Here is a 54,856-nt window from a genome sequence, read left to right on the forward strand (position 1 = left end):
ACTGCGCCACCTGCCGCTGTTCGCGGGGCGCGGAGCACGGCCATGAAGAAGCAGAACTGGCTGCTGATCGCCGCCGTCGTGTTGCTCACCGCCCTGCCGCTTTGGCTGGTGCCACACCTCGGCATCGGTACGGCCGCTGGACCGGATGGTCAGCCCGCAGCAACCTTTGGCGGGGCCGATGCGCAGGCGCAGCAGGCCATCGTGCAGATCGCCCCGAACTACCAGCCATGGTTCGCCCCGCTGCTCGAACCGGCCAGCGGCGAAATCGCCTCGCTGCTTTTCGCGCTGCAGGCGGCCCTCGGTGCCGGGGTGATCGGCTACTGGCTGGGTTCGGTCGTGACCCGCGAACGGCTGCTCAAGGAGGCCGAACGCCGGGCCGCCGAGGCCGGCAAGGATCACCGTGCTGATTGAGCAGGCCGCCTACGGCAACCGCTGGCGCCGCGTCAGCCCTGCCGCCAAGGGCGCCTTCGCACTGGCCGGACTGATCGCCGCCTTCGCCGCGCCGACGCCGCAGGCCGCTGCCAGTGTGGCTGCCCTGCTGGCCGGCGTCGCCTGCCTGGGTGCTGGCGTGGCACCCGGCCTCTACCTGCGTGTCGCCGCGCCAGCCACCGGCTTTCTCGCCCTCTCCGCCCTGTCGCTGCTCGTCAGCCTCGATAGCAACCTGAGCTGGCGCTGGGCGCCGGAAGCCTGGCCGCAGGTGGCGACGCTCAGTAGCCGCTCGCTGGCCGCCCTCGCCGCCCTGCTCGGTCTGGTGCTGACCACGCCACTGCCCGACCTGCTCGGCCTGCTCCGCCGTCTGCGCTGCCCGGATGTCCTGCTCGACCTGATGGTGCTGTGCTACCGCATGCTGTTCGTCTTCTCGGCCGCTCTGCACGACACCGCGACGGCCCAGCACGCCCGCCTCGGCTACGCGTCGACGCGGCTGGCCTGGCGTTCGATCGGCCGGCTCGCCGCTAACCTCGCTGTCCAGATCTGGCAGCGGGCACACGCCTTGCACCAGGCGGCACAAGCTCGCAATGGCGACGGGGCGCTACGTTTTCTCAGCCCGGTTTTCGCCCACGCCCGGCGCGACACCCTGCTGGCCGCCCTGGCCGGTGGGCTGCTGATCGTTGCCGCAAGGTTGTTGGCATGACGCTGCTGCTCGAAGCCAGCGCCTTGCGCCATGTCTACGCCGACGGCAGCATCGGTCTGGACGACTGCTCGCTGGCCATCCGCAGCGGCAGCCGCAACGCCCTGCTCGGCCGCAACGGGTCCGGCAAGACCACCTTGCTGCAGCACTTCAACGCCCTGCTGCGACCGACCGGTGGCCAGGTGCGCTTTGCCGGCCTGCCGGTCGACTACGGGCGCAGCGGCTTGAACGCGCTGCGCCGACGGGTCGGGCTGGTATTCCAGAATCCCGACCGCCAGTTGTTCTCGGCCAGCGTGGTCGAGGATGTCTCTTTCGGCCCGCTCAACCTCGGGCTGGACGAGACCACGGTGCGCCAGCGCGTTGGGGCGGCGCTGGCCGCCGTCGGCATGAGCGATCTGGCCGACAAGCCGGTGCATCACCTCAGTTTCGGCCAGAAAAAGCGGGTGTGCATCGCCGGCGTACTGGCCATGCAGCCCGACGTGCTGCTGCTCGACGAACCGATGGCCGGGCTCGACGCCACCATGCAGATCGAACTGCAGGCTCTGCTCGACAGCCTGACAGCGCGCGGCATCACCATCGTGCTATCGACCCACGACGTCGATTTCGCCTATCGCTGGGCCGACGACATCCACTTGTTCGCGGCCGGCCGCTGCCTGGCTTCGTTCGCCGCCGGCGACCTGCCGCAACACGCACTGCCACTACGCGCCGCCGGCCAGCCACTCCCGGCTGTGCTCGAACTCCACCGGGCGCTGGCTGCGCACGGGCTGGGCGACCAGCCTCCGCCGCGCAGCCTGGACGCCCTGCTCACCCATCTCACCGCCAAGGACGCCCGATGAATTTTGGCCACTTTTTCACTTTCCCTGTAACAGCTACCTGCCATGGCCACTAAACCGCAACCCGGCACCGTCTGGTTCGTCGGCGCCGGCCCCGGCGACCCGGACCTGATCACCGTCAAGGGCCGCAAGCTGCTCGAACAAGCCGGTGCTGTGCTCTTCGCCGGCTCGCTGGTCGATCAGGCGGCAACGCTGTACGCGCCGGCCGGCTGCGAAATTCGCGACTCCAAGGACATGACGCTGGAAGAGATGACCGACTGGCTGATTGCCGCTGCCAACCGGCATGAAACGGTGATCCGCCTGCAGACCGGCGACCCCGGCCTCTACGGCGCGCTGATCGAAATGACGCGGCCGCTGACCGCCGCCGGCATCGCCTGGGCAGTGGTGCCGGGTGTTTCCTCGGCCATGGCCTCGATGGCCGCGGCCGGCGAAACCCTGACCCTGCCGGAAGTGACGCAGACCGTGATCCTGACCCGCGTCGCCGGCCGCACGCCGATGCCGCCGGGCGAGGAACTCGAAGCCCTGGCCGCCCACAAGACGACGCTGTGCGTCTACCTGTCGATCACGCTGCTGCACAAGGTGCAGGAGGCGCTGCTCGCCGCCGGCTGGGACGAGGATGCACCGATTCTCGTGGTGCAGAAAGCCAGCTGGCCGGGCGAGGAAAAGATCGTGCGCGGCACGATCAAGGACATCAAGCGCAAGTGCCAGGACGAAAAGATCGCCAGCCAGGCCATGATCGTCGCCAGCCCGACCCTGGGCGCCGCCGACTGGCCGGACCTGATCCGCTCCAAGCTCTACGACCCCACCTTTGGCCATCGCTTCCGCAAGGCGAGCCCCCAGGAGAATGCCGCATGAACGCCACCACCATCCTGCTCGTCGGCCACGGCTCGCGCGGCCGCGAGGGAAACAAGGAAACGATCCATTTCGCTGCCCAATGGCGCGAACGCCGCCCCGACTGGCGCATCGAGGTCTGCTTCATCGAGCACGCCGAGGTGCTGCTTGCCGAAGGGCTGGATCGCGCCGCGCAGGGCGCCGGCAAGGTGCTTGTCATCCCCTTCATTCTCAACGCCGCCGGCCATGTGAAGATGGAGTTGCCGGCCGCCATCGCGGCAGCGCGCGAACGCCACCCGGCCGTCGACTTCGCCGTCACCCGTCACCTCGGCATGGGGCGCGACATCTTTGCCGTGCTGCAAAGCCAGCTCGACCGCCTGATGAAGCAACTGGCCATGCCCGACCCGCAAACCACCGGCGTCATCCTGCTCGGCCGCGGTTCCTCCGATGCCGGCGCCAACGGCGAACTGGCCAAGATGGCGCGCTGGCTGTTCGAGGAAAACGACCATGAACTGGTCGACCTGGCCTTCACCGGCGTCACCTGGCCGCGCCTGGAAAGCGCCGTCCAGCGTCAGGTTCGGCTGGGCATGATGCAGGTCGCCATCGTGCCGGTCTATCTCTTCACCGGGGTGCTGATCGAGCGCATCCAGGAACAGGTGGCCCGCCTGAGACTGCAATACCCGCAGGTCACCTTCGCGCTGGGTACGCACTTCGGTTTCGACCCCGGCATCTTCACGCTGCTCGACGACAAGGTCGGGAACGACGAGCTGCCGGAAGGGCGAATGCTCGAATGCGACGGCTGCAAGTACCGCGCGGAGGCCGAGGAAGGCCATCTGCACGACCACAGCCACACCGCCACCGGCGGCTGCGGCCATCACCACGAACACGCAATGGCCAACCCCCACGGCTGCGCCCACCAACACGACTGATTTGCGAGAAACCCCATGACCTTCAGCACCGCCGCCAACACCGTTACCGAACAGCTGACCGAAGCCGGCCGCGCCATCGAGCACGACTCCTTCGCCATCATCGACGCCGAAGCCGGCCCGCACGGCTACACCGCCGAGCAATGGCCGCTGGTTCGCCGGATGATCCACGCCAACGCCGATTTCGAGTTCAACGGCCTGACCGCCTTCCACCCGGATGCCATGCAGGCTGGCTTCCAGGCTGTCCTGAAGGGCAACACGCCCATCGTCGCCGATGTCGAGATGATCTGCGTCGGCCTCTCCAAGCCGCGCCTCACCCACTTCGGCCTGAGCACCCACCACTATATTTCCGATGCCGACGTGATTGAGGCCGCCAAGGCCGCCAACAGCACGCGCGCCGTGCAGGCCATGCGCAAGGCGCACCGGCTGGGCAAGCTGGAAGGCGCCATCGTCGGCATCGGCAACGCGCCGACCGCGCTGATCGAACTGGTCCGCCTGATCCGCGAAGAAGGCGTCCGCCCGGCGCTGGTCATCGGCATGCCGGTCGGCTTCGTTTCCGCCGCCGAATCGAAGGATCTGCTGATGACCGTGAACGAAGTGCCGTGGGTCGCCATCCAGGGCCGCAAGGGCGGCTCGACGCTGGTTGTCGCGGCGATCCACGCCATGCTCTCACTGGCTGAAGTCGAGCAGAAGAAACAGGCGGCATGAGCGAAGAAAATCTGGCCAAGGTTCGCAAGGGCGACGCCAGGCGCCAGCGCGGCAACCGTACCGGCTTCACCACCGGCGCTTGCTCGGCAGCGGCGGCACGCGCCGCCACGCTCGGCCTGCTGCTCAGCGAGGTGCCGGAGAGCGTGCTCAGCCGGCTGCCCAACGGCCAGGAAGTGAGCTTTGCCGTCATCGACGGCAGCGTAGAGGAAAGTGCCGGCCTGGCCCATGCCGCCATCGTCAAGGATGCCGGCGACGACCCGGATGCGACGCACGGCGCCCACCTGACCGCCGACGTACGCCTGTTGCCGCACCGCGCCGGTGAAGTCGTGCTCAAGGGCGGCCCCGGTGTCGGCATCGTCACCAAGCCCGGCCTCGGGCTGGAAGTCGGCGGCCCGGCCATCAACCCGGTGCCGCGCCGCAACATCATCGACAACGTGCGCGCCGTGGCCGGCGAACTGCTCGATCACGATGGTCTGGAAGTCACCATCTCCGTGCCCGGCGGCGACGAAATGGCCAAGAAGACGCTGAATGCCCGGCTCGGCATCCTCGGCGGCATTTCCATTCTCGGTACCACCGGCATCGTCCGCCCCTATTCGACCGCCGCCTTCCGCGCCAGCGTCGTGCAGGCGGTCGATGTGGCGTTTAATCAGGGGCGGCAGCACCTCGTCTTCACCACCGGCGGGCGCACCGAGAAGTTCGCCATGCGCCAGTTGCCGGCGCTGGACGAATCCTGCTTCGTGCAGATGGGCGACTTCGTCAAGGCAGCCTTCAGCAGCGCCATCAAGCGCGGCGTTCCGGAGATCACCGTCGGCGCCATGGTCGGCAAGCTGACCAAGATGTGCCAGGGCCTGGCCGTCACCCACGCCTGGAAGGCCGAGGTGGACCGCGACATCCTGGCCGATTCCGCCCGCGAAGTCGGTGCCCCGGCCGACCTGATCGAGGAAATCCGCGCTGCCGAAACCGCCCGTTTCGCCGCCGAACGGCTGGCTGCACTCGGCCTGGCCGAAGCCTTCCATCGCCAGCTGGCGATCAAGGCCATCCGCAGCCTGACCACCCACTACCCCGGTGACTATCGCCTGACCGTGCTGGTCTGCGATTTTGAAGGCCGGTTCATTTGCCGCGTAGAACAAGATGAAGCCCAATAATTCCTGCACCCTCCTCGGCATTCTCGACGACGGCTGGGCCGGCCTGTCCGATACCGCCCGCCAGCGGCTGGCGGCGGCCGACCTGGTGATCGGCGCCGGCCGCACGCTCGACCTGGTTCGCCCTTACCTTGCCACCGGCGCTCAATTGCGCGACATGGACGGCCAGCTTGGCCAGGTGCCGGGCTGGATTGCGGCAGCACGCGCCGCCGGCCACCGCGTCGTCGCGCTCGCCACCGGCGACCCGCTGTGCCACGGCATCGCCTCGTGGCTGACCGGCAAGCTGGGGCCGGATGGTTTTGAGATCCTGCCGGCGGTGTCGACGCTGCAACTGGCCTTCGCCCGCTTCAAGACGGCCTGGCAGGACATCAAGATCGCCACCTGCCACACCGCCGATGCCGGCGAATGGTCTGTCGGCGCGCCGCCCTCCCACGGCCTGTACAAGCTGATGCGCAGCATTGCCCGGCATCCCCGCGTGGCGCTGTTCACCGGCCCGGAGAACACCCCGGCCCGGCTGGCCCGGGCCCTGATCCTGGCCGGCTACGCGCAGGAAGCCCGGCTGTCGGTCGCCTGCCGCCTGTTACTGGCGGATGAAGCCATCTACCGCGACCTCAGCCTGGCCGAGGCGGCCGAGATGGATTTCCCGCAGCCCAATGTCGTGCTGGTCGAACGCACGGCAACGGCCGTCCCCGCCTTCGGGCTGGAGGATGGCGAGTACATCCAGCGCTCGCCCCGCAGTGACCAATCAGGAGGGCTGATCACCAAGCAGGAGGCGCGCGCCCTGTCGCTGGCCAAGCTGCGCCTGAAGCCGGATGCGCTGGTCTGGGACATCGGCGCCGGTTCCGGCTCGGTCGGCCTGGAAGCAGCCCGCCTGGCGCCGGAGGGCCATGTCTGGGCCATCGAAAAGAATGCCGGCGACGCCGAAAACGCCCGCGCCAACGCGGCCCGTTTCCAGGTCGGCAATTACACGTTGGTCGAAGGCAAGGCGCCGCAGCACCTCGACGGCTGGCCGGATCCGGACGCCGTGTTCATCGGCGGCTCGGGCGGCGAACTGGGCGAGTTGATCCGCCTGATCCTCAGCCGCCTGAAGCCCGGCGGCCGGCTGGTCATGAATTTCGTGACGCTGGAAAACCTGGCCACCGCCACTGCCGCGCTGAAGGAAAGCGGCGCGAGCTGGGACGTGGTGCAACTGCAGGCCAGCCGCAGCCAGCCAATTCTCGATATGCACCGGATGGCGGCCCAGAACCCCGTCTGGATCGTCACCGCAAGCAAGGAAAACCTATGACTGAAAAAAAACACTACGGAAAACTGATCGGCGCCTCGCTCGGCCCCGGCGACCCCGACCTGATCACCCGCCGCGCTTGGGCCGCCCTGCAATCCGGCGCCCGCTGGCTGTACCCGGTCAAGAAGGCCGAGGAGTCGTCCTACGCGCTGTCCATTGTCGAGCGCGGCGGCATCCCGGTGCCGGCCGATGCGGTCGAACTAGTCTTCCCGATGACGCGCGACGCCGACATCCTGGCCAAGGCCTGGGTGCGTGCTGCTGAGCAAACGCTAGCCTTGCTCGCCGAAGGGCGCGACCTGGTTTTCCTGGTCGAAGGCGACGCCTCGACCTTCGCCACCTTCGGCCACCTCGCCCGCGTCGTGCGCGAACTGGTGACGGCGCAGGGGCAAACACTCGAAGTCGAGACCATCCCCGGCGTGTCGTCGTTCGCTGCCGCCGCCGCAGCTTCCGGCGTCACCCTGGCCGAGGAGGACGAAACCTTCGCCATCATCCCGGCCGCCTACGGCGTTGAGGTGATCGACCACCTGCTTGATGAGTTTGACACCCTGGCCCTGCTCAAGGTCAAGCCGCTGGTCGATGAAGTCGTCGAACTGCTGGAAAAGCGCGAGCTGCTGGCAACCTCGGTGTTCATCGAGAAAGTCGGCTCACCGGACGAGCGCATCGTGCGCGATGTGGCCAGCCTAAAGGGCGAAAAAGTTAACTACCTGTCGCTCATGCTGGTCCAGAACCCCAAACGCGTACGCGGCGAACTGCGCCGCGGCTGCCGGAAAAGACAGTCGCTAGCAGCTAGTCACTAGTTGTTAGGGAGGCGCTGATTAATTCGTCATTTCCGAATAAATCAGCGTTTCCTTAGCGAAGTCAAAACCGTGCCTACCGACTAACAACTAATAACCGACTACTACCAACTCAATGAAAATCGCCGTCGTCTCGATTACCAAACATGGCATCGCGCTGGCCGGCAAGGTCGTCGCCGCCTTGCCGGGAGCACAGCTGTTCTGTCCCGAAAAATTCCGTGCCGAGGGTGAGGCTGCGGCGCCCGGCGCGGTGCATTGCTACGAAGGCAAGGTCGGCGACCAGGTGCCGGCGCTGTTCGCCGCCTTCGACGGCATTGTCTGCATCGTCTCGCTCGGTGCCGTCGTCCGCCTGATCGCCCCCCACCTGAAAAACAAGGAAACCGATCCGGCCGTGGTCGTCATCGACGAAGCCGGCAAGTTCGTCATCCCCATGCTCTCCGGCCACCTCGGCGGCGCCAACCAGCTGGCTGGCCATCTCGCCACGGCGCTCGGTGCGCAAGCCGTGCTGACCACCGCCTCGGACGCCCGCGCCACCATCGCCGTCGACCTGCTCGGCCGCGAACTGGGCTGGACTTTCGAGGCCAGCCACGACGAAATCGTCCGCTGCAGCGCCGCGATGGTGAATGACGAGCCGGTCGCGCTGGTGCAGGAAGCCGGCAGTACCGACTGGTGGGCCAACCACGCCAACGGGCGCCAAGGCCCGTTGCCCGCCAACGTGACGCAATTCGAAAAACTGGAAGACGTACCGCTCGACCGCTTCACTGCCGTGCTGTGGATCAGCCGACGGGAGATGCCGGCCGATATCGCCGCCCTACTGGCTGGACGGTGGGTTGTTTATCGTCCCAAACCGTAAATAAGCATGCCGCACGCCAACTACCACGAGATCCCCCCTCCCCCCTCGAGAGCGCCGAGCAGCGCAGAGCGGCCGGGGGCAGTCGGTTCGCAATGTCTGAGCCGCAGGCGAGTTTTGCGAAGCGCCCGGCTGCTTGAGCAGCGCAGGGGACCGGGCCAGCGGCCCGGCGCGAACGCGGGGGTCGCCTTTCTTTGCTTCCTTTCTTTGGCGAAGCAAAGAAAGGGAGACGCCGCTCAACGGCGGAAAACAGCGGTTGAACCCGCAAGGCTGCCAGCATGAGGCGCAAGCCAGAAATGCCCATTGCCCTCGGCCTGGGCTGCGACCGCGGCACCCCGGCCACCACCATCGCCCGGTGCATCGCCGAGGCACTGGCCCTGGCCAAGGCCAGGCTGGCCGATGTGCGGGCTGTCGCCTCCATCGACCTCAAGGCTGACGAAATCGGGCTCGCCGAAGTCGCCCAAGCCAACGGCTGGCACATCCGCTTCTACCCCGCTACCGAGTTGGCAACGGTGGAGGTGCCGAACCCCTCCGCAACCGTCCGCAAATACACCGGCACGCCGTCCGTCTCCGAAGCGGCGGCGATTCTCGTCGCCGGCGCCGACCAGACCCATTTGATCATCGAAAAATACAAGCTGCGCGGCCAGGACGGCCGCAATGCCACCGTCTCCATTGCAAGGATTCCCCAATGAATACCCCTGAAAACAGCACCGCCCAAACCGGCAAGATCATGCTCGTCGGCCTCGGCCCGGGCAGCAACGACCACCTGACCGCCCGCGCCCGGGCGGCGATTGCCGAGGCCGATACCATCATCGGCTACGTCACCTACATCCGCCTGGTCGCCGATCTGGTGGCCGGCAAGGAGGTGATCAAGAAGTCGATGACCGAGGAGCTCGACCGCGCCATCGAGGCGCTGGACCGAGCCCGCCAGGGCAAGAAGGTGGCACTGATTTCATCCGGCGATGCCGGCGTGTACGGCATGGCCGGGCCGACCTTCGAGGTGCTGTTCCAGGCCGGGTGGACGCCCGACTCGGACATCGAGGTCGAAATCGTGCCCGGTGCTTCGGCGCTGAACACCTGCGCCGCGCTGGTCGGCGCACCGCTGACCCATGATTTCTGCGCCATTTCGCTGTCCGACCTGCTGACACCGTGGCCGACCATCGCCCGCCGCCTCGACGCCGTGGCCTACGCCGATTTCGTCGTCGCGTTGTACAACCCGAAGAGCGGCCGCCGCACCCAGCAGATCGTCGAGGCCCAGCGCCTCTTCCTGCGCCACCGCGATCCGCAGACGCCGGTCGCCATCGTCAAGTCCGGCTATCGCCCCAAGCAGCGCATCGAATTCACCACCCTGGACAAGATGGCCGAAGCTGACATCGGCATGCTGTCGACGGTGCTGATCGGCAATTCCAACACCTTCATCAAGCACGGCCTGATGGTCACGCCGCGCGGCTACGCCAACAAGTACGCGGTAGAGGATGGCGAACGCAACACGCATGCCGGCGAACAAGCCGGCCGTTCGCTGTCCACCGGCCTCAACGGCTGGATGGCGGCCATCCAGCAGAGCGGCAGGAGCGCCGCCGAACTGGCCGCCGAATACCGCCTGCCGGAGGATTACATCGCCGCCGTGCTGCAGACCGAACTGCCGCCGGAAGGCGAGGAGGCCACGGCCGAAAACGGCTGATTTTTTCACCCTTGCCAGCGTCCGGCCTGGCAAGGCTCAGGCAATACCGCCGGACACCCGCAACAGGTGCTTACAGCCTCAAGGGCTGTGGGTGAAACGGGAACGGGGTGCGCGACCCACGCGGTCGCAATGCCCCGGCTGCCCCCGCAACGGTAAGCGAGTGCGGACGCGCCATCAGGCCACTGGGAGATTGATCCCTGCCGCATTGGAATGAAACACGAAGACGAACCGAAGGCAGTGCGATTGCACGACGAGGTGAAGTCGACAAAGTGTCATTTCGATGCGGCAGGGATCGCCCGGGAAGGCGACGCGTCAAGACTTGCCAGCCCGGAGACCGGCCTGTCGCGTCGTACTGCCCGCTTGACGGAGCAGTGTTTTCAAACTGACTGTCTGCGGGGATGCGGATGGCAGCGATCCTGGGCACCGTGTGCGCAGGGCGCAGCGATCCGTGGCAGGCAGTCGTGACTGGAGCAGTCCATGCGACACCCACATTTCACCTTTTGGCAGCATTCGTTTCTTACCCTCACCCTGACGGTTGGCGGTCTCGCCCACGCCGCCGGCATGCCAACCCTGCAGGAAGTCACCGTCAGCAGCGGCCAGCACGACCTGACCGGTGTTGCCGACTCGGCCACCGAAGGCACAGTCACCGCCAGACAGCTCACCAACCGGCCGCTGCTGCGCCCAGCCGAAGCGCTGGAAACCGTGCCCGGCATGATCGTCACCCAGCACTCCGGTGACGGCAAGGCCAACCAGTATTTCCTGCGCGGCTTCAATCTCGACCACGGCAGCGACTTCGCCAGTCACGTCATGGGCATGCCAGTCAATATGGCCAGCCACGCCCACGGCCAGGGTTACATGGACCTCAATTTCCTGATTCCCGAGCTGATCGGCAGCATCCAGTACCGCAAGGGCGTCTATGCGGCCGAGGATGGCGATTTCGCCACCACCGGCTCAGCGCGCATCGACTACCTGCGCAGGCTCGACCAGAGCTTCGTCGAACTCGGCATGGGCCAGCACAATTTCCGCCGCCTGCTCGCCGCCGGCGGACACAGCCTGGGCGACCTCAATCTGGTCGGCGCCATCGAGGTCGGCGGCTACGACGGCCCCTGGGAACAACCGCAGAATCTCGAAAAACACAACGCCGTGCTGCGCCTGACCTCGGGCACCGCAGCCAACGGCTTCGCCCTGACTGGCATGGTCTACAAAGCCGACTGGACGGCCACCGAGCATGTGCCGGAACGCGCCATCACCGGCGGCGAAATCGGTCGCTACGGCGCGCTGTCGCCAAGCGACGGCGGCCGCACGCACCGCCACAGCCTGGCCGGCGATTGGGCACGCACCACCAACACCGGCGCCAGCAAGCTGAACCTCTACGTCATCGACTACGGCCTGAACTACTTTGCCAATCCGTCCGGCTACATCAACAGCCTGCAGGGCGACCAGCACGAACAGGCCGACGATCGCACGCTGTGGGGCGGCCAGGTCAAGCACAGCTGGTTCCTCGGGCCGCAATGGCAGGACACCGAGCTGAGCCTCGGCACCCAATTTCGCCAGGACCGGATTGCCTCGGTCGGCCTGTACGCCACCGAGAACCGACAACGAACCAACACCATCCGCGAGGATCGTATCCGCCAGACGGCGCTCGCCGTCCTGCTCGAAGCCCGCACCCAATGGACAGCTTGGCTGCGCAGCACGCTCGGCCTGCGCCGCGACCAGATCGACGCCCGGGTCACACCGCTGGCCGGCCAGTTCAACATGAGCAACGGCGGGGACGCTTCGGCCGGACAGACCAGCCCGAAGCTCGGCCTGGTCTTCGGCCCCTTCGATCTGCTCGGCCCGACCGAGTTCTACGCCAACTGGGGGCACGGCTTCCACAGCAACGATGCACGCGGCGCCACGGCCCGCAGCAATCCGCAGGACGGCAGCGCCGTCGAGGCCGTGCCGCTGATCGTCAAGGCCAAGGGCAGCGAGCTGGGCCTGCGTACCACGCCACTCAAGGGCTGGCAGAGCAGCCTGTCGGTTTGGCAGATGGCCCTCGCCTCGGAACTCGTTTTCATCGGTGACGAGGGCATCACCGAGCCCAAGGGCGCCTCGCGCCGGCATGGCATCGAATGGTCGAACTACATCACGCCGGCCGATGGCTGGATCATCGATGCCGACATCGCCTGGTCGCAGGCACGTTTCAAGGAGGCCAACCCGGACAACGGCGGTCGCCGCGTGCCTAACGCCATTCCGCTCACCGCCTCGCTCGGCCTCAGCGCCGACAGCGGCGGCACCTGGTTCGGCGGCCTGCGCCTGCGCTACCTCGGCGCCTATGCCTTGGAGGAAGCCGGAGAGCAGAAGTCTTCCGCTTTCTGGATGGCCAGCCTGAAGGCCGGCTACCGCATCACGCCTAAGCTGCAGATCACGCTCGACGTCCTCAATCTGTTCGACAAGAAAGCCAACGACATCGAATACTGGGGCGGCGCCTGCACCCGTAACGAAGCCTTGGCCGGCACCGGCGGCTGCGGCACGGGCAGCGGCATCGACGGCCGCCTCCTGCACCCGCTGGAACCACGTACCTTACGCCTTGGCCTGCGGGCCAGCTTCTGACCGCTTCCGTCATTGCCGCGAAAGCGGGAATCCAGGAGTAGCCTCCTGGTATTCGCTTCATCCATGGATTCCCGCTTACGCGGGAATGACCAATAATTCACCCTCTCGACCTATCCACTAGCCACCATGCCTGCCTGTCCCACCCTCCTCATCGCCGCCCCCGCCTCTGGCCAGGGCAAGACGACCGTCACCGCCGCCCTGGCCCGCCTGCACGCCCGGCAGGGCCGGCGCGTCACCGTCTTCAAGTGCGGCCCTGATTTTCTCGACCCGCAGATTCACGCTTTCGCGTCGGGCCGCCCCTGTCAGAACCTCGACCTCGGCATGTGCGGCGAGGCCGACGCGCGCTGGCACCTGGCCCGCGCGGCAGCCGATTCCGACCTGATCCTGATCGAAGGCGTCATGGGCTTGTTCGACGGCGAACCTTCTGCGGCAGACATCGCGCAACGCTTCGGCATCCCGGTCATGGCCCTGATCGATGCCGGCGCCATGGCCCAGACCTTCGGCGCCGTCGCGCACGGCCTGGCCACCTACCGCCCCGGCCTGCCCTTCGCCGGCGTGCTCGCCAACCGCGTCGCCAGCCCGCGCCATGCCGAGTTCCTGCACGGTAGCCTGCCGCCCGGCATGGGCTGGTTTGGCGCCTTGCCGAAAAGCCGCGACAGCCTGCCGGAGCGCCACCTTGGCCTGTTGCAGGCGGCCGAGATCGCCGACCTCGGCGAACGCCTCGACCGCCTGGCCGATGCACTGGCCACCAGCGCCAGCGTCGACCTGCCACCGCCGGTATTGTTTGAAGATTGCGCACCGCCGGCCATCCCGCCACTGCTCGCCGGCCAGCGCATTGCCATCGCCCGCGATGCCGCTTATGGCTTCATCTACCCGGCCAATCTGGAAACGCTGACCGCACTCGGCGCCGAACTGCGCTTTTTCTCCCCGACCGGCGGCGAGGAATTGCCCGAATGCGATGCAGTCTGGCTGCCCGGCGGCTACCCGGAATTGCACGCCGATGCCCTCAGCAACCACGCCGGCCTGTGGCAGGCACTGAAAAGCCATGTCGCAGCAGGCAAACCCCTGCTCGCCGAATGCGGCGGCATGATGAGCCTGTTCGAGGAAGTCATCGACAAGGCCGGTATCAGCCATCGCTTCGGCGGGCTGCTGCCCGGCCGCTCGGTCATGCAGCAACGCCTGGCGGCCCTCGGCACCCAGTTCGCCGAACTCCCCGAGGGGCGGCTGTCCGGCCATACCTTCCATTACTCGAAGAGCGAAACCCCGCTCGCCCCGCTGCTTCGCGCCCAGACGGCAGACGGACGCGAGGGCGAAGCCATCTATCGACAAAACAGACTGACGGCCTCTTATGTGCACTTCTACTTTCCATCCAATCCAGTAGCCACCGCAGCCCTGTTCAATCGCCTCTGAAACTTCGATTTTTTGGAACAGTTAAGCAGGGACAAGATAATTTTTCAGCAACAGTAAACCGCTACACTACAAGTCGTAACTTTTCCACCCGGAGACAAACATGAAGAATTTCGTAATGATGGCCGCGGCGCTGGTGCTCGGCTTCACGTTGCAAATCAATGATGCCGAAGCCAAGCGCCTCGGCGGTGGCAGTTCCGCTGGCATGCAGCGCCAGTCGGTCGCCCCGAGCAAATCCACCACCGCCGCACCAGCCCAGCAGCAGAATGCTGCTCCGGCTGCCGCCCCGCAAGCTCAGCCGAAGCGTTCCTGGATGGGCCCGCTGGCTGGTCTGGCCGCCGGTCTTGGCCTGGCCGCCCTGGCTTCGCACTTCGGCTTTGGCGAAGGCCTGGCCAACTTCATGATGATGGCCCTGTTGGCCATGGTCGTGATCGGCGTCATCGGCTATTTCATGCGCAAGAAGGCAGCGGCAGCCCAGCAAGGCGGCATGCAGTACGCCGGTGCCGGCGCCAACTACGGCGCCAACGCGCCGCGTGAGCCGGACTTCATTCCGGCCGGCGGTTCCGCTGCCGCTCCGATAGCCAACGCAACGACCAGCGGCAATATCCCCGCTGATTTCGATGTCGAAGGCTTCGTCCGCAACGCCAAGGTCAACTTCATCCGCCTGCAGGCCTCCAACGATGCCGGCAATCTCGACGATATCCGCGAATTCACCTCGCCGGAAATGTTTGCCGAGATCAAGATGGGCATGGCCGAGCGTGGCAACGCCAAGCAAGAGACCGATGTCGTCCAACTCAATGGCGAAGTGCTCGATGTGGCGACCGAAACCAGTCGCTATGTGGTCAGCATCCGTTTCACCGGACTGATTCGCGAAGAGAAAGATGCACCAGCTGCACCGTTCGACGAGATCTGGCACATGACCAAGCCAACCGACAACAGCCGCGGCTGGGTGCTGGCCGGAATCCAGCAGGTCCAGTAAGCACCGGACCCTGAACAAAGCCGGCAGGAGCTTATGCTCTTGCCGGCTTTTTTTCGCCCCCATTTCCGGAAAGAGTGGCCATGAAAGCACTTGCCCTCGCTGCCATCCGGCGCTATCAGCGCCACCTTTCGCCGCCCAAAGGCTACTGCTGCGCCTATCGTCATCACACTGGCCGGGCTGGCTGTTCAGAACTCGGCTATCGCGCCATCCGCCGCCTCGGCCTGTGGCGCGGCCTGCTTGTCTTGCGCATTCGCCTGAACCGTTGCGGCATGGTCCATCGCCGTTACACGCGGAACAGATTGGCGCTGGCTGGCCAGGCTGGATTCTGCGATTGCGGCTGTGACCTGCCCTGCGATCTGGATGCTGGAAGCGCATGCGACCCTGCCGGCAATCTGCCGTGCGACTGCGGACTGGACTGGGGAAAAAGGGACAAACAGGAAGACGACAAAACCATCGGCATGTCCCACAACAAACAGCCGCATGCCATTTAAATTACGAATTGTTAAATTCATAAAACCAAATAATTGATTTTTATAGTTTATTTATCATAAGCATCGCACTAGACTGGGATTTGAATTGTGGATATCCGTAATCGGCAGCAGCTCAAACCGGTGGAATAATCCGAAACCAATATCTCCAGATCCGGTTGACCGGACAGCCCACTCACAAGGAACAGCGATGTCTTTCTCGATAGTCACGATGGCGCTTCGCCGCGCTTTGCCCGCGGTTTTTCTCGCCACACTCCTGAACAGCGCCAGCGCCAAGGATCTCCTGGTCGTTCAGGTCGCCCCCCTCTCCGGTCCGCAAGGGGTGACCGGGAAGGCTGTACAGGCCGGCGCCAAACTATATTTCGATCACATCAACGCCCAGGGCGGTATCGGCGGCAACCAGATTCGGCTGCTCAGCCGGGACGATGAAAACAAGCCGGAGGAAACCGTTCGCCTGGTCAAGGAAAGCCTGGCCAACGAGCAACCGGTCGCTTTTCTCGGCTCGGTTGGCACCAACAACATCGAAGCGCTGATCCGCGACGGCAGCCTGGCGCGGGCCAATACGCCTTTGATCGGACCGCTTTCCGGCGCCAGTTCAATGATCGGCGCCCCGGCCACTTATGTGGTCAAAGCTACCTATCGTGACGAAGTCGAAAGCTTGTTCAAGCAACTGGGTCAGACCGGGCAAAGCAAGGTCGGCTTGGTCTACCAGGATGACGGCATGGGCAAGGACGTGCTGAACAGTGCCGACAATGCAAGCAGCAAATACAGCATCCAATTGGTGGCGCGGGCCGGTTACGAGCGCAACACCCTGAAGGTCGAAAACGCAGTCGACAGCATGATCAAGGCGGCACCGCAATCGATCTTCCTCGGTGCGACGACGGCGGCAGCCATCGAATTTGTCCGCCAATACCGCCAGAAAGGCGGCGTCGCGACCATCTACGGCTTATCGATCATCGACACGCAGCAACTGCTGGCCAAGCTCGGCCCGGCGCTGGCGCGCGGCTACGCCTTCTCGGTCGTCATGCCGCTGGAGAGCAAGACGACCTTGCCGCTGATCCGCGAATACGTCCGCCTCAAGGAAAGCGCCAAGGATGCCAACCTGACGGCGCGTTCGATCGAAGGCTTCATTGCCGCCAAGGCCCTGGTCAATGCGCTCAAGCAGGGCGGCGCCAGCGGGCCGGCGACGGCCAAAGCCCTGAGCGGCAGCAAATTCGACCTCGGCGGCTACACGCTGGATTTCACCTCCAGCAAGCGTACCGGCTCGACCTTCGTCGATTTCGCGATGATCGGCGACAACGGCCGCATCGTTCAGTAAGCATTACCGCGAGGTCAGCTCGAACAGCTGACCTCCAATCCGCTGGCCCAGTCGGGGGGCTGCGCGGCCAGATCGTCGAATTCCGGCTGCTCGTCGTAGGGGCGGCGCAGGCAGGTGAGCAGGCGCTGCACTTCGGAATAATCCTTCATCTTTGCCTTGCGGATGGCAGCTTCGGCCAGCCAGTTGCGCAGCACGTATTTAGGATTGGCGGCGAGCATGGCGGCCTGGCGCTCGCCATCGTCCCACGGCGTTTGCGCTAGCCTGGCCCGCCAGTTGGCCAGCCAGGTATCGCAGGCGGCCCTATCGACAAACAGATCGCGCAAAGGCGCATAGGCTTTGGCCATGGCTTCACCGTCGAGACTGCCACTCACTTGCGACAGTCGCCGGAAAAACAGCGTGAAGTCCGGCCGATGCTGTTGCAGGAAGCCGAAGGTTTCACCAATGAAATTTTCGTCATCCGGCAAGGCGTGGCGCAAGCCGAGCTTGGCGCACATCAGGCGCTCGAAGGTCTGGGCGAAGGCATCGCCATAGGTTTCATCAACCGCCGCCCGCGCGGTTTCCGGGTCGTTAATCAGCGGCGCGAAAGCCTCGGCCAGACAGTAGAGGTTCCACTGCGCGACATGTGGCTGATTGCGATAGGTATAGCGGCCCTGGTGATCCGAGTGATTGCAGATGTGGCCGGCATCGAAGGCTTCCATGAAGCCGAAGGGGCCGTAGTCCAGCGTCAGGCCGAGGATGGACATATTGTCGGTGTTCATCACGCCATGCATGAAGCCGACTGCCATCCAGTGGGCAATCAGTTCGCCGGTACGGCGGGAAACGTCGCGCAGCAGGGCATCGTAGGGGTTTGCCACATCACGGCACTCCGGGCGGAAAGTGTCGATGACGTAATCAGCCAGTTGCTGCAATTCGCGGCTTCGATTGCGCGAAGCCCAGTGTTCGAAGGAACCGAAACGCACGAAGCCCGGCGCGACGCGGGCTACCACGGCGGCCGTTTCGATTTCCTCGCGGCGCACCGGCTGATCGGCCCCGATCACGCACAGCGCCCGCGTCGTCGGCACGCCGAGGCCGGCCATCGCTTCCGAGCAAAGGAATTCACGGATCGATGAGCGCAGCACGGCACGGCCATCCGCCCCCCGCGAGTAGGGCGTTCGTCCGGCCCCTTTGAGCTGGATTTCCCAATGGCCCTGGTCATTCCGCAGACCACCCAGCAAATGCGCCCGTCCGTCGCCAAGTTGCCCGGCCCAGACGCCAAACTGGTGGCCGGAATAAACGGCGGCCAGCGGTTCGCTGCCCGGCAGAAGGCGGTTGCCGGCGAAGATCTCGGCAAACTGGGGGCTGTTCATCAACTCGGCAGGCAGGCCGAGCAAGTCGGCCACCTCAGCACTGACGCCGACCACGTTAGGGTCAGGCAGCGGATGCGGCGCAAGGCGGGTGTAGAAAGCTTCAGGCAGCGCGGCGAAGCTGTTGTGGAAGGCGGGAAATTCAGGCGGCAGGGATTCTGGGGCGTTCATCGTGTCGGGTTTCTGGCAAGAAAATCAGGCTATTCCGGCGTGCAGCAAGTGGCGTACCGGCCAGCCCTTTCCTCTGAACACGAAAAGCGCAGTTGGTTCGCCGCTTAGAAGCCGGCCGCTTCGGCTTCCAGGTAGGCGATGCTGACGTACTTGCCGATATTCGCCTCGAAGCCCTTGGTTTCCTTGGCCCGACTGGCGACGCGCGGGTCCTTGAGGACCAGTTCCTTGGCTTCTTCAAGCGGCAGTCCGTTCTTGACGGCCTGCTCGCAGGGGCGGTAGATGCCTTCGAACAGTTCGCGGTTCCATTTCAGCACGTGTTCGCCCGGTTCGCCGTGGGCCGGCAGCCAGATCCGGGTGCCCGTCTTCTTGATCAGCGTGTCGTAGGCCTTGAAGGTGCCGAGATAGGAACCGTCATCCATGTTGGCAATGCGCCGGTCCATCGCAATGTCGCCGACCAGCGTCACGCCGTCCTGGACGACCTCGACACAGAGGTCGAAGGGCGTATGCACAGTGCCGTAGTGATGAATGCGCAGCGTCACATCACCAAACTTGAGCACAGCCCCATGTTCGAGCGGTGTATTGGGCGGCACGATGCGGGTGCCGAGCGATGCCTGGTTGGTCGCCTTTTCGATCAGCGTCAGCCAGAGACTGCCTTGAATGCCCTTGACCGCCTGAATGGTGCCGGGGTGGGCATAAATCGGCAGGTTGTCGCCGTAGCGGTCGACGTAGGCATGATTCCCGAGCCAGTGGTCGCCGTGGTAATGGGTGTTGATGATGGCGATCACCGGTTTTTTCAGGTGTTTTTCCAGTTGCCGGATGGACATTTCGCCGATCTGCACCGAAGCGCCGGTATCGACGACAATGATACCCTTGCTGGTGTTGACGAAGGTGACGTTGCTCATCATTCCCTGGTTTTCCGGGGTCGGGAAAGCATCGGGCGTGAAGATGATCGCGACATGCTTGGAGATCCGGCGCAGCGGATAGTCCTTGATCGCCGGGCCGCGCACGAAATCGCTGACCTCTTCGGCGAAGGCACTCATTGCCTGCCACGGAGCAAACTCGACCGCCCCCAGCGCTGAAATGGCGGCCACGGAACGCAAAAAATGACGACGGTCCATGAGCATCTCCTGAAACGTTAAAATAGCGGCCTATCATCGCGCCGAATCCGGCGCTCGTCTACACTCACGCCATGCGCCGCTACCCGTTCTCTTTCCTTGCCCTGACCGCCCTCGGGGTGCTCTGCGCCATTCCTGGCGTCATCAGCCTGGCCGGTTTCGGCGCCAGCCTGCACCCGGTACTGGACGACCCGATGGCCGGGCTGGCCTTCATCGTTTCCGCCGTCGCCCTGATCGGCTCCGGCGCCTTCCCGCTGGTCATCGAGAAGCTGAAGGAAAACGAAGAGGCCTGAGCTACTCCTAGGCCTTGCGCATCATTCGCCAGTACTGGAATTTCAGCGTCGCAGCCGCGCCGGCGACAATGGCCAGGAAGGTGACGATGGAACCCAGTGCCAGCGTCGAAAAGCCGGAGATACCCTGGCCGACCGTGCAGCCCATGGCCACTACGCCGCCGAAGCCCATCAGCGCGGCGCCGAGCAAGTGGTTGGCCGTGTCTTCGATACCGGCAAAACCTTCCCAGCGAAAGCCGCGGGTGACGATGGACCAGGCGAAGGAACCGGCAATCACGCCCAGTGCCGTGGCAATCGCGAAAGTTACCGTGCGGCTGGTATCCGACCACAGCATCAGCAGTTCCAGTGTATAAGCCTGCGGCGCAACAAAACTCAGCGCTTCCATGCGACCGCTGTTGGTGGCGATAAAAGCTTCTTCCAGCGTATCCGGGTGCTCGGCAAGATAACCGAGGTGACCACTGACATACCAGGCGGCGACCACGGACAGGCCGATGCCGAAACCGGCAAGCAGGTTGTCGAGCGTCCAGAAATCGCGCTTGAGCAGTGAAAATGCCGTCAATCCGCCGCCAATGACGATGACCGCCAGCAGGAAGGCCGTTTTTGCTTCCATACCCAGCGCCACCAGCAGGGCCGGGATATCCTGCCCACCGGGGAAGGTGATGACGGCCTTCTCCAGCACGTTGACGCGGAAGACGCCGAACACGCCGCGCATGGTCATGTAGGCGACCAGCCCGAGCACCAGGAAGACGACCAGAGACTTCAGATTGCCGCCGCCGATGCGGATCAGGGTCTTGCCGCCGCAACCCGACGCCAGCACCATGCCGACGCCGAAGCAGGCGCCGCCGACCAGATAGGACAGCCAGGTGAAATTCGGCGTGCGGTAGATCGATTTGCCGAGGTCGATCAGCCCTGCGCCATGCAGCGCGGCTGAGCCAAGGATGGCAACGCCGATGGCCAGCAGCCACATGCGCATGCGGCTCCAGTCACCCATGTTGACGATGTCGGCCACCGCCCCCATGGTGCAGAAGTGGGTTTTCTGGGCGATGGCGCCGAACATGAAGGCAACGGCAAAGGCCAGCCAGAGAATGGTATTGGGCGAAACGGCAGCTTCCATGATCAGGCGCGGTAAAGGGTGGGATCGGCCAGCCCGGCAGCGGCGAAACCTTCGGCGCGCAGGCGGCAGGAATCACAGACACCGCAGGCACGGCCAAGTTCATCGGCTTGGTAGCAGGAAACGGTCAGGCTGTAATCGACGCCCAGTGCCGCGCCGGTGCGGATGATCTCGGCCTTGGAGAGGTCGATCAGCGGGGCGTGGATGGACAGCTTGTGGCCTTCGACGCCCGCCTTGGTGGCCAGATTGGCCATGGTTTCGAAGGCGGCGATGTATTCGGGGCGGCAATCCGGGTAGCCCGAATAGTCCACCGCATTGACGCCAACGAAGATGTCGCGGCTGCCCAGCACCTCGGCCCAGGCCAGCGCCAAAGAAAGCATGATGGTGTTGCGGGCCGGCACGTAAGTGACCGGAATGCCCGGCTGCACACCTTCGGTCGGTACGGCGATGTTGGTATCGGTCAAAGCCGAACCGCCGAACTGGGCCAGCCCGAAATTGAGGACGCGATGCTCGGCGGCACCCAGCGCCTTGACGACACGGTCGGCCGCGACCAGCTCGGCACAATGGCGCTGGCCGTAATTGAAGGACAGGCAATAGGCTTCAAAACCCTGGCTGCGAGCAATGGCCAGACATGTGGCGGAATCGAGTCCACCGGAAAGGAGAACGACGGCTTTCTTCATCATGGGGCGCGAATATACCCGAAATCGACCCCGATTTGAGCCGTATCTGCTTGTTACTAAGCTACAATTTCCCGCTTTGACGCCTTCCCGGAGATTGCCATGTCGCTTCGCCTGACTGCCCTCGCAGCCGTCCTGATGCTTGCCGGTTCCGCCCATGCCGCCGACCAGATCAAGGTTGGCCTGGTTTCGACACTGTCAGGCCCCGGCGCCGGCCTCGGCGTCGATATTCGCGACGGTTTCAATCTGGCCATGAAGCATCTGAACGGCAAGCTCGGCAACCTGCCGGCCGAAGTGCTGATCGCCGACGACCAGCAGAGTCCGGATATCGCCAAGCAGACAGCCGACAAATTCCTGAAGAAGGACAAGGTCGATTTCATGACCGGCATCGTCTTCTCCAACATCATGCTGGCGGTCGGCCCGACGGTCTTCCAGAACCAGACCTTCTACATCTCAGCCAACGCCGGCCCGTCGCAGTATGCCGGCGAGCAGTGCAATCCCTTTTTCTTCAACGTCGCCTGGCAGAATGACAACCTGCACGAAGCCGTCGGCAAGATCGTTCAGGACAAGGGCTACAAGAATGTCGTGATCGTCACCCCGAACTACCCGGGTGGCAAGGATGCCGTTTCCGGCTTCAAGCGCTACTACAAGGGCAAGGTCGCTGACGAGATCTATACCAAGCTCGGCCAGCTCGACTATGCCGCCGAACTGGCGCAGATTCGCGCCACCAAGCCCGATGCGCTGTTCTTCTTCCTGCCGGGTGGCATGGGCATCAACTTCGTCAAGCAGTTCGTCTCGGCCGGCCTGTCGCGCGACACCCAGCTGTTCGCCCCCGGCTTCTCGGCCGATGAGGACGTGATCAAGGCCGTCGGTAGTTCGATGATGGGCATGTTCAACTCGTCGCACTGGGCGCACGACATGGACAATGCCGAGAACAAGCGCTTCGTCGCCGATTTCCAGAAGAACTACGGTCGCCTGCCTTCACTTTACGCCTCGCAGGGCTACGACGCGGCGCTGATGATGGACGCCGCCGTGCGCGACGTGAAGGGCAAGGTCGAGGACAAGGCTGCCCTGCAAAAAGCCCTCGAAGCCAAGCGCTTCAAGTCCGTGCGTGGCGACTTCAAGTTCAACACCAACCACTATCCGGTGCAGAACTACTACCTGCGCGCCATCGGCAAGGATGCCCAAGGCCGCGTCACCAACAAGACCATGGGCACCATCTTCACCAATCATGCGGATGCCTATGTGGCTTCCTGCAAGATGAAGTGACGCCCGGAAGCATTTCTGGAACACCTGCTGCTGCCTTTCCTGTTTGCCGTCCCGCTCGCTTTCGCCGGGACGCTATGGCGCCTTTGGCAGATGCTGACCAAGCAACTGCCAGCAAGGACGGGTTGCCGATGGGCACGCATCGTCATGACCATCCTGCATACCGGGCTGGCCGGCTGGCTGCTCTACATGGCCGGCCGCTGCATCTGGCCCCACTCCTGCGGCGAGGGCTTCGCAGCGGGATTTGCCGCCGGGGCTGTCGGCCTGATGGCCGCCGTGTGGGCGCTGGTCTGGCTGATCACCGAGGGCCTGATGCTGTTTTGCCGAACTGAGCGCAAAACAGACGCTGGCGACTGAACCATGCTGCAACTATTTCTCGAACAAACCCTCAACGGCCTGCAATTCGGCCTGATGCTCTTTCTGCTCGCCGCCGGGCTGACGCTCGTCTTCGGCATCATGGACTGCATCAATCTGGCCCACGGCTCGCTCTACATGGTGGGCGCTTACTTCGTCGCTGCCGCCGCGCAGGCCGCCGATTCGTTCTGGATCGGACTGGGTGCCGGTGTCGCTGGTGCGGCGGTGCTCGGCCTGCTGCTCGAACTATCGCTGTTCCGGCAACTATATAAACGCGATCATCTGTCGCAGGTGCTCGCCACCTTCGCCCTGATCCTGATTGCCAACGAAGCGGTACGCATGATCTGGGGGCCGCAGCCACTGATGCTGAACCCACCAGAGTCGCTGTCTGGTCCGGTCGAGATTGGCGGCTTTTTCTACCCGGCCTACCGACTGGTCATCATCGCCTTCGGCCTGGCTGTCGCCGGGCTGCTCTACCTGCTCGTGGCGAAAAGCCGGGTCGGCATGTGGGTACGCGCCGGGGCCTCGAATCGCGAAATGACCGAGGCGCTCGGCATCAACGTGCAAGGCCTGTTCGCCGCCGTGTTCGTTTTCGGCGCCGCCCTCTGCGCGCTGGCCGGCGGCCTGCTCGGGCCGTTGCTCGCAGTGCAGGTCGGCATGGGCGAAAGCGTGCTGATCCTGGCTTTCGTCGTCATCATCATCGGCGGCATTGGTTCGATTCGCGGTGCGCTGGTCGGCAGTCTGATCGTCGGTACCGTCGACACGCTGGGTCGTGCTCTGTTACCCACCCTGCTGCGCGCCCTGCTGCCGGCCGATGCGGCATCCACCCTCGGTCCTGCGCTGGCTTCGATCCTGATCTACCTGCTGATGGCCGGCATCCTCTTCTTCAAGCCGCAAGGCCTGTTCCCGGCGAGGGCGTGATGGCTTTCTACCGTCCCGCCAGTTACCAATACCCCCTCGCCATCGCGCTGCTGCTGGCGCTGCTCGCCTTGCCACCGACACTGACCGCCTTGGGCCAGGAGTTCTACATCGGCTTTGCCACCCGCGTGCTGATCCTGGCGCTGGCCGCCTCCAGCCTGAATCTGGTGCTCGGTTTCGGCGGCATGTTCTCGCTCGGCCACGCTGCCTTTTTTGGTGCCGGCGCCTACGCGGCAGCAATCTGCATGAGCAGCGGCATCAGCGATGCCTTGCTGGCCTTTCCGCTGGCCATGGCGGTTGCCGGGCTGCTGGCGCTGGGCGTTGGCGCCATCAGCCTGCGCACCCGGGGCGTCTATTTCATCATGATCACCCTGGCCTTCGCCCAGATGGCCTATTACCTGTTCGTCTCGGCCCGCAGTTGGGGCGGCGATGACGGCTTGCCGCTGGTCGGCCGGATGACCCTGGGTGGTTTCAGCCTGGCCGGCGATAGCGCACTGTTCTATGCCGCCCTTGGCTGCCTGGCACTGGTCATGCTCTTTCTCGGGCGGCTGGCCGATGCCCGTTTCGGCCGGGTCATCCAGGCCATCCGCGAGAACGAGACGCGCATGGAAGCCCTCGGCTACCCGGTCTTCCGCTACCGCCTGATCTGCTTTGCCCTCGGCGGCGCATTGGCCGGACTGGCCGGTGCCTTGCTGGCCAACCTGACCGGCCTGGCCAGCCCCAACCTGCTGCAATGGACGCAATCCGGCACGCTGCTGGTCATGGTCATCATCGGTGGCGTTGGCTATCTGTATGGTGGGGTAGTCGGGGCGGTCGTGCTCTTGGTGCTGGAGGAAAGCCTGGTCGGCGTCACCGAGCACTGGCACATTGCCCTTGGTCTGCTGCTGCTCGGGATCGTGCTCTTCGCCCCCAAGGGTGTTGCGGCCTTGTTTGGAAAACGCCATGACTGAGGCGCTGCTCGACGTCCGCAATCTATCGCGCCGCTTTGCTGCGGTCGACGCGCTGCAAGGCGTCAATTTCAGCGTTGTAGCCGGCGAGGTGCATGCCCTGATCGGCCCCAACGGCGCTGGCAAGACCACCTTCATTCACCACGTTTCCGGCGCCCTGCTGCCCGACTCGGGCAGCGTGCATTTCGCCGGCCGGGACGTGACAAAGCTTGCCATGCATCAGCGCGTCGCGGTCGGCATGGCGCGCTCTTACCAGATCACCAATGTCTTTCTTGGTCTGTCGGCCCTCGACAACGTGGCACTGGCGGTGCTGGGACAAAAGGATTCCGGCAGCAGCTTCCGCTTCTGGCGACCGGCAAGCAGCGAAGCCGCGATGTTCGACGAAGCACGCAGCTACCTCGAACAACTTGGGCTGGGCCATCGCGTCGACACCATCGCCGGCAATCTTGCCCATGGCGAGCAACGGGCGCTCGAACTGGCCATGGCCTTGGCCACCAAGCCGCAGATGCTGCTGCTCGACGAACCGATGGCTGGCACCGGCCCCGAGGAATCTGCCCAGATGGTCGAACTGATCGAGCAAATTGCCCGTCATGTCACGATCCTGCTTGTCGAGCACGACATGGCGGCAGTCTTCCGCCTGGCCGACCGCATTTCGGTACTGGTCAATGGCCACCTGATCTGTACCGGCACGCCGGATGAGGTGCGGACAAACCCGGAAGTGCGCCGCGCCTACCTCGGAGATCACCAGTGAGCCCACTGCTCGAAATCCACGGCCTCGAAGTCGCCTACGGCCCGAGCCAGGTGCTGTTCGGCCTCGATCTGACCATGAACGAGGGTGAGGCTACGACGCTGCTCGGCCGCAACGGCATGGGCAAGACGACGACGCTGCGCGCCCTCTGCGGCCTGGAGCCGGTCAAGGGCGGCAGCATCCGCTTCGCCGGCGAACGCATCGACGGCTGGCGCCCGGACCGCATTGGTCGCGCAGGCATTGCGCTGGTCCCGGAAGGCCGGCAGTGCTTCCCGAATCTGACGGTCGACGAGCATCTGGTGGCCTTTTTCGCCAATCGTCGCGACGTTGTCGAGCCGTGGACCCCGGCTCGCGTCTACGCGCTTTTTCCCCGCCTGCTGGAGCGCTCTAAAAACCTCGGCAACCAGCTTTCCGGTGGTGAGCAGCAGATGCTGGCCATCGGTCGGGCACTGGTCACCAACCCGCGTTTGCTGATCCTCGACGAAGCCACCGAAGGCCTTGCCCCGCTGATCCGTGATGAGATCTGGGCCTGCCTGGCCCGCTTGCGCAGCCAAGGGCAGAGCGTGCTGGTCATCGACAAATATGTTGAGAAGCTGATCGCCCTGGCCGATCGTCACACCATCATCGAACGTGGCCAGGTCGTCTGGCATGGCTCATCGGCCGAACTCGATGCCGATCACGGCATCTGGCAGCGCTATCTGGGAATCTAGATCACCCAGTTATCGACAGCTTCGATCCGGGGAAGCGGCGCTTCCCCCAGCGAGACGCGGAAATCCCTGAAGGACATCGGTCGTCCGAACAAATAGCCTTGGAACAGACTGCATTCGTGTTTGACCAGATAGGCATGCTGCAAGTCGTCTTCCACGCCTTCGGCCACCACGCTGAGACGTAGCGTATTGCCCATGGCAATGATGGCCCTGACGATGGCCGCATCATCCGGATTGATGTTGATGTCCCGGATGAAAGAACGATCGACCTTCAATTGCTCGAAGGGAAAGCGCTTCAGATAGGACAGGGATGCATAGCCGGTGCCAAAGTCGTCCAGCGAGAAGCGCACGCCTATCGCCCGCAGGGCCTGCATCTTGTCGATTACCTCCTCGACGTTGTCGAGCAACAGGCTCTCGGTCAGTTCGAGCTTGAGCAGTTGGGGATTGGCGCCATGTCTCGCCAATGCATCGGCAACCTGCGCGACGAAATCGGCCTGCCGGAACTGGCGGGCACTGACATTGACCGACAGAAAGAGGCGACTGGTACGCGGATCATCCGCCCAGTGACGCAATTCGGCACAGGCCTGGTCAAGAACCCAGATGCCGATCGGCACGATCAACCCGGTCTCCTCGGCCAGTGGAATGAAGTCGTTCGGGGGAACCAAGGCCTTCCCGGGCGGCAACCAGCGCAACAAGGCTTCGGCCCCGATCAGTTGGCGCTCCGCATTGACCTGCGGCTGAACATAAAGCGCCAATTCGTTACGAACCAGCGCCCGGCGCAAGCCGGCTTCCAAAGCCGCCCGTTCGTCGAGCGCCGTCTGCATGGCACTGTCGAAGAAACGGATGGCGTTCCGGCCGGCATCCTTGGCCTTGTAGAGGGCGATATCGGCTTGCTTGAGCAGGATATCGATCGTTTTTTCCTGGCCGAAGAACAAGCTGATCCCGATGCTGGCCGAGCGGAAATATTCGGTATCGCCAGCCAGCAGGTAGGGACGGGCCAGTTCGAGACGAATCTTCTCGGCCACGATTTCCGCCTGCACGGCAGCCCCGGCAGGGTCTGTCCCCAACTCCTCGAGCATGACGACAAACTCATCCCCACCCTGGCGGGCCGCGGTATCGCCTTCGCGGATGCAGGCAATCAGCCGCTTGGCGACCTCGACCAGCAAGAGGTCGCCGACGTCATGACCCAAGGTGTCGTTGAGCGTCTTGAAATGGTCGACATCGATGATCAGCAGCGCCCCGAATTGCCCGCTGCGCTTGCCGGCAGCACAAGCCTGGTCGAGCCGGTTGAGGAGCAGACGACGATTCGGCATGGCCGTCAGCGGATCGTAGAAAGCCAGATGGTGGATTTCCGATTCGGCCACCTTCAGGTTGCTGATATCGGAAAAGGTGCTGACGTAGTGCGTCACCTTGCCCCGAGCATCGCGGACACCGCTGATCGTCAGCCACTCGGGATAGATCTCGCCATTCTTGCGGCGATTCCAGATCTCGCCCTGCCAATGCCCGGAATGGCTCAGCGACCGCCACATTTCTGCATAAAAGTCCGCATCCTGCCGCCCAGACTTCAACATGCCCGGCGTCTGTCCAATGGCCTCTTCAGCGGAGTAGCCGGTCAGTCTGGTAAATGCCTGATTGACCCGCAGGATGCGCTGATTGACATCGGTCACCATGATCGCTGCTTGCGACTCGAAGGCAATCGCGGCAATACGCAAATCGTGCTCCATCCGGCGACGCTCGGAGATGTCGGAGGCAATGCCCAGATAGCCTTGCACGGCATCTTTTGCATCACGCAGGACACTGACAGCCAGGCTGACCGGCAGATGCGAGCCATCCTTGCGCACGTAGGTCCAGTCCGCCTCATCCCGGTTTTTCAATTTCAGTCTGGCGACAAAAACACCAAAACCGTCAGGCGCTTCACAAGCCTGCTCAGAGGAAATATTCCGGGCACAGGTCGCAACTTCATCGGCCAGATGGAAGAGCAACGGTGTTTCCCGCCCGACCACCTCATCCGGGCTGTAACCGAGCATTTGCTGGGCGGCACGGTTGAAATAGACGATCAGACCAGCCGGGTCAGTCAGGATGATGGCGCGCCCGGCGTTCTCGAAAATCGAGAGTTGCAGATCACAAAGCAACGGGGGGCGCACACTGCTGTCGTACGAAGCATCGTCGAGACAACAGGGGTGGGCAGAACTTGGGCCGGGATTCATGGCGTAACTGATCGGCAAATAGAGATAGAACACGACCGAGTGGACGCGAAAAATGGAATCCCCGCTTCAACCATGGCACCTCCCAAGCTCATCGCCTTTCCCGGGCGCACAAGCTCCGGGAAAGATCAATTAGTGATCGATTATGGTCGCAAGACCGCCTGGCAGCAAGGGGATAAAACGACTGAATGAATGCCGGTCAGGCATTCGCCAGCAGGGCAAATTCCCGTTCGGCCATCGCTTCATCACCCAGATTGAGTTCGACCAGGCGACGCAGGTGCGTAACGCTGTCGAGATCGATTTCGCGGCACACCAGACCGTAGTAGTTGGCCATGTGATGCACGATGGTCACTTCCATGCGGATGTTGGTACCGATGTTGTCGAGGTGAATCTTCAGGGTACCGCTGGTACCCACGGTGACGAACATCGGGTCTTTCGGGTGAATCAGCGCGCCTTTCAGCGAGAGATCGAGCACCTCGACGACATAATCCCCATCCGGTACAAACAGTCTGGCTTCAATCCGGAAGGGAATGCGGGAAAATTTGCGACGATTGTCAGTCATGTTGTCTCCGTCCTTATTTTCCCTGCATGTTACCCCAAAGGAGCTTATGCAACTGGAGCTGGAAGCGCACGTTCAGGCCATCTTCCAGTATCCATTGCGCCAGCGACTGGGGCTCGACCAGCCCCTGCGCCGGGGAGAAAAGGACGGAACAGATCTGGTCCAGTTTCTTCTGGCGCAGCACATCGCGCGCCCATTCGTAATCGCCACGCGAAGCGATGACGATCTTGATTTCGTCGCGTGGCGTCAGGACAGTCAGGTTTTCCCACAAGTTTCTGGCCGACTCTGCCGAATCCGGTGCCTTGAGGTCCATGATGCGGGCGACACGTGGATCAACCGGAGAAACATCCAGCGCCCCGGAAGTCTCCAGCGAAACATCGTAGCCGGCATCGCACAGGGCCGTCAGCAACGGCAGGCAATCCTTCTGCGACAGCGGCTCACCACCGGTGACGCAAACCTGCCGCGCCGGATATTTGGCAACTTCGGCCAGCACCGATTCCACCGTCGCCGGTTCGCCGCCGGTAAAACTGTAGGTCGTGTCGCACCAGCTGCAACGCAGCGGGCAACCGGTCAGACGAACGAATACCGTCGGCAGCCCGACCCGCGATGCCTCGCCCTGCAGCGAGTAAAAAACTTCGGTGATGCGCAGTGCCAATTATTTCTTCTTGAGTCGTTCGCGCGCCGTGTCGGCGGCAGGTGCAGAGGGATACTTGGCAATGACTGTTTCCAGCGAACGCTTGGCCCCGGTCGGGTTGCCCATTTCCTGCTGGCAGGTCGAGATGGCTAGCCAGGCATCCGGTGCCTTGGCGCTCTCGGCATACTTGGTGGTGACCAGACTTTGCGCCTCGATGGCGCGTTTGCAGTCGCGCTGGGCGTACCAGGCGTTGCCCAGCCAATACTGGGCATTGGGTGCCAGCGAACTGTCCGGGTATTTCTGCACGAAAGCGCCGAAACCGGCGGCGGCTTCCTTGTATTTACCAGCCTTGAACTGATTCAGGGCGGCTTCGTAATCCTGGCTTTCCTTGGCGGGATCGCCGGCCGGCTTGGCATTGGTTCCTGCCGCCGGGTCGACAGCCGCATTACCCGCTGCCGGTGATTCGAACTTGCGCAAGCGGGTATCGAGATCGAGGTAAAAATCCTGCTGACGCTTCTTGGCTGTTTCCAGCTCGTAATTGAGCGTCTCGATCTGCCCGCGCAGGCGGGCGATCTCTTCGACCTGGCGCTGGATCTGGCTCGCCAGATCCAGCTGGGCCTTGGCCTGCTGGTCGAATCGCGCTTCGGTCTTGATCCTCAGATCGCTGACCTGGCGACGTGCTTCCTCGTCGTCAAAAACACCGGCGTGGGCCTGGACGGCACCCAGCGCGGCGATCAAAAAGGCGATTCGAACCGGGCGCATGGCTTAGAACTCGCCGCGGCCGTCTGCAGCCTTGTAGAGAATGTCGGCACGACGGTTTTGCGACCAGGCGGCTTCGTCATGACCGGCATCCTTCGGCTTTTCTTCGCCGAGGCTGACGGACTCGATCTGGCCTTCCTGAACGCCAAGCAGGGTCAGCGAACGCTTGACGGCTTCAGCCCGCTTCTGGCCGAGCGACAGGTTGTATTCGCGGCTGCCGCGCTCGTCGGTATTGCCCTGGAGCAGCACCTTGAAGCCCTTGTTGGCGACCAGATACTTGGCGTGAGCGGCGACCAGATCCTTGTACTCGTCCTTGACGTCGTACTTGTCGAGATCGAAGTAGATGCTGCGCTGCGACAGCTTGCTCTTCGGATCGGTCAGTTCGCGCGGCAGGCCGCTGGCGTCAAGACCGCCGGCGGTCACCGGAGCAACGCCGGTACCGGAGCCGCTGCGCGACTCGACCGGGGCGCCGGCGCCATCTTCCGGCAACGGGGTGGTGGAACAAGCAGCCAGCAGGGCGGACAGCAGGGCAGGGATCAGCAGTTTTTTCACAAAGTTCTCCGATGAGGATTATTGAAAGTAGGGGCCCCAGGCCGGTTCGCGCACATCACCTGCGGCGACCGAGAGGCGTTGTTTGATCCTGCCATCGCTGGAGACAGCCGATAGTACGCCGCGACCACCAATTTCAGTGGCGATCAGGATCATGCGGCTGTTGGGGGCGAAGCTGGGGGATTCGTCCTTGTTGGAATCGCTCACCACCTGTACCTGGCGGCTAGCCAGATCCATCACGGCAAGCTGGAAGCGGCCTTCGCGGCGGCTGATGAAAGCCAGGCTCTTGCCGTCCGGCGACGGACGTGGCGAGACGTTGTAGCTGCCTTCGAAAGTGACGCGCTTGACGTCGCCGCCATTGGCCGAGGTCTGATAGACCTGCGGGCTGCCGCCACGGTCGGAGGTGAAGTAGATGGTGCCACCGTCGGCCGAGTAACGCGGCTCGGTATCGATGCCGGAAGACTGGGTGACACGCTGCAGGCCGCTGCCATCGGCATTGACCGAGTAGATCTGCGAGTTGCCATCCTTGGACAAGACGACTGCGAGCTTGCGGCCATCCGGCGACCAGGCCGGCGCCGAGTTGGAGCCCTTGAAGTTAGCCACGATGTGGCGCTGGCCGGAAGCCAGGGTGTGCACGTAGATGACCGGTTTTTTCTTCTCAAACGACACATAGGCCAGACGTCCGCCATCCGGCGACCAGACCGGCGAAATGATCGGCTCGGTCGAGCTCAGCGCTGTCGCGGCATTCTGGCCATCCGAATCGGCGATCTGCAGCAGGAACTGGCCGCGCGCCTTGACGACGTAGGCGATGCGGGTTGAGAACACCCCCTTCTCGCCGGTCAGCTTTTCGTAGATGAAATCGGCAATACGGTGACCGGCAGCGCGCAACTGGGCGTTGTTGGTGACGTAAGCCGCGCCACCCAGCGATACGCCTTTTTGCGTGTCGTACAGGCGGAAACGGGCTTCCATGCGGCCATCGGCGCTGCGGGCAATACTGCCGGCAGCCAGGGCATCTGCCCCTTTGCCTTTCCACTCGGCGTGATTGACCGGGGTATTTTCATCGAAAGCCGCCGTGCCGTTATCGACCAGCTTGAACAGGCCGCTGCGCTCCAGGTCGGCCCGCACCGTCGCGGTAATCACGCGGGCTGCGGTCGGGTCACCGGGAAAGTCGACGATGGTCACCGGAATGCGGTTGGCGCCGGCGCCGGTAATCTCGATGGAAAGCTGGGCTTGGGCCAGACCAGTCACGCACAAGGCCAGGGCAAGAAAAATACGACGGGAAATTCGGGACATTGCGTTCATTTTCAAAAGGTTTCGCGCGATTTTACTCTTCATACGGCTTGTATTTGATTTCCAGCGTTCGCTGGAATAGCGACGGGTCATCCGGTTTTGGTAAAGGAGAAGATTTCCGGATGGCGCGCTCGATAGCGCTGTCCAGTGCCGGGTTGCCGCTGGAACGTTTCAGCTTGACGTCCAGCACTTCACCGGTCGGCAACTGGCTGACATCGAAAACCGCCTCCGGATTGCCCTGAATCGCCGGCGGCAACATGATGTTGCCACGAACCTTGACGCGAATCTTCGTTGCGTAATCGGCCAGCCCACGCTTGTTCGATGAAGCCCGCTGTTCGGCCTCGGCGGCGGCGGCATTGGCCATTTGTTGGGTATTCGGGCGCGGCTTCAGGTCGGCAGTTTCGCGCGACAACTCCTTGCTGAAATCGAACTTGGGCTGCGGTTTGACTTCCGGTTTGGGCGGCTCCGGCTTTTTCGGCTCAGGCTTCGGCGGTTCCGGCTTCTTGGGTTCCGGTTTGGGCTCGGGCTTTTTCTTTTCTTCCTTGACCACGATTTCCGGTTTCTTCACAACCGGCTCGGGTTTCGGCTCAATTTTGGGGATGGGCTTCGGTTCCGGCTTCACTTCCGGTTCGGGCGGCGGCGGAGGGGGCGCCACCACCTGAGCCGGCATCGGCTTGGGCGACCACAGCTCGACCTCCATCACCTCCGGCTTGCTGCGCTTCCACTGCACCCCGAAGAACAGGAAGGCGAGCAAGGCCACGTGCACCAGGATGGTGAACGCCAGCGCGTATTTCTTGCCGGGCTCTTCGGGTTTGTCGAGGATCATGTCCACTTACTTGCTGGCGCTGGCAGTTTCCAGGCCGACTCTCTGGAAGCCGGCGCGCTTGGCTTCATCCAGTACTTCAATCACGTTCTTGTACTGGGTTTCCTTGGCGCCGGCGATCAGGATCGGTGTCTGATCATCGGCCGCCTTCAAGGTGGCCAGTTCGGCCTTCAGTTCCTTGATGCCCTTCAGCTTGGACTCGTCGCCCTTGATGTTGAACAGCGACAGGCTGCCATCGTCCTTGATCTGCACCTTGATGTACTTGTCCGGTTTCTGCGGTGCCGTGCCGGAGGCCGGCAGATCGACCGAACCGGTCGTCATCATCGGCGTTGCCACCATGAAGATGACGAGCAGCACCAGCATGACGTCGATGTACGGAACGACGTTGATTTCGCTTTTCAGGCGGCGTTGGCGCATTAGAGCCTCCCTGAAAATGGGTCACGCGCCGCGAGGACGAGGCGGCGAACGAGGCAGTGCGCACTGCACGGCGAGAGAGCCAACGAAGTCATCGCAAGCGTGGCCATTTTCAGCGCATCTGCCGTTGCAGGATATTGGAAAACTCTTCCATGAATGACTCGTAGCGGGTAGCCAGACGGTCAATGTCATGCGAGAAGCGGTTATAGGCGAGCACGGCCGGGATCGCGGCGAAGAGGCCGATGGCGGTAGCAACCAGCGCTTCGGCAATGCCGGGCGCAACGGAAGCCAGGGTGGCCTGGCCGACGTTGGATAGGCCGCGGAAGGCGTGCATGATGCCCCAGACGGTGCCGAAAAGACCGATGTACGGACTGACCGAACCAACCGAGGCGAGGAAGGAGAGATGCGATTCGAGCGCATCCATCTCGCGCTGGTAGGTGGCGCGCATGGCGCGGCGGGAGCCGTCGACGATGTCCTTCGGGTCGAGGTTCTTCTGGCCCTTGAGCTTGGTGAATTCTCGGAAGCCGGCCTCGAAGATGCGCTCCATGGAACCGGCGTGATGACGATCATTGACCGCGCTGTTGAACAGGTTGTTCAGATCGCCACCAGACCAGAAATCACGCTCGAAAGTTTCGGTCTTCTCGCGGGCCTGCTTGACCGAAAACAGCTTCATGAAAATGTAGTACCAGGACATGAAGGAGACGCCGGCGAGCAGGGCCATGACAGCCTGGACGACCGCGCTGGCCTGGAGAATCAGATGGAGGATGGAAAGATCCTGGGTGACGTTCATTTAAGCGCTTCCAGTTTTTGATGCAGGAAATCAGGGATGGCAGCCGGCGTCATGGTAGCCATGTTGACGCAGGCAATTTCAACGGTGCCGGTAACGAGTTCGACGTCGCCACGACGGACGTGCTGACGGAAGACGACACGGACACGGGTCAGTTTTTCGACTTCGAGACCGACGATCAACTCGTCATCGAGGCGCGCCGGCTTCAGGTACTCGCAACTCGCCTTGCGCGCCACGAAGCCGATGCCGGCTTCTTCTGCCAAGGCTGACTGGTCGTGGCCGGCAAAACGCATCCACTCGGTACGGCAGCGTTCGAAGAATTTCAGGTAATTGGCGTAGTAAACGACACCGCCGGCATCCGTATCCTCGTAATAAACGCGGACAGGAATCGAGAAGGCGTTGGGTTTCGGCTCGTATTTCATCCCGGGATTTTACCTTGCGCCGCAACATTGTTTTGTAACGATCTGTTTCCATGCCAATTATGGCGTTTTCCCGGCCAGATCGAATCCCATAAAGGCACCAGCGGTGCCAGGCTCAACAAAGCCCACAAAGCCCCGTTTGGCCGGTAAAACAGGAACTGCCAACTGAAGGCAACGACGGCCACCAGTGTAACGTGCAAACGCCGCGCCACCGGGCGATCGGGCAGGGTCATCGGATCGGAGATCATGAAAAAGGCAAACAACAGCAGCGCGCCGTTCAAGGCCTGATGACAGAAGATCTCCCAGGCTCGCTCGAAGCTGTGGCCAAGTTGAAACAGTCTGGCGGCAACGAGGCCGAGAAAGATGGCCAGAAACAGCCAGGAAGCATCGTCACGGCGTGCCCGCTGGGCAACGAGCGCGCCAAGGCCAATCATCCAGACAGCGACACCGAGATCGTTGCCCCATTGACCGGGAGACACCCAGGCCCCGGGCAAGGCCAGCAGCGCCACCCCAACGCCAAAATTGGCCGGATTGAACACATGCTTGCCGCGCACCCGAATCAGGAACTTGCCGCTGATCGCCAGACAGGCCACTAGCGGATGCAGCCACAGACTATCGGCGCGTAACAGCAACGACAACCCGAAACCGGTGATCAGAGGACTGAGATAGCCAACACCCCGCAAGCCAAGAACACGCAGCCAGAAAGCCTGCGTTGCCGCGGCGGAAGCCAGTGCCAGCGCCATCTGCAAAGGTAGCAGGCTGAAGTCGCGCAGCAGCACACCTGCCGTCAGCAGAACCGCCTGAAAACCGATCTGGAATAAACGTGCATCCATCGCCTTCACTCCCCTCTCCCATTAATGGGAGAGGGGGTGGGGGAGAGGGCCTCAGCCAGAATTCTCTCCAAAACGGCCTCGGTTTCCCCAAGCACCTCGTTGTTCCAGAAACGCAGCACCCGGAACCCCTGCGCTTCAAGCCAGGCATCCCGCCTCATGTCGTAACCGATAGCTTCCGCGTGCTGCCCACCATCGACTTCAACAATCAATTTGCACTCCATACAAACAAAATCGACGATGTACGGACCGAGCGGTTTCTGCCGCTTGAACTTCAGGCCGTTCAGACGATGGGCACGAAGGTGGTACCAGAGGCGGGTTTCGGCCTCGGTGGATGTTGATCGGAGACGCTTGGCACGATCGAGAAGGGTGTCGCCCTCTCCCCCGGCCCCTCTCCCGCTGGCGGGAGAGGGGAGTGGTTTCATTTCCACAGACCATCCCACCATGGTTTTTGTGGCGGAACCGGGGGCAGGGTCAGCTTCTTGCGGATGGCGTTGATGTCACCACCGGTCAGGGTGGCCAGTTGCTGGGCTTCGTTTTCCTGGCGTTTGATCACGCTCTCGAGATAAGGCTTGGCTTCCGGGCAGGCGTTCGGCTCGACCTTGGCCGGGTGGCGCAGGACATAGCGGGTCTGGAAGTTCTGGCGGTCCTTGGTTTCCTGGAACATCAGGTCTTCCGGGAAGGTATCCGGGGTATAGCGGACGTGCAGGCGGGTCAGCATGACCGGCTGGGCACCGCCCCCGGGGAATGGCCGCGGCGGCATGATGCGCGCCTGCGGCTGGCCGGGCAGCGGCGTTGGTTGCACATCGTTATTCGGTGCACCGACCCAGAAGACGCCCGCCTTGCGCAGCTCTTCCGGCGACAGCGGATCGGCGGCACAGGGATCGCACCAGCCCATATCCCAGAAATACTCGGTGAAGACGGCACGATAGCCTTCTTTCTTCGCCTGTTCGCCGAACATGGACTTGTAGAAGTTGCGGAATTCGTCGCCTTGCTTGAGAAAAACCGGCAGGTCCATATTGGCCGGCAATTTGACCGTGCGGTAGTTGCTGGTTTCGACGCGGCCATTCTTGGTCAGCATGTAGGCGATCAGATCCTGCGGGCCGTTGGCGTTGGCCATCCCGAGGCGGATCGGCAGCATGAACTTCTCGGATTCGTAGGCGAACTGCAAGGGGCGCAGCATCGTGAAACCAGTCTTGGCCTGCTCGGCCAGATTCACTTTCGCCACGAAGAATTTCATGTTCTGGCGAATGTAAGGCGCCAGCGCCTTGGCCGAATTGGCCGGGATGCGGTAGCCGCTCTGCTTGAGCCAGGTTTCCAGGCCATCCGACTGGGTGGCGGAGAGGATCACGATGTCGTATTCGCCAACCGTGTAGCTGGCCTCGATGGTCACGCCGAGTGCCTTGGCGGCGGCCGCGCTCCCCACCGGCGCAGCAGCCGGTGCCACGGCTGCATCCTTGCTCCGCATCTCGTACAGGCGCCGATCACAGGGATTGGGATCGTAATACTCGGCCAGACGGGGTGCCGAATAGGCATCAAGCCGGTCAAAAGTCTTCTTGTCGCCGACGTTGATCTGCCCCTTCTGCAGCACGGTCGGCACCGGAACAACCAGCGCGAACTCCTTCGCATCGCCCTTGTAGTCATTGAGCATGCTGACCACGGTCTTGTCGCCGTCGCGGACGACGATGACCTGCGAGGCTTCATTGAACAGATTGGCATCGGCCTTGCCGACGTAAAAGCCGCAAAAAGCGTGCGCCACGCTGACTGCAGCGGTGCACAGGACAAAAAGGACAATTTTCCGCACGGGCCGTCTCCAGAGTTGAAACATGATTAACGCATCATAGCGCGCACCTGTTGACCGACCTGAACACGAATTCCAATCGGGTATATACTGCAAATAACAAAAACCACAAAACGGCGTTTAAATGTTCAAAAATAACCTTCAAGCACGTTTTATCGTACCCGTCTCCGCATTTGTCATCTTGGTCGTTCTTGGCGGGGCACTCATCTTCTCGTCGCTGGAAAGCAAGCGCATTGAGGGTGAGGTAGCGCTTGATGCCGATGACCGCTCCCAGGCGGCATTGCAAATTTTGACCGTGACCGATGCCTTGATCACCGAGCAGACCAGGAGCGCCATGCGTCTGCTGATCGAGCGCGGCCAGGCCCTTGGGCCGGCGACGCTCGGCCCCGCAGTTCAGGTCAAGGACAAGACCGTTCCCAATCTGTTGCTGGGCGGCCGTCCGCAGGCCAACAATTTCGATCTGGTGGACGGCGTCGTCAAAGTGGCCGGCGGCACGGCGACCCTGTTCGTCAAACAGGGGGAAGACTTCGTCCGGGTGTCGACCAACGTCAAACGCGATAGCGAACGCGCCACCGGCACCGTGCTCGACCCCAAGGGCAAGGCCATCGCTGCGATCCGCAACGGCAACGCCTTCTACGGTGTTGTCGAAATTCTCGGCAATCCCTTTTTTACCGGCTACGAGCCAATCCGCGACCCTCAGGGAGGCTTGATCGGCATCTGGTATGTCGGCTACAAGATCGACATGGCTGCGTTGAAACAGGCCATCGAGAAAGCGCGCCTGCTCGACAACGGCTTCATGGCCATCCTTGATACGCATGACAAGGTGCGCTTCCGCTCCTCGCACGTTGCCGACGAGCAAATCGGCAAACTTCTGGAAAACGACGCCGGCTGGTTCGTCAAGCGCGACGAATTCCCGGCCTGGGGCTTCAAGGTGATGGCGGCGTATCCGAAGCAGGAAGTCGATGCGATCGCCCAGAAGCGCATGATTACCATCATTTCAGTCGGTATCCTGGCCTGCATCGTGCTGATTGGCATGATGTTCGTGATGCTGCGGCAAATGGTACTCAAACCGCTGGGTGGCGAACCGACCGCAGCCGCCGAGGCGGCGGCGCGTATCGCCGCCGGTGATTTGCTGACGGAAATTCCGCTCGGCACCGGCGACACCCATAGCCTGATGGCAGCGATGACGACCATGCGGGACGGTCTGCAGGGGATCGTGCGCAATATCCATCAAGGCGCCGATGCCCTGAACGCCGCGTCGGACAATCTGGTGCGGATGGCCGATCGCGTCTCCGGCGGCGTTTCGCAGCAGAACGACGCCACCTCGGCCATCGCGGCGACACTCGAGGAAATCACGGTCAGCATCCGGCACGTTTCCGACAGTGCGGCCTCGGTCAATGAAATGGCCACCGACGCCGGCAACCTCTCGGCCCAGGGCAACGCGACCGTCAGCCAGGCCGTCGCCGACATGCAGCGCAGCGCCGAATCGGTGAACCAGTCGGCCGCCATGGTGGAAAAACTGGGCGTGGGTTCGCGTCAGATCTCAACCATTGTCAATGTGATCAAGGACATTGCCGACCAGACCAATCTTCTGGCCTTGAACGCCGCCATCGAAGCGGCACGGGCCGGCGAAGCAGGGCGCGGCTTTGCGGTGGTCGCCGACGAAGTGCGCAAACTGGCCGAACGTACGGCAAGCTCGACCCACGAGATTACCGCCATGATCGACAGCATTCAGACGACTACCAACAACGCGATTGGCGGCATCGAGGACGGGGCGAAGCGGGTCAACGACAGCGTTGGCAAGGCCAACGAAGCCGGCGACAGCATGGCGCGCATCAATGATGCAACGAATGCCGTCGTCGAGGCCGTCAACGAGATTTCACTCGCCTTGCGCGAGCAATCCTCGGCCAGCGAGGTCATCGCCAAGAATGTCGAGCAAGTGGCGGTGATGAATGAGGAAAACACTGCCGCAGTCGGGAATATGGTGGCCGATGCCCAGCGCCTGCAGGGGCTGGCCACCCAACTCAAGGCGTCGGTCGCCAGCTTCCGGGTCTAGCGCTACTCGTCGGCGAGCAGGTCGCGCACCACCGCGCTGGCCGGCTCGGCCAGGCCGAGGTGGCGGTAGATGGCCGGTGTGGCGATGCGGCCACGCAGGGTGCGTTGCAGGTAGCCCTGCTGGATCAGGTAGGGTTCCAGCACATCCTCGATGGTGTCGCGTGCTTCGCCGATGGCCGCCGCGATGTTGTCTACGCCGACCGGGCCACCGCCGAATTTGTCGATGATGGCGGAGAGCAGCTTGCGGTCCATGATGTCCAGCCCGGCCGGATCGACGTCGAGCATGTGCAGCGCGGCGTCGGCCACCTGGCGGGTGATGTTGCCGTCGGCCTTGACCTCGGCATAGTCGCGGACGCGACGCAGCAGGCGGTTGGCGATGCGTGGTGTACCGCGCGAGCGCTTGGCGATTTCGAAGGAGCCTTCAGGGTCAATCGGCGCGTTGAGCAAGGAAGCCGAACGGCTGACGATGCTTTTCAGCTCTTCCGCCGTGTAGAACTCCAGGCGGGCGACGATGCCGAAGCGGTCACGCAATGGGTTGGTCAGCATGCCGGCCCGGGTGGTGGCACCGACCAGCGTGAATGGCGGCAAATCCAGTTTCACGGAACGCGCCGCTGGGCCTTCGCCGATCATGATGTCGATCTGGAAGTCCTCCAGCGCCGGGTAGAGGATTTCCTCGACCACCGGACTCAGGCGATGAATTTCGTCGATGAACAGCACGTCGTGCGGTTCGAGATTGGTCAGGATGGCGGCGAGGTCGCCGGCCCGTTCGAGCACCGGGCCGGAAGTCTGGCGCAGGTTGACGCCCATTTCGGCGGCCACAATGTGGGCCAGCGTCGTCTTGCCCAGCCCCGGCGGGCCGAAGAGCAGGACGTGGTCGAGCGATTCGCTGCGGTTGCGGGCGGCCTGGATGAAGATTTCGAGCTGTTCGCGGATTTTGACCTGCCCGGTGTAGTCGGCCAGCCGCTTTGGGCGCAGGGCGCGTTCGAGCGCTTCTTCCTGCGCCGACTTGGTTTGCGGTGCGATGATGCGGTCAACGCTAGGGCCAGCCTTGGCGACCAGTTTGTCGGTTTCGATCATGCGAGAGGTTCCTCACGAATCCAGCGCTGCAACAGCATGTCACCGAGCGCCAGCAACACCGGCCCGAGAAAGATACCGATGAAGCCGAAGACCAGCACGCCGCCGAGCACGCCAAGGGCGATGAGCAGGATGGACAGGCCAGCGCCACGGGCAATCAGGATCGGTTTGACGAAATTGTCGATGCTGCTGATCACGAACAAACCATAGAGCACCATGAAAATCGCCCAGCCGGTCTGCCCTTCGCTATACAGCCAGGCCGCCGCACCGCCCCAGATCAGCGGCGGGCCAACCGGGATCATCGACAGGAAGAAAGTGGCGAAGCCAAGCAGCATGGCCTGTGGCACGCCGGCGATCAGGAAACCGATCATCGCCACCGTGCCCTGTGCCGCCGCCGTGCCGACAATACCGAGCATGACGCCGACCACCGTGCCGCGCGCCTTGTCCAGCATGTTCTCGCCGAGTTCGCCGCCCAGCTTGCGGGCGCCGACATACAGGGCATTGCTGATCGCCGCACCGTCGCGATAGAGAAAGAAGGTAACGAAGAGCACCAGCGCCAACTGCAGCAGGCCGTTGGCCGCAATGCCGCCGAGCGCCAGCGCCAGTTGGCGGGCCGGGGCGATCAGTTGCTTGACCATGCTGTTGAGTTCTTCGCGGTTACCGGCCAGACGATGCCAGTTCGCCTCGATTTCGCTGCCGAAGAAAGGCAGGCCGCTCAACCAACCCGGCGGCTCGGCCGGCAAGCCCTGCTCGATGTAGGGCCGGAGGAAATCGATCAGATTGTCGGCGCCATTGGCCAGCGAACCGGCGAGGAAAACGGTGGGCAACAACATGACCAGAATCAGCGCCAGGGTCATCAGCGAGGCGCCCACCGTATCGCGCCCACCGAGCATCGGCAGCAGCTTTTCGGCGTAGAAACGCCAGGTGCACATCCAGACGACAAAGGCGAACAACACCGCACCGATGAACGGCAACAGCACCGTGATGCAGCCGATGATCAGCAGCACCACCAGCGCGATTTGCGCCAGCCGTTTGGGGTCGTTTTCTTCGATCATCAGACCTTCGACAGCAGTTTGAGGGCAGCCCGGATACCATCCGAGGTACCGATGTCGGCGGGCAATTGCTTCATTGCCGCCGCCGCTTCCTTCTCGTTGTAGCCGAGGGCGAGCAGGGCGTTGGAAATATCCTGCTTGGCGTCGTCGACTGCCGCATGCAGCGAAACGCCCGTCGCATCGGCCAGCTTGCCTTTCAATTCGAGCAGCAGGCGCTCGGCCGTCTTCTTGCCGATACCGGGAATCTTGATCAACCGCCCCAGTTCCTGCTGGGCCACTGCTGCCGACAGATCATTGACCGACAGGCCGGAGAGCACCGAGAGTGCCGTGCGGGCGCCGATGCCCGACACCTTCAGCAACTGGCGGAAGGCGAAGCGCTCGGCTTCGGTCAGAAAACCGTAGAGATAGTGGCCATCCTCACGCACCGCGAAATGCGTCAGCAACTTGGTCTTCTCGCCCGCTGCCGGCAGGTTGTAGAAGGTGCTCATCGGCACGTCAAGCTCGTAGCCGACACCATTTACATCGAGCACGATCTGCGGGGGATTCTTTTCGGCGAGGATGCCGGTCAGTCGTCCGATCATTTCGGGGCAATCTCTTTCTGGAAAAAGTACTGTATTTTCACACAGTTTCTCATCCTATCAGTCGCCCGCCGCGAATACGATATCCAGCCGTCGACATCGCCCCCAAACCCTGCCCGCCGTGGGCGTGAGCAATGGCGCAGGCGAGGGCGTCAGCGGCATCGGCCGTCGGTGCGCCGGGCAGGTTCAACAGCCGGACCACCATGGCCTGCACCTGATCCTTGGCCGCCTTGCCATGGCCGACCACAGCCTGCTTGGTCTGCAGCGCCGTGTATTCGGCGACCGGTAACCCGGCATGAACCAGTGCGCTGATCGCCGCGCCGCGCGCCTGACCGAGCAGCAGCGTCGATTGCGGATTGACGTTCACAAACACTTTTTCCACCGCCGCCTGATTGGGCTGATAGGTCGCGATGACTTCGCTGATGCCGGCGAACAGCGTCTTGATCCGTTCCGGCAGCGATTCCTTGTCGTTCGACTTGATGCAGCCGCTGGCGACGTAAACCAGTTGCTTGCCATGCAGTTCGATGACGCCAAACCCGGTCACCCGCAGACCGGGGTCGATGCCGAGAATACGGGGGGTCGTGATGCTCATTTCGTCTTCGCCACCAGATAAACGCCACTGACGGCCACCACCATGCCAATGGCCGCAGTCAGCGTCAAACTTTCACCGAAAATGAAGAAGGCGATCAGGGCGGTGGTTGGCGGTGTCAGGTAGAACAGGCTGGCGACATTCACCGCACTGCCGCTGCGGATCAGCAGGTTGAGCAGGCTGATCGCCCCGATCGACAGGACCAGCACCAGCCAGCCGAGGGCAAAGACAAACTGGCCGTTCCATTCGATCTGGTAATCCTCGAATACCGCCACGGCAACGGCGGTGACGATGGCCGTCGGCACGAACTGGATGATCGAGCCGGTGCGCAGATCGAACTTTGGACAAAAGCGTTTCTGGTAGAGCGTGCCAGCTGTGATGCCGAGCAACGCGACCAGCGCCGGAATCAGCATCGGCCCCAGCGCCCCGTCGCCCAGCTTGCCGGAAACCACCATGCCGACACCGACAAAGCCCAAGCCCAGCCCGGCCCACTGGCGAGTGCTCACTTTCTCACCCAGCAGCCAGCCGGCACCAAAGGCCGTCAACAGTGGCTGCATGCCGACAACCAGCGCCGTCACCCCGGCCGGCAGGCCGTGTTTGATGGCAACGAAGACACCACCAAGATAAACCGCATGCACCAGCACCCCGGAGATGGTGATATGCAGCCAGTCACGCGGTTTTTCCGGCCACGGCGCCCGGGTCGCCAGCGCAATGACCAGCATCAGCGTGATGACCAGCCCGTAACGGCTGAGCAGGAAAGAAAGCGGTTCGGCGTAGGGCAGGCCGTACTTGGCCCCAATGAACCCGGTGCTCCACAGGAAGACGAAAAGGAATGGATAGAAACGCTGCATGAGCCTCAAGCCAGCCAGTCCGGCGCACAACGCTTGCGCGCTTCGAGCAGGGTTTCAAACAGGGTGCGGGCATCGCCACTGGCCCGATGGCGGCGCAGTTGCAGGCGCAGTTCGACGGCAGCGCGGGTGCCGTGCCACAGGGCCTGTTCGCACTCGTCGAGCAATTCGCGCATGTCCTTGAGGGTAAATGTCGGCACCAGATCGACCGCGTCGTACATCACGCTCAGCCAGACATAGTCATAGCTCCAGGCGTCGCAATACACCGGCTGGCCGCGCAGCTTCTGATTGAGTTCCCGGCAGATATCGAGCGCCGGCCGCCCCTTGGTTTCGAGCAGCGCCCGGGTGATGCCATGGACGTTTTCAGCCGAGCTGTCCCAGTGGTTCCAGCCGGCCTCCGGGCGAATCAGGGAACAGAACGACTGCCCGTCCGGCATGTAATAACCGATCTCGATCGGATAACTGCCCTTGCCGAAACCCGAGGCTTCGATGTCGATGATGACCGGCAGCGCCAACGCCGGCCGGGCGTCGCTGTTCAGCGGAAAGGGGGATTCAGGCCGCACCGGGGCGAAACGCCTGGCGCCTCAGTTGCAAGTCGCCTTGCAGTTGGCCGCATCGGCGGCGCAGGCCTTTTCGTTGTCGATCGTGCAGGTTTGCTTGGTCCGGTAGGTGAAATTGATGCCCTTCGGGTAGGAGCAGACCAGTTTGGTCAGCTTGCCCTGGGCCACCACCTTCAGGCTCGTCGCCTTCAAGGCCTTGAACTGCGCGGCCGGCAGATCGCACGACACGTAGCCGTCGAACTCGCCATCCGCCGATTCCCAGCGCGCCGTGTTCTTCATCGCCCGGTAATCCTCGTAGCGGATGCACGAATCGGTCTGGTTGGCGTAAGCCTTGGCGTTGTCGCTGCAATAGCCGTTGTAGGTGAATTTCAGCTCGTCCTCGGTCGGGCAGGCATTCACCTGGACGGTGCTGGCCAGATCGGGGCAGGAAAACGTGGCAGCGCCGGCCGAAAAACTCAGCGCGGCGACGAACAGGGCAAGGGAAAGCTGACGAAGATTCACGGTGAGTCCTTTGGTTGCAACGGCAAGGCGGGGAGATGTCAGTTTGTCACCCCCGCAAAAGCGGGGATCCAGCTTTCTGATTATTCTGGATTCCCGCCTTCGCGGGAATGACCCATGTTAATTACCAGCCCCACACGGCAGGTCAGTCTTCGATGACGGCCGTGGTGTAGATTTCCTGCACGTCGTCGAGGTTTTCCAGCGCGTCGAGCAGCTTCTGCATGCGCACGCCTTCGTCACCGGCGAAGACGTTTTCGCTGTCCGGCTTCATCGTCACTTCGCCGAACTCCGGCTTGAAACCGGCCGCTTCCAGCGCATCCTTGACGGCCATGTAGTCGTTCGGCGGGGTCAGCACTTCGATCGAGCCGTCATCATTGGTCGTCACATCGTCGGCGCCGGCTTCAATGGCGGCATCCATCAGCGCGCCTTCATCGGTTCCCGGGGCGAAGATCATCTGGCCGCAGTGCTTGAACTGGAAAGCCACGCAGCCGTCGGAACCCATGTTGCCGCCGAACTTCGAGAACGCATGGCGAACTTCGGCCACCGTGCGCACCTTGTTGTCGGTCAGGCAATCGACCATGATCGCCGCGCCGCCGATGCCGTAGCCTTCGTAGCGGATCTCGATGTACTCGACGCCTTCGAGTTCGCCCGTGCCTTTCTTGATCGCCGTGTCGATCTTGTCCTTGGGCATGTTGACGCCCTTGGCCTTGTCGACCGCGACGCGCAGGCGCGGGTTGAAGTTGATGTCGCCGCCGCCCATCTTGGACGCAACGGTGATTTCCTTGGCAATCTTGGAGAAGGCGGCACCGCGCTTCTCGTCCTGGCGACCTTTACGGTGCTGGATATTGGCCCACTTGGAATGACCAGCCATGCTGTTTTCCCTGAATGCAAATAACGAAGAAGGCGAGATTTTACCCGCCCGGCGGCTTCTCGTCAGGCCGGCGTAGCTTGGAAACATTACGCTATTTAACAAAGCCCTATCCCGGCGTTGCTAGAATGCCGGGATACTTTTCCCGCTGGAGCCTGCTGCCATGTCCGAACCCATGTACCTCGCCAAATCCGAAGACGGCTACCCGGCCATGCTGCCGCAGATGGCCAACCGCCACGGCCTGATCACCGGCGCCACCGGCACCGGCAAGACGGTGACCCTGCAGTCGATGGCCGAACGCCTCTCGTTTGTCGGCGTTCCCGTCTTCATGGCGGACGTCAAGGGCGACCTCTCCGGCATGGGCGCCGCCGGCACCCCCTCCGAAAAACTGCTCAAGCGCATCGCCGATCTCGGCCTCGACGGCTTCACGCCTTACGCCAACCCGGTCGCCTTCTGGGATGTCTTCGGCCAGGGCGGCATACCGGTCCGCGCCACCGTCTCCGACATGGGCCCGCTGCTCCTTTCCCGCCTGCTCAACCTCAACGACACGCAAGGCGGCGTCCTGCAACTGGTCTTCAAGATCGCCGACGACCAGGGCCTGCTCCTGCTCGACCTCAAGGACCTGCGCGCCATGGTCCAGCACGTCGGCGACAACGCCAAGAATTTCACCACCGAATACGGCAACGTCGCCTCGGCCTCGATCGGCGCCATCCAGCGCGGCCTGCTGACGCTCGAAGAGCAAGGCGGCGACGTCTTCTTCGGCGAGCCGATGCTCGACATCAATGACCTGATGAAAGTCGACGAAAACGGCCGTGGCGTCATCAACATCTTCTCCGCCGAAAAACTGATCAACTCGCCGACCCTGTACTCCACCTTCCTGCTCTGGATGCTCTCCGAACTCTTCGAGCAACTGCCCGAAGCCGGCGATCTGGAAAAGCCGAAACTGGTCTTCTTCTTCGACGAAGCCCACCTCCTCTTTTCCGATGCCCCCCAGGCGCTGACCGACAAGGTCGAGCAGGTTGTCCGCCTGATCCGCTCGAAGGGCGTCGGCGTCTATTTCGTCACTCAGAACCCGCTCGACGTCCCGGAAAAAATCCTCGGCCAGCTCGGCAACCGCGTCCAGCACGCCCTGCGCGCCTTCACCCCGCGCGACCAGAAAGCCGTGCAGGCCGCAGCCGAAACCATGCGCGCCAACCCGAAATTCGATGCCGCGGCGGTGATCACCGAACTCGGCGTCGGCGAAGCGCTGGTTTCATTCCTCGACGAAAAAGGCCGGCCGACCATCGTCGAACGCGGCTTCATCTTCCCGCCCGCCTCCCGCCTCGGCCCGCTGACGCCCGAAGAACGCCAGGCCATGATCCAGGCCAGCCCGCTGCTCGCCACCTACGGCCAGACCATCGACCGCGAATCCGCCTACGAAATCCTGCGCGGCAAACCCGCCGCCACCCAGGCCGCCCCCAGTGCCATCCCCGCCCCACCGGCCGGTAACGGCAACCTCAACGACGCAGACTGGGGCAACAGCGCCAACCGCGAACCCGCCCCACAACCCAGACAAAGCGCCCCCGCCCCACAACCCAGACAAAGCGCCCCCGCCCCGCAGGAAAGCTCGGGCGGCGGCCTGTTCGGCGGACTCGGCGAAATCCTGACCGGCAGCACCGGCCCGCGCGGCGGTCGCCGCGAAGGCGTGCTGGAGAGCGCCGCCAAGAGTGCCGCCCGCGGCGTGGCTGGTACGGTTGGTCGGGAAATTGGCAAGCAGATTCTGCGTGGAGTGCTGGGGTCGATTCTGGGTGGGCGACGCTGAAATACAAAGGGACCCACGCAGGCTGATAATTTCGACGTTAGGCATAGCAATGACATCAGGTCTGAACCAATTCATTCAATCAGCCAACGAGACTGCGGCGATCAAATTACAGTTTGACCTTGTCTGCTCGAATGCCAATCTTGTAAACCCAGAGTGCGGAGCCATCGGCGACGCACTCAATACTGATCTCGCAACACCTGGAATCTATTATTGGTCAATGCTTGTTGGTGAGAGCGAATACAAAATATACGTTGGCAAAACGAACTCACTCCTGCGCCGAATAAAGGACTACCTGAAGGAGTTTCAGCCGCACTCGCCGAACGACTACAAGCTACGTATTTTTCAGCAGGCTGCTGTGAAGCGTTACCCCAACGCCAAGTTTTCGCTTCGATTTTTCAGCGCCAATGTCGCTAATCTCACAAAGCTCGAGAACGATATGGTTACCCTTCTTGACCCTTTATTAAATCAACGAGCCAAGCCACCAGCGCAAGCGAAAACAGCACTCCAGCATGCGTTCGAGGCTTATTACATAGCGGGGTTTTCAACGCTGCTAGAACAATAAGGGACCATGCTTTACAGGCCCACTCCGGTCCCAACCGTTTAATCTCTCCATGCGCACGGTGTAAAGTATCGGCATGGCACCTACAGTTCTTCGTGACGGTCAGTTTCGGCTATTCTTCTTTTCTCGGGAGGAGCCGCGCATCCATGTTCATGTCTCACACCCTGACGGCGAAGCAAAGTTCTGGCTGACGCCCAGTGTTCACCTGGCAACGTCGGCTGGTCTCAACCAGCGCCTGCTGCGTGAAGCACAATCCGTTGTTGAAAACCATCTTGGGGAGATTACCAATGCCTGGCACAGTCATTTCGGCACCTGAAGTCACCCACGTTTCAAAACACGGATTCTGGTTGTTGCTGGCGGATGAAGAGGTTCTCCTGCCGTTTGAGCAATTCCCGTGGTTTCGCCGCGCCACCATCGATCAGATTTCTCATGTCGAATGGCCTACGCCGGAGCATCTTTACTGGCCAGAGTTGGATATCGATCTTTCGCTTGAGTCGATTCGCCAACCGGATACGTTCCCGCTGGTATCAAAAGCGCTGCCCTGACGCGCCGCCAACTAAAACAATTGGGGAAAGCCCCCAATGGCACTACCTTAATGCTTCGTCATGAAGCATCTGTTGTTGTTTCATGAGTGCAGCCTTGAGGATATGGCGGGGTTGAGTGAGGAGTGATTGCGGTTTGGCTCGTCGCTTGACGGCGCGGGGTTCGACCCGGCCTGGCCGGTTTGGCAGTCGCAATCGAGAGACCCCGGCGAGGAGATAAGCGCGGCGTGGTGCCAGCCGTCCTCGGGGTGCATGGCGCAGGTTTTCCTCGAAAGCGCGGACCAGTTGCAGGGTTGCCTTGAAGCTCAACTGACGGGGTAGAACATGACCAAGGAGGGCCGCCTGAGCCATTACCGCACGGACCAGGTTGTAGGCCAGCAGGTGCACGGCAATTTCCTTTTTGACCATTTCCGGACTTTTGCAGCGCAGCACCCCCATCTGCATCACGGTCTTGATCGAACGCAAGTCCAGTTCCACCTGCCAGCGAGCATGATAGAGAACCAGCAGTTCTTTCTTGCTGACTTGCCCTGCCTCGATGAGGCTCGTCACCAAGGTCAAGCCACCGACGCGGGCTTCCCGCAAGAGCAGGCTTTCAGGCATCGCAGCAAAGGTTGCGGCATCCATCCAGGCGGGACGTTGCGGACGCACCCAGGCGACAACGTGATCCTTTGATCCCAGCCGCCGCCCTCGGCGAAAGTCGGTATGCCGCAGTTGGTGCTGCCGCACAACCACATCCACCCCGTGCCGGATCAGCCAGGCCAGCATGAAATAACCGGAGAAATAGCGGTCGGCGATGGCGATATCGCCTGATCGAAAGTGAGGGGTCAATTGCCAGAGCAGTGATGTCTCTCCGGTTCGTTTGCCCTCGCAAGGTCCAGTAGCCCATTCCAGCACCGCGCCGCAGGATAAGGAGATGATCGCCACCAGGCGCGCCAGCGGAAAGCCCAGACCTGCTTTCTGGATTTTGCTCTGGGGAAACTCGGACTGGTTCGCCGGGGTGTCGGGCATGGAAACCGTCGTGCCGTCGATGAGCTTGACCTCCCGACCGCGCCAGCGCCAGGCATCGGGCTGAGCCACGTTCAGCCGTTCTCCGACTTCTCGACCAAGCCGCTCAACCAGGTTCAGCGCCAGTCGTGCCCGCGCCTTGCAGTAGGGACCGTTGTTCAGACTGCACGGCGACTGCCCTAGCGCCACCCGCTGACTGACCCCTCGGGCTACGGCGTCTTGGCAGCTTTGATCTGCCCCCAGCACTTGCTCGATAAAGAGAATCAGGGTTTGCAGCGGGCCATAGACGCGCTCACGACGGTTTTCCGCTGCTTCATTGATCCACTGCGTCAGGCTTTGCTGCGGAATGACTTGCCCCAACGCAGCGCCCGGTCCTTGGGCAAATCGCCCGCAAAAGCGTTTGACCTGTCCTGCAATTCGCCGCCGCTTGATATCATCCATTTGGGCTGACCCTCTAGCGTTATGTGGCACGGATTCGACACCCGCATCGTAACGCTTCGAGTTCGTCAGCCCATTTCTATCTCGTTGTTTGAAATACGAATTTGCTTAAGGTAGTGCCATTAGGGAAAGCCCCCTATTGTTAGCAAGCCGCTCCAGTCCTTAAAACAATACCGGGCCAACCATCATTGTCAGTCATTACACCAATGATGCATCTCTTACCAACAGGAGAACGCCATGGAAAAGAAGGGAAAGTTCGTCCGCATGTCGCTTGTCGAATTCACCGGCTGGCTCAATGCCAATCGGTTCGACCGGCAGATCGGCGTCATCCAGAACCACCACACCTATATCCCGGCTTATGCCCATTTCAAGGGCAATAACCACATCGCCCTGTGTGAAAGCATGGAGCGCTCCCATCTGGAGCGGGGATTTGCTGAGATCGCCCAGAACCTGACGATATTCCCGGATGGTGACGTTGTTTTGTGCCGCAGCTTCAACACGATTCCGGCCGGCATCAAGGGGGCTAATCGAAATGGCCTGTGCATCGAGAATCTGGGTAACTTTAATCTGGGCGGGGACGTCATGAGCGAGGCCCAGCGCAAGGCTATCGTGGCGGTTAACGCACGGCTGCTGATGCGTTTTGGCCTGCCTTGCGACACCGATCATGTGGTCTATCACCACTGGTGGGATCTGAATTCCGGACAACGTACCAACGGCAGCGGCAACACCAAGTCTTGCCCGGGCACCGCGTTCTTTGGCGGCAACAGCGTGGCTGCCGCCCAGGCCGACTTTCTCCCGCTGATCGCCGCTGCGATGGGCGCGGCGGCCAATCCACCCGCGCCGCCGCAGGCCCTGTTCCAGGGCGAGGTCAATACCCCCTCGCTTCGTATCCGCGACACGCCTGGCGTCGATGGCACCCAACTCGGTGCTGTGGCCAATGGCGCGCTGCTGGCGATCTACGAGGTGCGTAACGGTTGGTACCGCATCCATCCGACGGCGCAACGCTGGGTCAGCGGCCGCTACGTCGCCAAGCGGGAATAACGGCGAACCTCCCGCCAAATAACGCGTCGAACGCCTACCCCTCACTGGAGCACAGCACCATGCCAGGAACCGTTCGCCTTCACCGCGTCTTGAAAGCCCCGGCCGAGCGCGTGTATCGCGCCTTTACGACCCCCGAAGCGATGAGCAAGTGGTTGCCGCCCCATGGTTTCACCTGCACGGTTCACCACATGGAGGCGCGGGTGGGCGGGACTTTCCGGATGTCTTTCACCAACTTCACGACGCAGCAAGCGCATACCTTCAGTGGCGAGTATCTCGAACTCGTTCCCGACAAGCTGCTGCGCTACACCGACCAGTTCGACGACCCCAATCTGCCGGGCGTCTTGCAGGTGAGCATTTCGATGACGCCGGTCTTATGTGGCACCGAGCTCAATATCGTCCAGGAGAACATTCCGGACGCGATTCCGGTCGAGATGTGCTATCTCGGCTAGCAGGAATCGCTGAGTCAGCTGGCGGCGCTGGTTGAACCGGAAATTCCCCAGTAACCCTTTTCGCCCCCCAAATTCATCACGCAAGGAGAACCGGCATGATCTACAAAGGCAGTTGTCACTGCGGGCAAATCGCTTTCGAGGTGGAAGGCGAACTGGCCAAGGTCATGGATTGCAATTGCTCCATCTGTTCGCGCATGGGCTCGCTGCACTGGTTCGTGCCGCGCGACACGTTGCGCCTGCTGACGCCGGAGAGCAACCTGGCGACCTACAGCTTCGGCAAGCAGTCGATCAAGCATCACTTCTGCCCGAAGTGCGGCATCCATCCGTTTGGCGAGGGCACGGACCCGGCCGGGAACCGCATGGCGGCGGTGAATGCGCGTTGTCTTGAGGACGTCGATCTCTCGGCGCTGGCGGTCATTCATCTTGATGGTCGGTCTCTGTAGATTTTCGAGCTATCTCACCGATCGGTCGCAGCAGCAAAACAGGGGGAGACCAACCGGATACATTTCCGCTGGTGTCCAGGGCAGGGCGATAAGGCCTTTACACGTGACTGCCCTTGCCGGCCAGATGGTCGAAGAGGGCCGCAGCAGCCTGGCTGAGTGCGGCCCGCGAGCGGATGCATAGCTGCAGGTCACGCGGCGCCCATGAGTCGGTGATTTCTATCGTTTTTACGCCATCGGTAGCGGCGGAACGCGGCACCATGCCGATGCCGACGCCGGCCGCTACCATGCGGCAGACGGCGCTGAAGCTGCGGACCTGGATGCGGACGTCGAGCCGGCCGCCGAGCCTCGCGGCGTGGTTCATCATGAAGGTGTGGATGGCGCTGCCGGCGTGCAGGCAAACGAAGGGCTCGGCCAGCACGTCGGCGAAGGCCAGTTCGCTTTTTTCGGCCAGCGGATGGCCGGGGGCGACGATGAGGACCAGCCTGTCCTGCCGGTAGGGCCGGGTTTCGACCCCGGTCAGCCCGACTTCCGAGGCGACGACACCGATTTCCACCTGGCCGGCCGCGACGGCCTGGATGATTGCCGGGCTGGGCTGTTCTTCGAGGCTGACGCGGACGCGCGGGTGTTCACGCAGGAAATCGCCGAGGTCTTCGGGCAAGAAACAGTTGATGGCGTTGGTGTTGGCGAAGACGGTGACCTGGCTGTGCAGGCCGCTGGCGTAGGGGGCCAGGTCGGCGTGCATCTGTTCGAGTTGGGCGAAGACTTGCCGGGCGTGGCGGAGCAGCGATTCGCCGGCCGGGGTCGGATTCAGGCCGCGGGCATGGCGTGAGAAGAGCGGGATGCCAAGGGCGGCTTCGAGCTGCGTCAGCCGATGGCTGGCCGAGGAGGGGGCGAGATGCACCAGTTCAGCCGCCCGGGTCAGGCTGCCGGAATCGGCGATGGCGGCGACCAGCCGCAGGTCGGGAAGATCGTAGCGCATGGTTTCGTCCATAACGAATGCTTGGTTTGAATAATACCAATTGCCCTCCCTTCCAGTCTGCCTTTTAATCGATTCCGGCATAACCAACTAGAGAACAACTTTGGATAAATCGAACGCTTACGGGGCAAGTCTGGCACTGCTGGCGGCTCTCGGCTTTTCGCTGAAGGCGATTTTCGTCAAGCTGGCCTATCCGTACGGCGTCGATGCCATCACCCTGCTCGCCTTGCGCATGGGCTTTGCGCTGCCGGTTTTCCTGTGGGTCGGGCTGGCCGGGCAGAAGGCGGGGGCCAGCCTGTCGCGCGGCGATTGGGGCCGACTGGTCACCCTCGGCTGCCTTGGCTATTACGGCGCCAGTATTCTCGATTTCTGGGGGCTGGAATACATTTCGGCCGGCCTGGAACGCCTGATTCTGTTCACCTACCCGACGCTGACCCTCCTGATCGGCGTGCTCTTCCAGGGCAAGCCCTTCACCCGGCGCGAGGGCATCGCGGTGGCGCTGTGCTACTCGGGCATCGGCTTCGCGTTCATCCACGACCTTGGCCTGGGCGATACCCGCAGCGTGCTGATCGGCGGCGCCCTGGTCTTCGGCTCCAGCGTTTCGTATGCGCTCTACCTGTCCGGCAGCGCGCCGATGATCGCCCGGCTCGGCGCGATGCGCTTTTCGGCGCTGGCCATGCTGGTCTCGTCGGCCGTCACCTTGCTGCATTTCATGGCCGTGCAGCCGTTCTCGGCCTTCATCCAGCCGCTGCCGGTCTACGGCTGGGGGCTGGCGATGGCGATCTTTGCCACCATCGTGCCGGTCTTTGCCCAGTCGGCGGCCATTCGGCGGATCGGCGCCGGGCAGGCTTCGCTGTTCGGCATGGTCGGCCCGATGCTGACCATAGGCTTCGGCTGGTGGCTGCTCGACGAAGCCGTCTCAGCGGCGCAGATGGCCGGTGCGGCGCTGGTTGTCGTTGGAATATTGATCGTCAGCCGCAGGTAAAACGCTTCGGAGTAGAATCCCCGGCATGATCGGGATTCTGCTCATCACCCACGGTAGCTACGGCGAGGCACTCATTCAGAATGCCTGCCATGTGCTGAACAAGCGGCCGCCGCAGTTGAACCAGCTTGGCGTCTCCGCCCAGGATGACCCGCTGGACCTGCTGCCGTTGGCGCGTGAGATGCTCGATCTGGTCGATCACGGCAAGGGCGTGCTGGTGCTGACCGATATTTTCGGCGCCTCGCCATCCAACCTTGCCCTGAAATTGCTCGAACCCGGCCACGTCGAAGGACTGACCGGCGTCAATCTGCCGATGCTGATGCGCGCGCTGACCTATCGCGACAAAGGCATGGATACCCTGCTTGTTCGAGCCCGCGATGGCGGCCGTGACGGCATCCTCAACATGTCGGACCATTAAAAACATGCTTACCCAAGAAACCGAAATCATCAACAAGCTGGGCCTGCATGCCCGCGCTTCCGCCAAACTGACCCAGCTCGCCGGCAAGTACAAGTGCGAAGTCTGGATGAGCAAGGGCACGCGCCGCATCAACGCCAAGAGCATCATGGGCGTGATGATGCTGGCCGCCGGCAAGGGCTCGAAGGTGACGCTGGAAACCAATGGCGCCGATGAAGCCGAGGCCATGGAAGCCTTGCTGGCGCTGATCGCCGACTATTTTGGCGAGGGGGAATAAATGAATCGACCCCCACGCTCGCCTGGCTCGCAGCCCCCCGAGGGGGCGTCGGCCTTCCTTGAGGCGGCTCTGCGAAAGGCCGAGTCATGAGTTTCACACTGCACGGTCTGGGAGTTTCCGGCGGTATCGC

At 62.7% G+C, this 54,856-nt stretch carries 64 protein-coding genes and 1 riboswitch (2 of these 65 only partly in view); of the genes, 37 read left to right on the forward strand and 27 right to left on the reverse strand.

Annotation, left to right across the window (positions count from 1 at the left end; genetic code table 11):
* The 18 genes from KI617_RS19260 to KI617_RS19345 all read left to right on the forward strand — a co-directional run.
* Positions 1-46, forward strand: partial view of an energy-coupling factor ABC transporter permease gene (locus KI617_RS19260; RefSeq protein ID WP_226449097.1) — the end only. 632 nt of this gene lie to the left of the window's left edge; the window shows 46 of its 678 coding nt (coding positions 633-678); its start codon lies beyond the left edge, outside the window; it ends in the stop codon at positions 44-46.
* Positions 43-411 carry an energy-coupling factor ABC transporter substrate-binding protein gene (locus KI617_RS19265; RefSeq protein WP_226449099.1) on the forward strand — a complete coding sequence of 123 codons (369 nt, stop codon included), beginning with the start codon at positions 43-45 and terminating at the stop codon, positions 409-411. Before KI617_RS19260 ends, KI617_RS19265 begins: the two co-directional genes overlap by 4 nt.
* Positions 401-1,132: a cobalt ECF transporter T component CbiQ gene (cbiQ, locus tag KI617_RS19270; RefSeq protein ID WP_226449100.1), complete on the forward strand. Its 732-nt coding sequence runs from the start codon at positions 401-403 to the stop codon at positions 1,130-1,132. The genes KI617_RS19265 and cbiQ overlap by 11 nt, the downstream gene beginning before the upstream one ends.
* On the forward strand, positions 1,129-1,965 hold the full coding sequence (locus KI617_RS19275; RefSeq protein WP_226449102.1) for an energy-coupling factor ABC transporter ATP-binding protein: 837 nt from the start codon (positions 1,129-1,131) through the stop codon (positions 1,963-1,965). The genes cbiQ and KI617_RS19275 overlap by 4 nt, the downstream gene beginning before the upstream one ends.
* Positions 1,966-2,007: 42 nt before the next feature.
* Positions 2,008-2,817, forward strand: coding sequence for a precorrin-4 C(11)-methyltransferase (gene cobM / locus KI617_RS19280; RefSeq protein ID WP_226449104.1), 810 nt, complete (start codon positions 2,008-2,010; stop codon positions 2,815-2,817).
* Positions 2,814-3,722: a sirohydrochlorin chelatase gene (locus KI617_RS19285; RefSeq protein WP_226449106.1), complete on the forward strand. Its 909-nt coding sequence runs from the start codon at positions 2,814-2,816 to the stop codon at positions 3,720-3,722. Before cobM ends, KI617_RS19285 begins: the two co-directional genes overlap by 4 nt.
* Positions 3,723-3,737: 15 nt before the next feature.
* On the forward strand, positions 3,738-4,427 hold the full coding sequence (locus KI617_RS19290) for a precorrin-8X methylmutase (protein ID WP_226449108.1): 690 nt from the start codon (positions 3,738-3,740) through the stop codon (positions 4,425-4,427).
* Positions 4,424-5,572, forward strand: coding sequence for a cobalt-precorrin-5B (C(1))-methyltransferase (locus KI617_RS19295; RefSeq protein ID WP_226449110.1), 1,149 nt, complete (start codon positions 4,424-4,426; stop codon positions 5,570-5,572). Before KI617_RS19290 ends, KI617_RS19295 begins: the two co-directional genes overlap by 4 nt.
* A complete protein-coding gene (cbiE, locus tag KI617_RS19300; RefSeq protein WP_226449112.1) occupies positions 5,559-6,854 on the forward strand; it encodes a precorrin-6y C5,15-methyltransferase (decarboxylating) subunit CbiE in 1,296 nt (431 codons plus the stop codon). The genes KI617_RS19295 and cbiE overlap by 14 nt, the downstream gene beginning before the upstream one ends.
* Positions 6,851-7,648, forward strand: a complete 798-nt coding sequence (gene cobI, locus KI617_RS19305) for a precorrin-2 C(20)-methyltransferase (RefSeq protein WP_226449114.1) — start codon at positions 6,851-6,853, stop codon at positions 7,646-7,648. The genes cbiE and cobI overlap by 4 nt, the downstream gene beginning before the upstream one ends.
* A 112-nt stretch (positions 7,649-7,760) precedes the next feature.
* Positions 7,761-8,498, forward strand: coding sequence for a cobalamin biosynthesis central domain-containing protein (locus KI617_RS19310; RefSeq protein WP_226449116.1), 738 nt, complete (start codon positions 7,761-7,763; stop codon positions 8,496-8,498).
* 275 nt (positions 8,499-8,773) lie between these two features.
* The gene (locus tag KI617_RS19315; RefSeq protein WP_226449118.1) at positions 8,774-9,187 is read left to right on the forward strand and encodes a cobalamin biosynthesis protein; all 414 of its coding nucleotides are present in this window, start codon (positions 8,774-8,776) and stop codon (positions 9,185-9,187) included.
* Entirely contained in the window at positions 9,184-10,176 is a 993-nt protein-coding gene (gene cobJ, locus KI617_RS19320; protein ID WP_226449120.1) for a precorrin-3B C(17)-methyltransferase, read from the forward strand. The genes KI617_RS19315 and cobJ overlap by 4 nt, the downstream gene beginning before the upstream one ends.
* A gap of 47 nt (positions 10,177-10,223) precedes the next feature.
* A riboswitch (cobalamin riboswitch) is annotated at positions 10,224-10,533 on the forward strand.
* Between the two features lie 120 nt (positions 10,534-10,653).
* A complete protein-coding gene (locus KI617_RS19325; RefSeq protein ID WP_226449122.1) occupies positions 10,654-12,768 on the forward strand; it encodes a TonB-dependent receptor in 2,115 nt (704 codons plus the stop codon).
* Positions 12,769-12,894: 126 nt separating this feature from the next.
* Positions 12,895-14,178 (forward strand): cobyrinate a,c-diamide synthase, encoded by a 1,284-nt coding sequence (locus tag KI617_RS19330; protein ID WP_226449124.1) that lies wholly within the window; start codon positions 12,895-12,897, stop codon positions 14,176-14,178.
* 100 nt (positions 14,179-14,278) lie between these two features.
* Positions 14,279-15,154, forward strand: a complete 876-nt coding sequence (locus KI617_RS19335; protein ID WP_226449126.1) for a Tim44 domain-containing protein — start codon at positions 14,279-14,281, stop codon at positions 15,152-15,154.
* A gap of 80 nt (positions 15,155-15,234) precedes the next feature.
* Positions 15,235-15,645 (forward strand): membrane protein insertion efficiency factor YidD, encoded by a 411-nt coding sequence (gene yidD / locus KI617_RS19340; protein WP_226449128.1) that lies wholly within the window; start codon positions 15,235-15,237, stop codon positions 15,643-15,645.
* A gap of 187 nt (positions 15,646-15,832) precedes the next feature.
* Positions 15,833-16,960, forward strand: coding sequence for an ABC transporter substrate-binding protein (locus KI617_RS19345; protein ID WP_226449129.1), 1,128 nt, complete (start codon positions 15,833-15,835; stop codon positions 16,958-16,960).
* 14 nt (positions 16,961-16,974) lie between these two features.
* Here KI617_RS19345 and KI617_RS19350 read toward each other — a convergent pair whose 3' ends face one another.
* A complete protein-coding gene (locus KI617_RS19350) occupies positions 16,975-18,474 on the reverse strand; it encodes a protein adenylyltransferase SelO (protein ID WP_226449131.1) in 1,500 nt (499 codons plus the stop codon).
* Positions 18,475-18,578: 104 nt separating this feature from the next.
* Positions 18,579-19,592, reverse strand: coding sequence for an MBL fold metallo-hydrolase (locus KI617_RS19355; RefSeq protein WP_226449132.1), 1,014 nt, complete (start codon positions 19,590-19,592; stop codon positions 18,579-18,581).
* A gap of 71 nt (positions 19,593-19,663) precedes the next feature.
* Between KI617_RS19355 and KI617_RS19360 the strand changes: the two genes are divergently transcribed.
* Complete coding sequence (locus tag KI617_RS19360; RefSeq protein WP_226449133.1) at positions 19,664-19,882, forward strand: hypothetical protein; 219 nt, start codon at positions 19,664-19,666, stop codon at positions 19,880-19,882.
* A gap of 7 nt (positions 19,883-19,889) precedes the next feature.
* Here the strand turns inward: KI617_RS19360 and KI617_RS19365 are convergent, their stop codons facing one another.
* Entirely contained in the window at positions 19,890-20,993 is a 1,104-nt protein-coding gene (locus tag KI617_RS19365; protein ID WP_226449136.1) for a YeeE/YedE family protein, read from the reverse strand.
* 2 nt (positions 20,994-20,995) lie between these two features.
* Positions 20,996-21,673 (reverse strand): 7-cyano-7-deazaguanine synthase QueC, encoded by a 678-nt coding sequence (gene queC, locus KI617_RS19370; protein WP_226449138.1) that lies wholly within the window; start codon positions 21,671-21,673, stop codon positions 20,996-20,998.
* Positions 21,674-21,769: 96 nt separating this feature from the next.
* Here queC and KI617_RS19375 point away from each other — a divergent pair, with 96 nt between their 5' ends.
* The 6 genes from KI617_RS19375 to KI617_RS19400 all read left to right on the forward strand — a co-directional run bounded on the left by KI617_RS19375 (position 21,770) and on the right by KI617_RS19400 (position 26,610).
* Positions 21,770-22,936: an ABC transporter substrate-binding protein gene (locus KI617_RS19375; RefSeq protein ID WP_226449140.1), complete on the forward strand. Its 1,167-nt coding sequence runs from the start codon at positions 21,770-21,772 to the stop codon at positions 22,934-22,936.
* Between the two features lie 90 nt (positions 22,937-23,026).
* Positions 23,027-23,290: a hypothetical protein gene (locus tag KI617_RS19380; RefSeq protein ID WP_226449141.1), complete on the forward strand. Its 264-nt coding sequence runs from the start codon at positions 23,027-23,029 to the stop codon at positions 23,288-23,290.
* 3 nt (positions 23,291-23,293) lie between these two features.
* Positions 23,294-24,208 carry a branched-chain amino acid ABC transporter permease gene (locus tag KI617_RS19385; protein ID WP_226449143.1) on the forward strand — a complete coding sequence of 305 codons (915 nt, stop codon included), beginning with the start codon at positions 23,294-23,296 and terminating at the stop codon, positions 24,206-24,208.
* Positions 24,208-25,155 (forward strand): branched-chain amino acid ABC transporter permease, encoded by a 948-nt coding sequence (locus tag KI617_RS19390; protein WP_226449145.1) that lies wholly within the window; start codon positions 24,208-24,210, stop codon positions 25,153-25,155. The genes KI617_RS19385 and KI617_RS19390 overlap by 1 nt, the downstream gene beginning before the upstream one ends.
* Positions 25,148-25,903, forward strand: coding sequence for an ABC transporter ATP-binding protein (locus tag KI617_RS19395; RefSeq protein ID WP_226449147.1), 756 nt, complete (start codon positions 25,148-25,150; stop codon positions 25,901-25,903). The genes KI617_RS19390 and KI617_RS19395 overlap by 8 nt, the downstream gene beginning before the upstream one ends.
* Positions 25,900-26,610, forward strand: a complete 711-nt coding sequence (locus tag KI617_RS19400) for an ABC transporter ATP-binding protein (protein ID WP_226449149.1) — start codon at positions 25,900-25,902, stop codon at positions 26,608-26,610. Before KI617_RS19395 ends, KI617_RS19400 begins: the two co-directional genes overlap by 4 nt.
* On the opposite strand, the gene KI617_RS19405 is transcribed toward KI617_RS19400, so the two are convergent.
* The 13 genes from KI617_RS19405 to KI617_RS19465 form a co-directional block, all read right to left on the reverse strand.
* Positions 26,607-28,814 carry a sensor domain-containing protein gene (locus KI617_RS19405; RefSeq protein WP_226449151.1) on the reverse strand — a complete coding sequence of 736 codons (2,208 nt, stop codon included), beginning with the start codon at positions 28,812-28,814 and terminating at the stop codon, positions 26,607-26,609. The two genes, KI617_RS19400 and KI617_RS19405, sit on opposite strands and share 4 nt — an antisense overlap.
* A gap of 196 nt (positions 28,815-29,010) precedes the next feature.
* Positions 29,011-29,373 (reverse strand): PilZ domain-containing protein, encoded by a 363-nt coding sequence (locus KI617_RS19410; protein WP_226449153.1) that lies wholly within the window; start codon positions 29,371-29,373, stop codon positions 29,011-29,013.
* Positions 29,374-29,386: 13 nt separating this feature from the next.
* Entirely contained in the window at positions 29,387-30,025 is a 639-nt protein-coding gene (gene queE, locus KI617_RS19415; RefSeq protein ID WP_226449155.1) for a 7-carboxy-7-deazaguanine synthase QueE, read from the reverse strand.
* The gene (gene ybgF, locus KI617_RS19420; RefSeq protein ID WP_226449157.1) at positions 30,026-30,766 is read right to left on the reverse strand and encodes a tol-pal system protein YbgF; all 741 of its coding nucleotides are present in this window, start codon (positions 30,764-30,766) and stop codon (positions 30,026-30,028) included.
* 3 nt (positions 30,767-30,769) lie between these two features.
* The gene (gene pal, locus KI617_RS19425; protein WP_226449159.1) at positions 30,770-31,315 is read right to left on the reverse strand and encodes a peptidoglycan-associated lipoprotein Pal; all 546 of its coding nucleotides are present in this window, start codon (positions 31,313-31,315) and stop codon (positions 30,770-30,772) included.
* Positions 31,316-31,333: 18 nt separating this feature from the next.
* A complete protein-coding gene (tolB, locus tag KI617_RS19430; RefSeq protein ID WP_226449161.1) occupies positions 31,334-32,605 on the reverse strand; it encodes a Tol-Pal system beta propeller repeat protein TolB in 1,272 nt (423 codons plus the stop codon).
* A gap of 31 nt (positions 32,606-32,636) precedes the next feature.
* Positions 32,637-33,428: an energy transducer TonB gene (locus tag KI617_RS19435; RefSeq protein ID WP_226449163.1), complete on the reverse strand. Its 792-nt coding sequence runs from the start codon at positions 33,426-33,428 to the stop codon at positions 32,637-32,639.
* A gap of 6 nt (positions 33,429-33,434) precedes the next feature.
* The gene (tolR, locus tag KI617_RS19440; protein ID WP_011289775.1) at positions 33,435-33,842 is read right to left on the reverse strand and encodes a protein TolR; all 408 of its coding nucleotides are present in this window, start codon (positions 33,840-33,842) and stop codon (positions 33,435-33,437) included.
* A gap of 109 nt (positions 33,843-33,951) precedes the next feature.
* The gene (gene tolQ / locus KI617_RS19445; protein ID WP_226449165.1) at positions 33,952-34,629 is read right to left on the reverse strand and encodes a protein TolQ; all 678 of its coding nucleotides are present in this window, start codon (positions 34,627-34,629) and stop codon (positions 33,952-33,954) included.
* A complete protein-coding gene (gene ybgC, locus KI617_RS19450) occupies positions 34,626-35,048 on the reverse strand; it encodes a tol-pal system-associated acyl-CoA thioesterase (protein ID WP_319004129.1) in 423 nt (140 codons plus the stop codon). Before ybgC ends, tolQ begins: the two co-directional genes overlap by 4 nt.
* On the reverse strand, positions 35,045-35,878 hold the full coding sequence (locus KI617_RS19455; protein ID WP_226449167.1) for an RnfABCDGE type electron transport complex subunit D: 834 nt from the start codon (positions 35,876-35,878) through the stop codon (positions 35,045-35,047). The genes ybgC and KI617_RS19455 overlap by 4 nt, the downstream gene beginning before the upstream one ends.
* A 5-nt stretch (positions 35,879-35,883) precedes the next feature.
* The gene (locus tag KI617_RS19460) at positions 35,884-36,300 is read right to left on the reverse strand and encodes an endonuclease domain-containing protein (RefSeq protein ID WP_226449169.1); all 417 of its coding nucleotides are present in this window, start codon (positions 36,298-36,300) and stop codon (positions 35,884-35,886) included.
* Positions 36,297-37,679: a DUF2330 domain-containing protein gene (locus tag KI617_RS19465; protein WP_226449171.1), complete on the reverse strand. Its 1,383-nt coding sequence runs from the start codon at positions 37,677-37,679 to the stop codon at positions 36,297-36,299. Before KI617_RS19465 ends, KI617_RS19460 begins: the two co-directional genes overlap by 4 nt.
* 121 nt (positions 37,680-37,800) lie before the next feature.
* On the opposite strand from KI617_RS19465, the gene KI617_RS19470 reads away from it, so the two are divergent.
* Positions 37,801-39,732 (forward strand): methyl-accepting chemotaxis protein, encoded by a 1,932-nt coding sequence (locus KI617_RS19470; protein WP_226449173.1) that lies wholly within the window; start codon positions 37,801-37,803, stop codon positions 39,730-39,732.
* A gap of 2 nt (positions 39,733-39,734) precedes the next feature.
* Here KI617_RS19470 and ruvB read toward each other — a convergent pair whose 3' ends face one another.
* From ruvB to KI617_RS19510, 8 genes are all read right to left on the reverse strand, one after another.
* Positions 39,735-40,808, reverse strand: coding sequence for a Holliday junction branch migration DNA helicase RuvB (gene ruvB, locus KI617_RS19475; RefSeq protein ID WP_226449175.1), 1,074 nt, complete (start codon positions 40,806-40,808; stop codon positions 39,735-39,737).
* Entirely contained in the window at positions 40,805-41,860 is a 1,056-nt protein-coding gene (locus tag KI617_RS19480) for an AI-2E family transporter (RefSeq protein WP_226449176.1), read from the reverse strand. Before KI617_RS19480 ends, ruvB begins: the two co-directional genes overlap by 4 nt.
* Positions 41,860-42,438 (reverse strand): Holliday junction branch migration protein RuvA, encoded by a 579-nt coding sequence (gene ruvA / locus KI617_RS19485; RefSeq protein WP_226449178.1) that lies wholly within the window; start codon positions 42,436-42,438, stop codon positions 41,860-41,862. Before ruvA ends, KI617_RS19480 begins: the two co-directional genes overlap by 1 nt.
* A 49-nt stretch (positions 42,439-42,487) precedes the next feature.
* Positions 42,488-43,027, reverse strand: a complete 540-nt coding sequence (gene ruvC / locus KI617_RS19490; RefSeq protein WP_226449180.1) for a crossover junction endodeoxyribonuclease RuvC — start codon at positions 43,025-43,027, stop codon at positions 42,488-42,490.
* The gene (locus tag KI617_RS19495) at positions 43,024-43,875 is read right to left on the reverse strand and encodes a DMT family transporter (RefSeq protein ID WP_226449190.1); all 852 of its coding nucleotides are present in this window, start codon (positions 43,873-43,875) and stop codon (positions 43,024-43,026) included. The genes ruvC and KI617_RS19495 overlap by 4 nt, the downstream gene beginning before the upstream one ends.
* 5 nt (positions 43,876-43,880) lie before the next feature.
* Positions 43,881-44,435, reverse strand: coding sequence for a 3'-5' exonuclease (locus KI617_RS19500; protein WP_226449192.1), 555 nt, complete (start codon positions 44,433-44,435; stop codon positions 43,881-43,883).
* A 21-nt stretch (positions 44,436-44,456) separates the two neighbouring features.
* The gene (locus tag KI617_RS19505; protein ID WP_226449193.1) at positions 44,457-44,933 is read right to left on the reverse strand and encodes a hypothetical protein; all 477 of its coding nucleotides are present in this window, start codon (positions 44,931-44,933) and stop codon (positions 44,457-44,459) included.
* A gap of 142 nt (positions 44,934-45,075) precedes the next feature.
* Entirely contained in the window at positions 45,076-45,801 is a 726-nt protein-coding gene (locus tag KI617_RS19510; protein ID WP_226449195.1) for a YebC/PmpR family DNA-binding transcriptional regulator, read from the reverse strand.
* A gap of 160 nt (positions 45,802-45,961) precedes the next feature.
* On the opposite strand from KI617_RS19510, the gene KI617_RS19515 reads away from it, so the two are divergent.
* From KI617_RS19515 to KI617_RS19530, 4 genes are all read left to right on the forward strand, one after another.
* On the forward strand, positions 45,962-47,599 hold the full coding sequence (locus KI617_RS19515) for a helicase HerA-like domain-containing protein (protein ID WP_226449197.1): 1,638 nt from the start codon (positions 45,962-45,964) through the stop codon (positions 47,597-47,599).
* A gap of 49 nt (positions 47,600-47,648) precedes the next feature.
* On the forward strand, positions 47,649-48,161 hold the full coding sequence (locus KI617_RS19520) for a GIY-YIG nuclease family protein (RefSeq protein ID WP_226449199.1): 513 nt from the start codon (positions 47,649-47,651) through the stop codon (positions 48,159-48,161).
* Positions 48,162-48,234: 73 nt separating this feature from the next.
* Positions 48,235-48,474, forward strand: coding sequence for a DUF4160 domain-containing protein (locus KI617_RS19525; protein WP_226449201.1), 240 nt, complete (start codon positions 48,235-48,237; stop codon positions 48,472-48,474).
* Complete coding sequence (locus tag KI617_RS19530; protein WP_226449203.1) at positions 48,446-48,703, forward strand: DUF2442 domain-containing protein; 258 nt, start codon at positions 48,446-48,448, stop codon at positions 48,701-48,703. The genes KI617_RS19525 and KI617_RS19530 overlap by 29 nt, the downstream gene beginning before the upstream one ends.
* A 42-nt stretch (positions 48,704-48,745) precedes the next feature.
* Here the strand turns inward: KI617_RS19530 and KI617_RS19535 are convergent, their stop codons facing one another.
* On the reverse strand, positions 48,746-50,146 hold the full coding sequence (locus KI617_RS19535; protein WP_226449205.1) for an IS4 family transposase: 1,401 nt from the start codon (positions 50,144-50,146) through the stop codon (positions 48,746-48,748).
* Between the two features lie 234 nt (positions 50,147-50,380).
* Between KI617_RS19535 and KI617_RS19540 the strand changes: the two genes are divergently transcribed.
* The 3 genes from KI617_RS19540 (at position 50,381) to KI617_RS19550 (ending at position 52,076) form a co-directional block, all read left to right on the forward strand.
* On the forward strand, positions 50,381-51,184 hold the full coding sequence (locus tag KI617_RS19540) for an N-acetylmuramoyl-L-alanine amidase (protein ID WP_226449206.1): 804 nt from the start codon (positions 50,381-50,383) through the stop codon (positions 51,182-51,184).
* 59 nt (positions 51,185-51,243) lie between these two features.
* Positions 51,244-51,633 (forward strand): SRPBCC family protein, encoded by a 390-nt coding sequence (locus KI617_RS19545; protein WP_226449208.1) that lies wholly within the window; start codon positions 51,244-51,246, stop codon positions 51,631-51,633.
* A 95-nt stretch (positions 51,634-51,728) separates the two neighbouring features.
* On the forward strand, positions 51,729-52,076 hold the full coding sequence (locus tag KI617_RS19550; protein WP_226449210.1) for a GFA family protein: 348 nt from the start codon (positions 51,729-51,731) through the stop codon (positions 52,074-52,076).
* A 97-nt stretch (positions 52,077-52,173) separates the two neighbouring features.
* On the opposite strand, the gene KI617_RS19555 is transcribed toward KI617_RS19550, so the two are convergent.
* Positions 52,174-53,067 carry a LysR family transcriptional regulator gene (locus KI617_RS19555; RefSeq protein ID WP_226449212.1) on the reverse strand — a complete coding sequence of 298 codons (894 nt, stop codon included), beginning with the start codon at positions 53,065-53,067 and terminating at the stop codon, positions 52,174-52,176.
* Between the two features lie 88 nt (positions 53,068-53,155).
* Here KI617_RS19555 and KI617_RS19560 point away from each other — a divergent pair, with 88 nt between their 5' ends.
* The 4 genes from KI617_RS19560 to ptsP form a co-directional block, all read left to right on the forward strand.
* Positions 53,156-54,037 (forward strand): DMT family transporter, encoded by an 882-nt coding sequence (locus KI617_RS19560; protein ID WP_226449214.1) that lies wholly within the window; start codon positions 53,156-53,158, stop codon positions 54,035-54,037.
* 25 nt (positions 54,038-54,062) lie between these two features.
* Positions 54,063-54,452, forward strand: coding sequence for a PTS sugar transporter subunit IIA (locus tag KI617_RS19565; protein ID WP_226449216.1), 390 nt, complete (start codon positions 54,063-54,065; stop codon positions 54,450-54,452).
* Between the two features lie 4 nt (positions 54,453-54,456).
* A complete protein-coding gene (locus tag KI617_RS19570; RefSeq protein WP_226449218.1) occupies positions 54,457-54,726 on the forward strand; it encodes an HPr family phosphocarrier protein in 270 nt (89 codons plus the stop codon).
* 86 nt (positions 54,727-54,812) lie between these two features.
* Positions 54,813-54,856: the 5' portion of a phosphoenolpyruvate--protein phosphotransferase gene (ptsP, locus tag KI617_RS19575; RefSeq protein ID WP_226449220.1), read on the forward strand. It continues 1,699 nt past the right edge of the window; the window shows 44 of its 1,743 coding nt (coding positions 1-44); its start codon is at positions 54,813-54,815; its stop codon lies off the right edge, out of view.

The organism is Ferribacterium limneticum, from assembly GCF_020510625.1.
Lineage (GTDB): Bacteria > Pseudomonadota > Gammaproteobacteria > Burkholderiales > Rhodocyclaceae > Azonexus > Azonexus limneticus_A.

Coding starts and splice junctions, on each gene's coding strand:
- cobM (WP_226449104.1), top strand. CDS start 2,008: ATGGCCACTAAACCGCAACCCGGCACCGTCTGGTTCGTCGGCGCCGGC.
- KI617_RS19520 (WP_226449199.1), top strand. CDS start 47,649: ATGACATCAGGTCTGAACCAATTCATTCAATCAGCCAACGAGACTGCG.
- KI617_RS19525 (WP_226449201.1), top strand. CDS start 48,235: ATGGCACCTACAGTTCTTCGTGACGGTCAGTTTCGGCTATTCTTCTTT.
- KI617_RS19295 (WP_226449110.1), top strand. CDS start 4,424: ATGAGCGAAGAAAATCTGGCCAAGGTTCGCAAGGGCGACGCCAGGCGC.
- KI617_RS19380 (WP_226449141.1), top strand. CDS start 23,027: ATGCTGACCAAGCAACTGCCAGCAAGGACGGGTTGCCGATGGGCACGC.
- KI617_RS19535 (WP_226449205.1), bottom strand. CDS start 50,146: ATGGATGATATCAAGCGGCGGCGAATTGCAGGACAGGTCAAACGCTTT.
- ybgC (WP_319004129.1), bottom strand. CDS start 35,048: ATGAAATACGAGCCGAAACCCAACGCCTTCTCGATTCCTGTCCGCGTT.
- tolB (WP_226449161.1), bottom strand. CDS start 32,605: ATGTCCCGAATTTCCCGTCGTATTTTTCTTGCCCTGGCCTTGTGCGTG.
- KI617_RS19330 (WP_226449124.1), top strand. CDS start 12,895: ATGCCTGCCTGTCCCACCCTCCTCATCGCCGCCCCCGCCTCTGGCCAG.
- KI617_RS19480 (WP_226449176.1), bottom strand. CDS start 41,860: ATGATCGAAGAAAACGACCCCAAACGGCTGGCGCAAATCGCGCTGGTG.
- KI617_RS19365 (WP_226449136.1), bottom strand. CDS start 20,993: ATGGAAGCTGCCGTTTCGCCCAATACCATTCTCTGGCTGGCCTTTGCC.
- KI617_RS19530 (WP_226449203.1), top strand. CDS start 48,446: ATGCCTGGCACAGTCATTTCGGCACCTGAAGTCACCCACGTTTCAAAA.
- KI617_RS19395 (WP_226449147.1), top strand. CDS start 25,148: ATGACTGAGGCGCTGCTCGACGTCCGCAATCTATCGCGCCGCTTTGCT.
- tolQ (WP_226449165.1), bottom strand. CDS start 34,629: ATGAACGTCACCCAGGATCTTTCCATCCTCCATCTGATTCTCCAGGCC.
- ruvA (WP_226449178.1), bottom strand. CDS start 42,438: ATGATCGGACGACTGACCGGCATCCTCGCCGAAAAGAATCCCCCGCAG.
- KI617_RS19550 (WP_226449210.1), top strand. CDS start 51,729: ATGATCTACAAAGGCAGTTGTCACTGCGGGCAAATCGCTTTCGAGGTG.
- KI617_RS19285 (WP_226449106.1), top strand. CDS start 2,814: ATGAACGCCACCACCATCCTGCTCGTCGGCCACGGCTCGCGCGGCCGC.
- KI617_RS19265 (WP_226449099.1), top strand. CDS start 43: ATGAAGAAGCAGAACTGGCTGCTGATCGCCGCCGTCGTGTTGCTCACC.
- ruvB (WP_226449175.1), bottom strand. CDS start 40,808: ATGATCGAAACCGACAAACTGGTCGCCAAGGCTGGCCCTAGCGTTGAC.
- KI617_RS19495 (WP_226449190.1), bottom strand. CDS start 43,875: ATGCAGCGTTTCTATCCATTCCTTTTCGTCTTCCTGTGGAGCACCGGG.
- KI617_RS19310 (WP_226449116.1), top strand. CDS start 7,761: ATGAAAATCGCCGTCGTCTCGATTACCAAACATGGCATCGCGCTGGCC.
- KI617_RS19350 (WP_226449131.1), bottom strand. CDS start 18,474: ATGAACGCCCCAGAATCCCTGCCGCCTGAATTTCCCGCCTTCCACAAC.
- KI617_RS19290 (WP_226449108.1), top strand. CDS start 3,738: ATGACCTTCAGCACCGCCGCCAACACCGTTACCGAACAGCTGACCGAA.
- KI617_RS19385 (WP_226449143.1), top strand. CDS start 23,294: ATGCTGCAACTATTTCTCGAACAAACCCTCAACGGCCTGCAATTCGGC.
- KI617_RS19515 (WP_226449197.1), top strand. CDS start 45,962: ATGTCCGAACCCATGTACCTCGCCAAATCCGAAGACGGCTACCCGGCC.
- KI617_RS19455 (WP_226449167.1), bottom strand. CDS start 35,878: ATGGATGCACGTTTATTCCAGATCGGTTTTCAGGCGGTTCTGCTGACG.
- KI617_RS19390 (WP_226449145.1), top strand. CDS start 24,208: ATGGCTTTCTACCGTCCCGCCAGTTACCAATACCCCCTCGCCATCGCG.
- yidD (WP_226449128.1), top strand. CDS start 15,235: ATGAAAGCACTTGCCCTCGCTGCCATCCGGCGCTATCAGCGCCACCTT.
- KI617_RS19335 (WP_226449126.1), top strand. CDS start 14,279: ATGAAGAATTTCGTAATGATGGCCGCGGCGCTGGTGCTCGGCTTCACG.
- KI617_RS19565 (WP_226449216.1), top strand. CDS start 54,063: ATGATCGGGATTCTGCTCATCACCCACGGTAGCTACGGCGAGGCACTC.
- KI617_RS19460 (WP_226449169.1), bottom strand. CDS start 36,300: ATGAAACCACTCCCCTCTCCCGCCAGCGGGAGAGGGGCCGGGGGAGAG.
- KI617_RS19355 (WP_226449132.1), bottom strand. CDS start 19,592: ATGGACCGTCGTCATTTTTTGCGTTCCGTGGCCGCCATTTCAGCGCTG.
- ruvC (WP_226449180.1), bottom strand. CDS start 43,027: ATGAGCATCACGACCCCCCGTATTCTCGGCATCGACCCCGGTCTGCGG.
- KI617_RS19360 (WP_226449133.1), top strand. CDS start 19,664: ATGCGCCGCTACCCGTTCTCTTTCCTTGCCCTGACCGCCCTCGGGGTG.
- KI617_RS19545 (WP_226449208.1), top strand. CDS start 51,244: ATGCCAGGAACCGTTCGCCTTCACCGCGTCTTGAAAGCCCCGGCCGAG.
- KI617_RS19325 (WP_226449122.1), top strand. CDS start 10,654: ATGCGACACCCACATTTCACCTTTTGGCAGCATTCGTTTCTTACCCTC.
- cobJ (WP_226449120.1), top strand. CDS start 9,184: ATGAATACCCCTGAAAACAGCACCGCCCAAACCGGCAAGATCATGCTC.
- KI617_RS19405 (WP_226449151.1), bottom strand. CDS start 28,814: ATGAATCCCGGCCCAAGTTCTGCCCACCCCTGTTGTCTCGACGATGCT.
- KI617_RS19375 (WP_226449140.1), top strand. CDS start 21,770: ATGTCGCTTCGCCTGACTGCCCTCGCAGCCGTCCTGATGCTTGCCGGT.
- KI617_RS19540 (WP_226449206.1), top strand. CDS start 50,381: ATGGAAAAGAAGGGAAAGTTCGTCCGCATGTCGCTTGTCGAATTCACC.
- KI617_RS19435 (WP_226449163.1), bottom strand. CDS start 33,428: ATGATCCTCGACAAACCCGAAGAGCCCGGCAAGAAATACGCGCTGGCG.
- ybgF (WP_226449157.1), bottom strand. CDS start 30,766: ATGCGCCCGGTTCGAATCGCCTTTTTGATCGCCGCGCTGGGTGCCGTC.
- queC (WP_226449138.1), bottom strand. CDS start 21,673: ATGATGAAGAAAGCCGTCGTTCTCCTTTCCGGTGGACTCGATTCCGCC.
- KI617_RS19570 (WP_226449218.1), top strand. CDS start 54,457: ATGCTTACCCAAGAAACCGAAATCATCAACAAGCTGGGCCTGCATGCC.
- tolR (WP_011289775.1), bottom strand. CDS start 33,842: ATGCGCCAACGCCGCCTGAAAAGCGAAATCAACGTCGTTCCGTACATC.
- KI617_RS19510 (WP_226449195.1), bottom strand. CDS start 45,801: ATGGCTGGTCATTCCAAGTGGGCCAATATCCAGCACCGTAAAGGTCGC.
- KI617_RS19345 (WP_226449129.1), top strand. CDS start 15,833: ATGTCTTTCTCGATAGTCACGATGGCGCTTCGCCGCGCTTTGCCCGCG.
- cobI (WP_226449114.1), top strand. CDS start 6,851: ATGACTGAAAAAAAACACTACGGAAAACTGATCGGCGCCTCGCTCGGC.
- KI617_RS19410 (WP_226449153.1), bottom strand. CDS start 29,373: ATGACTGACAATCGTCGCAAATTTTCCCGCATTCCCTTCCGGATTGAA.
- cbiE (WP_226449112.1), top strand. CDS start 5,559: ATGAAGCCCAATAATTCCTGCACCCTCCTCGGCATTCTCGACGACGGC.
- KI617_RS19470 (WP_226449173.1), top strand. CDS start 37,801: ATGTTCAAAAATAACCTTCAAGCACGTTTTATCGTACCCGTCTCCGCA.
- KI617_RS19275 (WP_226449102.1), top strand. CDS start 1,129: ATGACGCTGCTGCTCGAAGCCAGCGCCTTGCGCCATGTCTACGCCGAC.
- KI617_RS19555 (WP_226449212.1), bottom strand. CDS start 53,067: ATGGACGAAACCATGCGCTACGATCTTCCCGACCTGCGGCTGGTCGCC.
- KI617_RS19315 (WP_226449118.1), top strand. CDS start 8,774: ATGAGGCGCAAGCCAGAAATGCCCATTGCCCTCGGCCTGGGCTGCGAC.